A 51,714-nucleotide genomic window follows, 5' to 3' on the forward strand; every position below is an offset into this window, starting at 1 on the left:
CCGGAGAAAAACAATCGGTGCAAATGCCGGAAACGGCCGATGCAATTAAAGTAATGACCATTCATAAGTCGAAAGGATTACAATTCCCGATTGTGATTATGCCTTTTTTAAATTGGACCAGCTCGAAAAACGGAAAAGATAAATTGTGGATTGATCTGGATGATCGTTTCAACCCCTTAAAATCTGCATTGATTTCCGGTGGCGAAGAGGTCTTTAAAAACATTGGTCAGGCAGCGGTTTTAGCCGAGGAAAAAAACAGAACATTGCTCGATACCATGAATCTGTTGTATGTCGGTTTTACACGACCCGAAGAGCGTTTGTATTTGTTAACGGCTACTACACGGAATAGTTTTATCGGAAAACTCATTTCCGATAACATGCAACTCGAAATAAGTGGTTCAGGAAATGTTTCCTACGGTACAAAAACTTCACCGGTGCGAAAAAGTAAAAAACACGGCGAAGAATGGCCTTTGCAATCGAAACCATGGCAACGCTGGCAGGATAAATTGCGCATCAGTTACGAATCGCAAAAGCAATGGGGAGAGAGCGAGGGATTAATCAGTGCCCGCTTCGGGAATTTGGTGCATGAAGTGTTATCGCAATTAACTTCTGTGCGCGAATTGGAGCAGGTGCTACAAAAAGTAAGCATCGATTTCCAATGCAATACGGAAACAGCACTTCGGCTTAAACAGGAAGTGGAACGTGTACTATCACATGAATTCATGCAGCGAATGTTTGATGAACAGGTACAGTCCAAAACAGAAGCTGAGATTGTCGATGCATCCGGAATCAGTCACCGACCCGATCGTTTGGTGTTTTTTCCTGACGAAACCATTGTGATCGATTTTAAAACAGGAACAGAGCGCGATTCACATCAACATCAGATTCGCTTGTATGGCGAATTACTGACTCAGATGAATTGTCCCTCCGTAAAAAAATATTTATTTTACACGAAAGATTCTAAACTGCAGGAGGTGCATTAATTATGTTTTCCGAAATATACAGATACCGGATGCCTGTTGCCTGGCAAAGTTTTTCCATCATGCTCTGTGCTTCGGTAGTTACCATCGCAACCATTGTATTTCCAAACCTGCAACATGTATTCGGGAGCTATAACGAAAACACCGATTTCATGCAGCGCCTTACCATCGCTTTTCAACATGGCTTCGAAGCAAAATCGGCCGTCGTTCATTTGCTGGTCGATATCGTTTTGCTGGCGTTGGTGGGAACCTATGTAGAAAAAATCATGGGCAGTTATTTGTTTTTCCTGCTGAATCTAGTAGCCATTGCGCAGTATATTTTTATTCACGCTTTGTTGGGTATGACGGGTCACGGCGGTTCCGGTCTCATCTGGGCTTATGCTCCCATGTTGTTTTATTCGCTCAATGAGGGACGCTTACTGAAAACCAGAAGTCAGTTCGATGAAATGTATTTTACTTTCCGCACGGTTTTGGTCATCATGTACACGATCATACCGCTGCTCATGTCCATCATCCCCATTTATTTCGATTCCGAATCGCCGATGTTGCAAGCGGTTTTCTTCGGAAATATATTTCATCTATCGGCAACCTTAACGGGAATCGGATTTGTGGTGCTCTACCGCGAAAAAGTGAGGACCCGCATGAAACAATTCGCTAAAAAGAAAAAATTTGAAGAGGATAACTACGATAAAATGTCATTTTATTTCGCTTTGTTTTATCCCTTGTTAATCATAATCGGATTTTTCTTTACACGATGATCAGCTGGAATTTTTCATCCTGGAAAAGCATTTCACTCAATGATTTTCATGACATGATCGCTTTGCGCATCGCCGTATTTGTGGTGGAGCAGAATTGTCCTTACCCCGAGTTGGATGGAAAGGATAAAAAAGCAGATTTTGTTTTTGGACGTAACGCATCGGGAGAAATGGTTGCATGCGCGCGTATTCTTCCTGCGGGAATTTCGTATCCGGAGGTTTCCATCGGAAGGGTAGCGAATGCAGCAAGTGTTCGCGGAACCGGTGCTGGCAAGGAGTTGATGCGTGAAACCATGCAGCACATTGAATCGCTGTATGGCAAGGTTCCAATCCGTATTTCGGCGCAGGAATATTTACTGCAGTTTTATATGTCCTTCGGATTTAAACCCGTCAGTGAGAGCTATCTCGAGGATGATATTCCGCATGTGGAAATGCTTTACCTTCCCGCCTGAGCGCTGGTCAGCCTCATTTTCCGTTCATACCATTCGCGCGAATTAATTTTTCGCGACTAAAATCTTTTCTTATTTTGGTAGTATCAATCTATGTGTATGAATAAGTATTTCGGATTTTCATTTGTAACGGCAAGCGCAGTTTTAGCAGTGGCTTGTCATCCTAAATCCTCCACCCAAAACAATGAAGTGGCAGGTAAGGATATCAACACCTATAGCACACCCGTTCAGCCTGTAAGTAATTTTAGTTTTACGCCGGTACCGGGAACAGTCGATTTTCAGGATATGGATCCTACCATCGATCCTAAAACGGATTTCTATTCATTCGCCAATGGCACCTGGGTGAAAAACAATCCCGTTCCCAGTACAGAAAACCGCTGGAGTAACTTTAATATTCTTCAGGATAATAACAATAAAAAACTAAAAGATATCCTCGAACGCAGTGCAGTCATGAATGCGGCAAAGGGTGATCATCACCAATTGATTGGTGATTATTATTTCACCTTTATGGATAGCACCAAACGCGATAAAGAAGGCATCTCTCCGATTAAGGATGAACTGAAACGTATCGATGGTATCAAAACGAAAAATGATATTGCAGCTGTATTAGCCTATTACCACAATTACGGAATTACGCCACTATTTGGCATCGGTATCGATCAGGATTTGAAAGATATTAATGTCCATAAGGCATTTATTTCACAGGGTGGACTCCTCCTCCCCAATAAAGATTATTATTTCAAAAGCGATTCTTCATCCGTAAAACTGCGTCAGAATTATGTGGCGCATTTATCTAAAATGTTTGGCTTTTTAGGATATGAAAAATCAAAAGCCGAAAAATCTGCCGCATCTGTTCTGGCATTCGAAACTAAACTGGCAGAGGCATCGATGGGACCCGTAGAACTGCGTAACATCGAAGCACAATACAACCTTAAACCCATTGTCGATTTTAAAAAATCAGTTCCGAATTTCGACTGGAACGTTTATTTAAAAGCACGCGGATTAAGCAGCATCAACGACATCGTTGTTGGTCAACCCGAATTTTTCAAACGCATGAACACGATGCTCACCGATGAGCCGATGGATGTTTGGAAGGACTATATTAAAATCCATTTCTTCGAAGCAGCAGCAACCAAACTGAGTTCAGAAATCGAACAAGAAGTATTTGCATTCTTCAGCACGCAATTACGTGGTACCAAAAAAATGAAACCACGCTGGGAAAGAGCCGTTGGAGCAATTGGTTGGACCGCCGTTGGAGAGGCATTAGGTCGTGCATTCGTAGAAGAGAACTTTAAACCAGAATCCAAGAAAAAAGTGAACGAGATGGTCGATAATATCATGGCCGTTTTCCGTACACGTTTGGATAAACTCGAATGGATGGGTGCCGATACCAAAGTTCGTGCATTGGAAAAACTGGCTTCGTTTACGCGCAAATTAGGTTATCCGGATAAGTGGACCGATTATTCCTCACTCAACATCACCCGCGAATCGTATTTTAAAAACTGGATGGAGCAGGGGAGATTCAACACCAAACAAAACATCGATAAATACGGTAAACCCATCGATCGCAGTGAATGGCAAATGGCACCGCACATTGTAAATGCCTATTACAATCCGCTGTGGAACGAAATCGTTTTCCCTGCAGGAATCATGCAACCACCATTCTTCGATCCGCAGGCAGAAGATGCCGTAAACTACGCGCGAATGGGAGCGGTAATCGGACATGAATTCTTACACGGGTTCGATGATCAGGGTGCACAATTTGATGCTTCAGGTAAATTTGTGAATTGGTGGACCTCCGACGATTCACTGAAGTTTGCTTCCCGTACGAAAAAATTAGTTGACCATTTTAATTCCTTCGAAGCATTACCGGGCGTATTTGTAAACGGAGAATTAACCCTGGGAGAAAACATCGCCGACCTCGGTGGATTAACCATGGCCTATTATGCCTACCAACGTTCCATTGAAGGAAAAGAAAGAAAATCCATTAACGGATTCTCTCCTGAACAACGCTTTTTCATCGCTTTTGCGCAAGTGTGGAAAGAAAATCATACCGACAATAGCATGAAGCTCCAGGTGTTCACCAATCCGCATTCTCCGGGTAAATACCGCGTGCTCGGACCATTAAGCAATATGCCTGAATTCTTTAGTGCATTCGATGTGAAAGAAGGTGATCCGATGCGCAGGAATGCAGATAAAATTTCACTCATCTGGTAACAGTAATCGATTTAGTAAAGGTCCCGCACATTGCGGGACTTTTTTTTGGAATAAAGTTTGCCGGCGAAACACTAAATTTGAATTATGAAAAAGGGAATGATGGTGTTATTGGTAGTGCTGATAAGTGCATGCCACAAAGGGAAAAATAATCCGGAAGCTTGCAACGGAAATACACGCCGCGAATTAAAAGTGGCTATCGATGATAAAATTTCACTGGTAAATTTCACACCCGTTTTTAGTACCATCGATTCCATCGGAAATATTACCGTGCCCGAAGTGGATAAAGAAACGCCTCGTCAGAATGTAGAAATGCAAGTGTACACGGTGCGTGCTAAAGTGGATAAACTGAAAAAAGAACGCGATGGCGATTATCATATCCGCTTAATCGATAACAACGAGAATTACCTCATTTGCGAATCGGCTAATCCCGGTTGCTCCTATGCCGAACAATCCAATTACCTGAATCAATTTAAAACCGTTCGCGATTTTATAAAGGTAAATGAAGATCATTTAGAAGGACAATACGTCACCATCACCGGAATCGCCTTTATCGATATCGATCACCATTATGCGCGCAAGCAGGCGAAGAATAATATGGAGTTGCATCCCATTTTAGAAATATCCTATTAAAGGATTATTTCCATTGTGTGCTTTCAATAAAACGAATAACGTCTTCACGCACGTATTCTAAAACCGGACGAATAGAATCGTAATTTGGTTTTGCTTCGAAATACAATGCGCCGCGAATAAAATGTTTTACGGAATCCGTAACATAAAATTGTAAAGGAGAAGCAGCATTGCCCTGTATATCGTAAATCAATCCGTAAACCTTAGTGGTGTCGTTAATGAATTGTTTACGGTTAATGGCTGTTGCTTTTATCGCATGATCGTAGGCTAATTGGTGACATTCATCAATGTAATTGCCAACATCGTTTTTTAAATCTTTATACGTTAAATGCAGCGTTCCTTTAAAGGGCGTAAAACGAACATTTTTATAGCAGTGATTCAAACTATCGGCAGGAACATCTTCCACTTGCGCGTAGGTGGGAATATCGAAGGAGTAAGGACAATCGCTGGTAAACGTGATGTAGCTTTTCTCCGGGAAATCGGTCCGCATAAAACCACGCGGTTTGGGAACGGCAATTTCATTGTCGACACACGAAGAAAATGCGGTTAAAATCAGAAAGCCGTATAAAAGGTTTTTTATCATGCTACTTCTACAATACTCATTTTAATTTGGGTAATCCTGCGCTTGTCGGCTGCTTCGATGGTAAAAATATAACGACCAAAACGGATTTTGTCACCCTGCTGCATCATTTTTCCTGATTGCTCCAGTAAAAATCCCGCCAGTGTATCACTTTCTCCTTTGGCGTCTTCAAATTCATTGCCTTCAATATCCAGCACTTTATAAACATCAATCAGCGAGGTCTTACCTTCAAACACAAAATTCGAATCATCAATTTTTGTATAGGTTATTCCTTCATCATCAAATTCATCGGTAATATCGCCAACAATTTCCTCAATCACATCTTCCAGCGTTACAATTCCCTGCGTACCGCCGTATTCGTCCACCACAATAGCTAAATGAATTTTTGCATCCTTAAATTCCTTCAGCAGATCATCAATTTTTTTATTCTCCGGAACAAAAAACGCATCACGAATCAGTGATTGCCAGTTAAAATCATCGCGTTCGTTCAAATGGGGAATTAAATCTTTGATATATAAAACCCCTTTTACCTGATCGAAATTCGATTCGTATACCGGAATACGTGAAAAACCCGATTCAATAATGCGCGAAATGAGTGTGGTAAATTTCAATGAAATATCAACGGCCACAACATCCATCCTTGGCTTCATGATTTGTTTTACATCGGTATTTCCGAATTTCACAATGCCTTCAAGAATCTTTTTCTCACCGTTGTGCGATTCCTCATCACTCAGTGTAATTTCCAATGCATGTCCAAGTTCATCCACCGTCATGCTCGACGATTTTTTCTTGATGCGTTTGTCAATGACCGAAGAACTTTTAATCAGCATCTGAGAAATGGGCCAGAGCATTTTTCGCAATACAAGAATGGGGTTCGACATAAACCCGGCAACAAGGCGCGAATTTTTGTTGGCGTAAATTTTGGGAATTACTTCACCAATCAGCAATAACACAAAAGTGACACCCACCACCTGCACCAAAAAAGGTAACCAGCTCGGGTCGCCCTCAAAATTCATGGTGCCGTCTACAACCGACGACGACAAAATAACAATGGCAACATTAACCATGTTATTGGCAATTAAAATGGTTGCCAGTAAGCGTTTTGGTTTTTCAAGAATGCTCAGGATACGCTGATCCGTTGCACTTTTCGAATTGCGAATATCTTCCAGGTCTTTGGCGGGAAGAGAAAAGAATCCTACTTCGGAGGCAGAAATTAATCCCGACATGATCAGCAAAATGCAAATCACAATGATGGATACAATTGTACCTGCACCAGGACTGGTAAAACTAAAAAGGAGTAATTGCGAAAATTCTAAAGAGGGAGGTTCCAAGTTTTATTCTTTGGTTCAACATTAAAAAGGGAGATCATCAGCAACATCACTGTTGTCGAAAGGACTCGGCTCGTTTTGTCCGCCGTAATTTCCTCCCTGATTAGCTCCTCCCGAATTGGTGTTTTCGCCGGCATTGCCCCGACTTAACATCACCATGTTATCGGCAACAATTTCAGTAATATATTTCGTTGCACCGTCTTTATCCTGGTACGAACGCGTTTTCAATTTTCCTTCAACATAAACCTGCATTCCTTTACGCAGATATTTTTCTGCAACATCAGCAAGTCCTCTCCATAAAACCACATTGTGCCAATCGGTAATGGTTTTTTCTTCATTGGTATTTCTGTCGCGGTACGATTCACTCGTGGCCAATGTAATAGAGGCCTTTCCAATACCGTTTTCCATTCTTCTGATTTCAGGATCCTTTCCCAGATTGCCGATCAGGATCACTTTATTTACACTTCTTGCCATGATTTAAGCTATTGCACAAATATAACGAAATAGTTTCAGCGAAAAGAACCGAAATCTTCTTCAATATAACGTTCAACCAGACGCGAAATAGCAAGGTCGGGAGCATCACCCAGTGATACAGGCAACCAGGAAGCAGGTATTTTTCCCTTTTTCCACCTCCGGTGATGAAATACTGCAATAATGTTTCGGTGACTCAACACATGTTTTTTGGTCACTTTTCCAAGCTCATCTGCTTCTCCGTTAAAAGCAAAATCGGTGTTTTTTATGCTGCCTTTAATATCCTTATCCTCAGAAAAAACGGAAGGGAATTCCCACATGTTTTTCCAAATGGAGGAATCATCACGCTGCGTGAAAAACCACTGATTATTTTTTTCCAGAACCAGGTAATGAATGAATAAATTCCTGACCAGCGTTTTTTTATTTTTTACAGGCAATTCAGTCACTTTTCCCTTGCGAAACGCATAACATGAATCGTGTAACGGACAAGCCGTACAATTTGGATTTTTCGGTACACATTGCAAGGCGCCAAATTCCATGATGGCCTGGTTAAAAGTTGCAGGATCTTTATCCGGAATCTGATCATTTACAATTTCCTGTATCGCATTCTTTCCGGCACTGCTGTCAATACCTTCTTCCATGCCAAAATACCGCGCAACAACACGATTTACGTTTCCATCCACCACCGCTTTTTTTTCTCCGAATGCAAAGGATGAAATAGCGGCTGCGGTATAGGGACCAATCCCTTTTAATTGCAATAATTCATTGTAGGAATTCGGAAATTCACCTCGAAATTCATTTACAATCAGCTTCGCCGTTTGATGCAGATTTCGTGCACGGGAATAATAACCCAATCCCTGCCACGATTTTAATACTTGTTCTTCACTGGCATTAGCTAAATGAAGTACACTGGGATAGTTCTCCAGGAAATGATAATAATATTTCATCCCTTGGTCCACCCGGGTTTGTTGTAAAATAACCTCAGAAAGCCAGATTGGATAAGGATTTTTGGTCCTTCTCCAGGGCAAATCCCGGGCATTTTTACGGTACCAGGCAGTAATTATGGAGGCAAAATCTGGCATTCAGGCGCAAAATCGGTATTTCCGTCTAAAAATTAAGGGTTTCGGACGGGACTTCTTGCAAGTTGTTGGTTTCAAAGGGTATATTTGTAGAACTGACAATCAGAGAGGTCAGGTTCAAGTAACCATCTAAAAGAACTGTTATGACAAAAGCAGACATCGTTGCAGACATCGCCGAAAAGACCGGTGTAGAAAAAGTTGCGGTACAGGTAACTGTAGAAGCATTCATGAATTCCATTCGTGAGGCATTGGAAAAAGGTAACAACGTTTATCTCCGTGGGTTCGGAAGTTTCATCGTAAAAAAACGCGCTGAAAAAACCGGACGTAACATTTCCAAAAATCAGGCGATCATCATCCCTGCACATTACATCCCTGCATTTAAACCTGCAAAAACCTTTACCGATCGCGTAAAGGCAAAAGTAAAGGCATAAAATGAATCCGAAGAAGCAACGCATCATTCAATGGATCGCGATTGCTTCCTCGGCTTTTTTGGTCTTCTTTATTCTCGTTGCGCCACGCAGTCGAGCAGATAAACGATTCTCCCAAATGAGCACCGAGGAAGCTGAGGTTACCCTGGCGCTCAATTATATGGGGAATGGGGGCGGACCCATGAAAGGGATTAAAATCCTGACCCGCATCGCCGAATTACATCCCAAAAATGTCATTGCCATTTCCCAATTGGCCGAATTCTCCATGCAGACCGGTCAATATGAAAAAGCAATAGCCCGCTATCAAAATTTGGTCGACATTACTTCTGGAAATGAGAAGATTAATGCGCAAATCGGACTCTCCAATGCTTATTTTATGATGGGTGATACCCTAAAAAGTGTAGCTGAGTTGCAAAAGGTCTTTCAAATGTCGCAGGATTCATTACTTTTGCAGTCCGTTAAAGAAAAAATCAACGAATTACAATAACTTAAAATTACATTATCATGCCCTGCGGTAAAAAGAGAAAGCGTCACAAGATGTCTACCCACAAGCGTAAGAAACGTCTTCGTAAGAATCGTCATAAGAAGAAGAAGTAATTCTTTTTCTGATTGAAACTTTTATCCGGGGCACAGTAACACTGTGCCTTTCGGTGCTTTATAGGTTTCATCGGTCTAAAGCTAACGGTTTTGAACATCGACCTCATCATTGATGCGGGTCCCAACGAAGTGATGATTGCCCTGCTGCAAGACAAACGTCTTGTAGAACTCCATCGCGAGAAAAGCAATAATTCATGGTCGGTTGGCGACATCCACCTGGGAAAAGTTAAACGCGTTGTTCCCGGGCTGAATGCTGCGTTCGTAAATGTAGGGTACGAGAAGGATGCTTTCCTTCATTATCTGGACCTTGGACCTCAATTTGCATCGCTTACAAAATTTACAAAACGTACACTCGCACGCAAGCAAAACACCTCCCATCTCGATCAGTTCGAAATGGAGAAGGATATCGATAAAGAAGGGAAAGTCAATCAGGTCATTTCGGCAAACCAAAATATTCTGGTGCAAATTGCCAAAGAACCGATTTCTTCTAAAGGACCGCGCTTAAGTAGTGAAATTACATTGGCCGGACGATACCTGGTTCTGGTTCCTTTCAGCAATAAAGTTTCTGTTTCAACAAAAATTAAAGATGATGAAGAGCGCAAACGCTTAAAGAACATCATCGAATCTATACGTCCTAAAAATTTCGGTGTAATTATCCGCACCGTTGCAGAGAGTAAAAAACTTTCAGAACTCGATCAGGATCTCACCACTTTAATGGGGAAATGGGATCAGTGTTATAAAGCACTCAAAGATTCCGAGCCGCCAAAAAAAGTATTGGGAGAACTCGATCGCACCGCTGCTTTATTGCGCGATTTACTCAATGAGAAATTCAATACCATTCACGTTAATGATGCCACACTCTGTGATGAAATAAAAACCTATGTGCGCAAAATTTCTCCGGGTAGCGAAAACATCGTTAAGTTATATTCCGGCGGAACCAACATTTTCGATCAGTTTGGTATTCATAAACAAATTAAAGCAGCATTCGGTAAACAGGTCATGCTTCCTTCTGGCGGCTATCTCATCATTGAGCATACCGAAGCGATGCATGTTATCGATGTAAACTCCGGTAACCGCCGCAGTTCAGATCAGGAGGCAAATGCTTTACAGGTTAATCTCGAAGCGGCCGACGAAATTGCGCGTATTCTTCGCCTGAGAGATATGGGAGGAATTGTTTGTGTCGATTTCATCGATATGGGCGATCGGGAGAATCAGAAGAAGTTATTCGAACACCTGCGCAGTATCATGAAAGCGGATCGCGCAAAACACAATGTATTGCCGCCTTCAAAATTTGGTGTGGTAGAAATTACACGTCAGCGTGTTCGTCCCGAAACGGCCATTTCCACCACCGAAAAATGTCCTTGCTGCCTTGGTTCCGGAGAGGTAGAAGCAACCATTCTTATTACCGACGATATCCAGAATCAATTGCGCTATATTCTTGAAGAGAAAAAAGCTTCAAAAATTACCTTATCCGTGCATCCTTTCCTTCATTCGCATTTTACCAAGGGATTATTTTCTATTCGTTTTAAATGGTGGATGAAGTATAAAAAATGGATACGGATTAAAGGTGTGACTTCACATCACATGCTCGAATTCCATTTTACGGATCAGTACGGAGAAGAAATTGTTGATTAATCAGCAACCACTGGTCATTAATTCCGCTGCCTTTCTCAAGCGAAATCCTGCTTCAGTTTTTTCACTCACCATTAAGGTGTAGGTAATGATGTTGTAATGCAAATGCGAATCGTAAACGAAATCCATCCATCCATCACCGTTTAAATCGCCAATGTAAAACAAACGCGCAGAGAGTTCGGGATTGTTTTTTTCGTTGAACAAAACGATACTTCCTTCATCGTATTTGTACTCCACTTTCCACAAGGTAAATCCAATGTTGGCATCATGACTCTCCTTCACCGTGGTGATGATTTCACCTTGAATTTGATCATTAACACGAATTTTCCGGTGATTGGTAAAATTACTTTGCTCTCCGGTTAGGGGTTGACCACTCCCACTTGAAACAAAAGAATTTATCGAGGAGTTTTCCAGAATAAAAATCAGCGAATCTTTACTGTTTACCATTAATTTTTTGCCGGTAGCAGGAGCGCCTTCCATATCCACAATCGGATCGGGAACGGTTTCGATTTTTACTTCAACAGGAACAAAACGGAAATGATTTTCGCCATCAAACACCAATCCCAAAAATGGAGAATGTTCGCATCGCTCCGGAATTTCATCACCGTGATAATCGGTATTGGGGACAACAATGATCGGATAGGAAATGGTGTCGCCTTCCGGTAATTCGTCAATAGAATCCAGCGCTGAGGAATCTGCTTCTACTATGGAAGAGTCGGATGGATTGCTGTGTTGTTCCTCCGGATTTTTATTGGTGGAACAAGCCAAAACGTGTAGGCCAATTAGTACAGCAAAGAATCCCCGTTTCTTCATGCAAGTAATTCCAGAATTTTATTTTCCACTTCAGCACTATCCCATTTGCTTTCAATATCCGGCATGCGCATCACTCTCTCCATGATCGATTCTTGTCTTAAACCTTCTCGTAATGCCTCAGAATAGCGTATTTGTGGCGAGTAGGTAACCATGGTGTAAAGCGGAATCCATTTGTCGGGATGTTTCTGGCTGAATTTCGCTTCAATTTTTTTCTGAAGTAAAAATTTAGGATCCGCAGTGCGGTCGCGCATTTCTACAAAGTTCATTACTGCTAAATCAGCAATGGCATCGCCATCGGGTTTGCGCGATAATTGATATTCGCCGAATACTTTTTTAAAGATTGCATCATCGTCCTTCAGATTGGCATCTAATCCGTATTTCGACATCAACTCATCCAGCACCACACAATCTTCAAAACCGCAATTCATGCCCTGGCCGTAGAATGGAACAATGGCATGTGCAGAGTCGCCAACCATTGCCATCTTGTCTTCATAGGTCCAAGGAAAACATTTTACAATCATCAACGATGAAGTCGGATTTTCAAAATAATCTTTTTCCAATGTTGGCATTAATTCCACGGCATCCGGGAAAGTTTCTTTAAAGAAGGCCAGCATTTTTCCTGGTGTATTCAAAGCCTCAAAACTTTTTTCTCCTTCAAAAGGGAAAAATAAAGTACAGGTGAAACTCTTGTCCATATTCGGAAGTGCAATCAGCATAAACTGTCCACGCGGCCAGATGTGCAAACTGTTCGGATCCATCGCAAAGTCACCATCCTTGGTGGGTGGAATCGTCAATTCCTTATACCCGTGTTCCAAATAAGTTTGCGAATAATTAAAGCGGTCGGTATGTGTTTGCATTTGCATTCTTCCCGAAGAAAACGCGCCATCGGTAGAGAAAACGCGATCGCTGTTTACCGTGCTTATTTTTCCGCTCTCCGTATTTTCAAACGTAACTTTTGCTGTTTTTAAATCGATATCTACACATTTTTCATTGTAAATAATTTTCACACCGTGTTTTTCGGCGAGATCCATCAGTACGCAATTCAATCCGCCACGAGAAACGGAATAGATGGCTTGTGCATCGGTACCATAGGGTTGAAACGTAAGTTTACTGTCGATGGCATGCATCATTCTTCCTTTCATGGGAATGGCCACTTTCATAATATCTTCTGCAATACCAACACCGTTTAATCCTCTCCATCCGCGATCACTTAATGCAAGGTTAATGGAGCGGCCCGCAGAAATGCGGTTCTTGCGAAGGTCGGGTCGACGTTCATAGGCGGTAACCTGGTAACCCCGCTTGGCAAGGTAAATCGACAATAATGAACCTACAAGACCGGCTCCTACAATGGTAATTTGTTTACTCATGATAAAAATGCATTTGTTGCAAAATAAGAAATAGAACCCAAAAACGAAAAATCAATCTGCGAGGCAAGAATCAAATTTTCGTCACCGAAAATCGGTGATAAGCAAAAACGGAATTATGAGCAAAATCAGAAATCCATTTATTTTTTAAGCAGTTCACTCAGAATAGCACCAAACTGGTACATGTCCTCAAAACTATTGTACATCGGAACCGGAGCCAGGCGAATTACATTTGGTTCTCTCCAATCGGGAATTACACCTTTGGCAACGAGTTGATTGAATAATTCTTTTCCAAAACCATGGGCAATAATAGAGAGTTGTGCACCACGTTCTTTCCAATCGCGCGGTGTAATAATTTCCAGCGGATAATTATCTTTTCCACTGAGGGAACGGTTAATTTCTCCAATGATAAATTCAAGATATCCGCTTAATTTTTTCGATTTTTCAATGAGCTTTTCCATTCCAGCCTGATCAAATAATTCAAGCGAAGCTTTATAAGCTGCCATGGATAAAACAGGTGCGTTACTTAATTGCCATCCCTCTGCACCCGGAATGGGATGAAAGCCTTTTTCCATTTTAAAACGGACCGATTTATCATGTCCCCACCATCCTGCAAAACGAGGTAAGTTGGAATGCGCATGTTTTTCGTGAATGAAAACGCCCGACACACTTCCGGGTCCGGCATTCATGTATTTATAACTGCACCAGGCTGCAAAGTCCACCTCCCACTCGTGCAATTTCAATTCAATATTTCCTGCCGCATGTGCAAGATCCCATCCTGCATAAGCACCTGCTTCGTGAGCGGCTTTGGTAATGGTTTTCATATCGAAAACCTGACCCGAATAATAATTCACTCCGCCAATCATCACCAATGCCAATTCGTTTTTATTGGCTTCAATCGCAGTTAAAACATCTTCCGTGCGAATCACATGTTCTCCTTCACGCGGCGAAATTTCAATGATGGCGTCTTGCGGACGAAATCCATGCCACTCCACCTGTGTCTCCAGTGCATATTGATCAGAAGGAAACGCTTTTGCTTCACAGAGAATTTTGTAACGCTGAGGTGTGGGACGATAAAACGAAACCATTAATAAATGCAGGTTCACCGTAAGCTGATTCATGCAAACGACTTCTATCGGTTTTGCACCAACAATTCGTGCGCAGGACGCAGTAAGCAATTCGTGGTAAGAGAACCATGGATTTTTTGCCAGAAAGTGACCCTCAACGCCGTATTTCGCCCAATCATCCAGTTCCTGTTGCAAATGTGCGGCAGTGCTTTTGGGTTGAAGTCCTAATGAATTCCCCGTAAAATAAATCACATCTTTTCCTTCGTGTTGTGGGAATAGAAATTTACTTCTGAAATCCTTCAGTGAATCCTGTTGATCCGCCTCGCGGGCGTAGCTGAGGGTGTTTTGGTACGACATGTATTCTTGTTTTGCCCGACAAACATATAAAAATCTCTGTTTTTTGCACCGAAAATGATAAGAGTCAGTTTCAAAAGGATGAGTATTTTGACAATGCTTCTTCTTTCAGTTACATTTGCAACAAATTAGAGGTCATTATGAAACGTGAGCGTTCTGCGAAATTATTTGAAAAAGCAAAAACTTATTTCCCCGGTGGAGTGAATTCTCCGGTGCGTGCATTCCGTAGTGTGGGTGGAACACCTTTGTTTATCGAGCGGGGAAAAGGTTCGCATATCTGGGATGCGGATGGCAATGAGTTTATTGATTACTGCTGCAGTTGGGGACCTTTGATTTTGGGTCATGCTCACCAGGATGTGGTGAATGCCGTAAAAGAATCAGTAGAAAAAGGAAGTTCATTCGGAGCGCCTACGGCATTGGAAAATGAATTGGCAGAATTGATTTTATCGAACAATAAATTCATTGAAAAAATTCGTTTTGTTTCTTCCGGCACCGAAGCGGTGATGAGTGCCATTCGCCTGGCACGAGGTTATACGGGAAGATCTAAAATTTTAAAATTTGAAGGATGTTATCACGGTCACTCCGATTCACTCCTTGTTAAAGCAGGGTCAGGGTTGGTTACGTTTGGTAATACATCCTCCGCAGGTGTTCCGAAATCGTTTGTGGACGAAACCATTGTGGTGAGTTTAAATAATCGCGAGGCCGTTGAAAAAGCATTTTCAGAATTTCATCAGCAAATAGCTTGTGTAATAATTGAACCGATTCCTGCTAATAATGGATTATTACTACAGGATAAATCCTATCTCGAATTTTTACGTGAGGTGTGTACCCGCAACGGAGCGTTGTTGATTTTTGATGAAGTCATCTCCGGTTTCCGTGTAGGATTTACGGGAGCTGCCGGCTATTATAATATTCAGCCGGATATCATTACCTATGGAAAAATTATCGGAGGTGGATTACCTGTGGGTGCTTATGGAGCATCTGCAGAAATCATGGCGAATATTTCACCCGAAGGAAATGTATATCAGGCAGGAACTTTATCCGGAAATCCGGTTGCGATGTCGGCTGGTATCGCTCAGTTAAACGAATGCCTCAAACCCGGTTTTTATATTGAACTGGAACGTAATACCAAATTTCTCATTGAGGAAATAATTCGTCTCTCGGGCGATCTATCCTCTCGTTTTCGTTTTTTTACCATCGGAAGTATTTTCTGGATTGCATTTACCGATAAAAATTCCATTAAAACAGCAGAAGAAATTGATCCCGATAGCATGATTCATTTCCGTAAACTGCATGCTGAATTACTTGAGCATGGAATTTATCTTGGTCCTTCAGGTTATGAAGTCGGTTTTATCAGTGATGCACATACAGTAGAAGATATCATACACACCGCTAAAGTTTTTGCTGAGGCGTTAAAAACGACATTTTCTGAATGAAAAAAGCGGGAATAATTTGGTCGGTTTTATTACTGTTTTTTTTCTCCTGCAGAAAAGATGCGGCCATTTTCCCTTTAGAAAATACCAGATATCTTGTTGTCGTTATAATTGATGGTCCACGTTACTCAGAAACATTCGGCGATAGCACTTTACAGAATATTCCACAATTAAATCGTATTCGCCAGGAAGGTGTATTGTATACCAATTTTCGCAATACCGGGGTAACGGCAACAACTTCCGGACATACCTCTTTACTTACCGGAGTGGATCAGGTGATTGATAATTCAGGAAATGAATTACCCGATCAGGTTTCATTTCTTCAGGTGTATGGTAAGACGTATAACGATGCAAAAAATGTGTGGTTAATTACTTCTAAAGATAAACTGGAAGTATTGGCCAATTGCAAAGATCCCAATTGGAATAATACCTATTTACCCAATACCAATTGCGGAGTAAGCGGAAGATTTTCGGGTTATAGAGAAGATTCGACCACCTTCCGTATTGCTTCCGAAATTTTAAGAGATAAGCATCCGCATGTCTGTTTCATCCAGTTTAAACAACCCGATGCTGCGGGACATGCCGGTATTTGGCAGGATTATATCCTTGGTTTAAAAAAATCAGATGAATACACCGGATTATTATACGACCAGGTGATGAATGATCCTTTTTACAAAGGGAAAACGGCATTTATTATCACAAGTGATCATGGCCGGCATTTAGAACCACCCTATGGAGCAGGATTTCAAAATCACGGAGATAATTGCGAGGGATGCAGAAGAATTTCATTGATCGCCTGCGGTGCGGATTTTAGAAGAAATGTGATAGATACCCTTGCTTATTCCCAACGCGATTTTGCTGTAACAGTAGCGCATATTTTCGGATTAAAAATGCCGGCAGCGAATGGGAATGTAATGCACTCGATGTTCAAATAATACTGAACACAGCAATTAAAATGGCATTCAGAAGAATGATTCCATCCGTAAAAAATCCAAACAAAATTTCTTTTTCTTCTTTTTGCAAGCGTAAAAAAATAATAACGGCGAACAGAAAAGTAATCGATTCCGAAATTAGTAAGGCGAAGTTTTCATAAAGTACTGCTAAGAAAATATTAACTCCAAGTAGCGATAAGCTAAGTAAATAACTGTTTCGTTTTCCAAGCAATTGTGGAATTGTTTTCATTTTCGGATCATCAAAAAGCAAATCGCGGATGTCAAATATAATGGCAAGTGAAAAAATCAGAATGAAAAACCGAATGAAAAGTGGGTATTCATTCATCGTAGTATTGGTATTAAAAACAGGAATCGTAACACAAATGATACTCCACGAAAGTGCGACTAAAAAGGCTTTGGTGTAGGGTAATACACGCAGACCTTTGAAGGGTGTTTTTGGAATTCCGGTATAAAAAATTCCAATGCTTCCTGCTAAAAATAGCCATGCAATTTGCTTCTGATTTAGAAAATAGAAAACCAATATCCAGGTAGAACAAAATGCCGCGATGGAAATGAATATTAATAGCGATTTATGTGCTTCAATCCATTGATGCCGGATTGATTTTTCATCGTTTCCTATTTCTGCATTTTTAATTAAACGCTGAAAATTATAAAGGAACATTGTTCCGGAAAGAACAAGGAAAAAGTAGAATAGGGGAGGACCGCTGTGTACCAGCTGTGCAGAAATATAGGCTTGTGCTCCTGCTGCAATTCCGATCCATGCATTTGTGAATACTAAAAAATGCAGGAATCTTTTTTGCATCATTGAATTGCTTTACCAAGAAAGTACAATCCTAATCCGGTGGCCGATCCTAATAAGGAGAATTTTAAACCTCCGAATTTTCGTTTGTTTTTAACCACACGGATATATCCTTCGCGATAGGCATCTTCCATTAAATAAGTTCTGTTACTCACTTTAGAAAGATCAAATGTGATGCCCGGAATTCCGGCGATGATGGTGTATAAAAATGGACTTAATAAATGAACAATCCCCGGGTCGGAACGGAAAAATCCTTCGAAGAATCCATCGGTCGGGCCGGTCTGTTTTTTATAGGTATCGAACAATGAAACACCCAGCGCAAATGCAAATCCTCCGGCATGGGTTAAATGTGGATGAAAACCAGTCCAGGCATCTTGTTCGCCATGCACCATGTACATCGCTTCGGTGGGGGTCCAAATGTTTCCGGTGATGGAATCCTGACGGTAAAGGATGGTCTCTTTTCCGGTAGAATCGGTTAAACTATACAAGCGGTAGGTTTCGAACTTTTCGGTGCGCAGTTTGTTTCTTTTGTTGAACTGAAATTGAACATAGGAAGTGTCGTACCCCAAGCTGTGGCCTTCCATGGTTCTGCCGTTTAAAAAAGTCAGTTTGTCCTGAGCCTGAACAAGAAAGGGAAATAAAAGGCTGGCAAGAAAAAGGGTAAACCTGTTCATAGATCTAAAATTCAAGTCTAAAGATAGACTAAAAAATCTTTTTAATGCGCAATTCACCGTTGTTGAAAAATACAGTCACCCCTGCTTACATTTGTAGCTATATTTGTCACCCGAATTTTATTCAATTTTTCCCATGAAAAAAGACCGCTTCAGCGACCGACATATCGGTCCATCCGAAAAGGAAACTGCTCAAATGCTATCTCGTATTGGTGCTGCTTCCGTGGATGCATTAATTGAACAAACCGTTCCTGCCAACATCCGCCTCAAGCAAGCCTTGCGAATCGATAAGGGGATGTCGGAATTCGATTACCTGCGCCATTTGCGTTCGGTTGCGGCTAAAAATAAAGTGTTCCGTTCGTATATCGGTCTCGGTTATTACAATACCATTTTACCTTCGGTTATTCAGCGTAATATTTTAGAAAATCCGGGTTGGTATACCGCCTACACGCCATACCAGGCAGAAATTGCGCAGGGTCGACTCGAAGCAATTTTGAATTTCCAAACCATGGTGATGGATTTAACCGGAATGGAAATAGCCAATGCTTCATTGCTGGATGAAGGAACAGCCGCTGCAGAAGCAATGGCTATGCTGTTCAACAACCGCGATCGCGATGCGGTTAAGCGCAATGCAAATGTGTTTTTCGTTTCGGATGAAGTTTTTCCGCAAACGATCGACATTTTAAAAACACGTGCAATTCCAATGGGGATTGAATTGCAAATTGGAAATTTCAAAGAATTAAAATTTAACGATAAAATTTACGGGACTTTATTGCAATATCCTGCTGCCAATGGTAGCGTGCATGATTATGCGGATTTTGTAAGCAATGCAAAATCTAATCATTGCGGAGTAGCTGTTGCCGCCGATTTATTATCGCTTGCACTGCTCACCCCTCCGGGTGAATGGGGCGCAGATGTTGTTGTTGGAAATACACAGCGTTTTGGTGTACCAATGGGATTCGGTGGACCTCATGCTGCGTTCTTTGCGTGTAAGGAGGATTTCAAACGATTAATTCCAGGTCGTATCATTGGTGTTTCAGTGGATAGTCAGGGTAATCCTGCTTTGCGTATGGCCTTGCAAACACGCGAGCAACATATCCGTCGCGAAAAAGCGACTTCCAATATTTGTACTGCGCAGGCATTGTTAGCCATCATGGCGGGAATGTATGCAGTGTATCATGGTCCCGACGGAATTCGCGGTATTGCCGAAGAGATTCATGCTTTGACCAGCACATTGGCAACTGAATTAACGAAAGCCGGATTTACGGTAGAAAACAACGTTTGGTTCGATACGATTTCGGTTACCGGTTGCGATATAGAAAAAGTAAAATCTGCTGCACTTGCATCCGGAATTAATTTCCGCTACGAAGGAAAATCGGTAATCATTGCCTTAGATCAAACCACCTCATTGACCGATATCAATGATATTTTGGTTGTTTTTGCACAATCCAAAGGAGCAAAGCACAATGAGATTTCTGCCCTTAGTGAAACATCTCCTATTAGCGGAATTCACCAGCGGAAATCGGCTTATTTGCAACACCCTGTTTTCAATTCCTACCATAGCGAATCGGAAATGATGCGATACATTAAGCGTCTCGAAAATAAAGATCTTTCATTGGTGCATTCCATGATTTCTCTGGGTTCTTGCACCATGAAATTAAATGCCGCTTCAGAACTTCTGCCACTCACCTGGCCGGAATTTGCCAATCTGCATCCATTTATCCCGGCTAATCAGGCGGCGGGATATCACGAAGTGTTTACCCAACTTGAAAAAGATTTGTGTGAGGTTACCGGTTTCGCTGCGATGAGTTTCCAGCCTAACTCCGGAGCACAAGGTGAATATGCTGGATTAATGGTAATTCGTGCTTATCACATTTCACGTGGCGACACCCATCGTAATATCGCTCTCATTCCATCTTCGGCACATGGTACTAATCCTGCCTCTGCTGCTATGGCGGGAATGGATATTGTCATTGTAAAATGCGATGAAAACGGTAATATCGATATCGCCGATTTAAAAGCGAAAGCAGAACAACATAAAGATAAATTGTCCTGCCTCATGGTTACCTACCCATCTACACACGGTGTATTTGAAGAGGGAATTATTGAGATTACAAATATTATCCATGCCAATGGCGGACAAGTCTACATGGATGGTGCAAATATGAATGCGCAGGTTGGATTAACTTCTCCGGGTAATATCGGCGCGGATGTTTGTCACCTGAACCTTCATAAAACATTTGCCATTCCACACGGCGGTGGCGGACCTGGTATGGGTCCAATCGGTGTAGCCGCACATTTGGCTCCGTTTTTACCTGGACATTCAATGGTAAAAACCGGTGGCGAAAAAGCTATTCCAGCAGTATCTGCTGCACCATGGGGAAGTGCATTGATTTTGTTGATCAGTTATGGTTACATCAAAATGCTCGGTGGTGAAGGTCTAACCCTCAGCACCAAGTACGCAATACTTAATGCGAACTACATTAAAGAACGTTTAAAAGATCATTATCCGATTCTCTATGTAGGGAAGAATGGAAGAGTGGCGCATGAAATGATTTTGGATTGCAGAGAATTCAAAAAAACTGCGCATGTTGAAGTAGCGGATATTGCAAAACGTCTGATGGATTTTGGATTCCATGCTCCAACCGTAGCATTCCCGGTTGTTGATACCCTGATGGTAGAACCAACCGAATCGGAATCGATTGCAGAATTGGATCGTTTTTGTGATGCGATGATTACAATTCGCAATGAAATACGTGAAATTGCAGATGGCGTTTATGCACAGGATAGCAACGTGATTAAAAATGCGCCTCACACATCTAAAGTTTGTGTCGGAGATAAATGGAACTATGCTTATTCCCGCGAAAAAGCTGCTTTCCCATTGAGCTGGGTACGCGAAAATAAATTCTGGCCAAGTGTTAGTCGTGTCGATAATGCCTACGGGGATCGTAACCTGGTGTGCAGTTGTCTGCCAATCGAAGCTTACGAAACATCTGAAGCCTGATTTGATATCCATATTGAATGAAGAAGGTCCGGTTTCGCCGGACCTTTTTTTTTATAGAATACTTTAAAAAATTCCGGCCATTCCGTTAAAAACAGGGATTGTTTTTGGAGGATTGAAAACAATGCAAATTTTTCTAAACAAAATTAAAAGGTTTAGAATCTTGATTTAAGGGGTAATGTTCTGTTTTTCAAGTATTTAATGTTTAGCCGTTCCCGTTAAAAAAATAACCTTTCCTTCATTTCATGTGAGGCGAGTCTCTTTTGAGTAAAATCTTTGTTAATTTGCAGGATAATTCAACTAAACAAATAATCTAACCATAAACCTATCAATCCAATGAAAAAAGTTTACTTACTCGCAGGGATGGTATTGATTGGTGGCGTAAGCTTCGCGCAGGTGCGTAACAACGTAAATGCTCCTCTGAAGAAGTTCGCTATCGACAAGAACTTCTCAGAAATCGTTACTCCTGCTCAAAACTCAGGAAACCGTGCAGTGATTGTTTCAGATGACTTCAGCAACGCTGGAAACTGGAATATCGCTACTACAGGTCAAGGTACCTGGGAAATTGTTACCACTATGCCTACTCAACAAGGTCAGTATATGGGTAACATGGCTTCAACTACTGCTGCTAATGGATTCGCTACTTTTAACGGAGTACAGTATCTTATCAATGGTGTTGTAGATCCACAAAGTACTACATTAACTTACGGTACTGTGATCGACCTTTCTGCTCATGCAGCAGTAACTGTTGATTTCGAACAACGTTACCGTCCGTTCAACTCCGACCAAACGTTTGTTGAAGTATCAACTGATGGTGGTACTACCTGGACATCATTCGAATTGAATACGCAGTACGCTGTAAATGCAACTGCAGTTCAGAACACCATTTCACAAAACATCTCTGCTGTTGCCGGTAACAATGCAACAGTTACAATCCGTTTCCGTTGGGAAGAAACTTCTGGTGATGACCAATACGGATCAGGATACGGATGGTGTGTAGATGATTTCTCTGTAAACACTGCTCCAAACGATAACCTCGTTTTAACAGCTTCTGCTTACATGGATCCTACTTCTTACAACACCTGGGGTTATGGAATCGGTTACGGAATCATGCCAATCAGCCAAATCGCTTCAGTTCAATTTGCTGGTACAATGGAAAACCAAGGTTCTGCCAACCAAGCTAACGCTCGTTTAACTGCAACTGTAGTTAACAGCGCTGGTTCTACTGTATTCACCGGTAACGGTGCAGGTGCAACTCTTCCTGCATTAAGCTCAATGAACGATACTACACTTACTGCTTTCACACCTGCAGCTGCTGTAGATACATTCGACATCACCTTCCGTGCGAACTACGATAACTTCGCTACTGATGCAACTCCTGCCAACAACGACATGATGAACACCTTCTACGTTTCAGCTAACCAATATGGTCGTGATGATAACGTTTACACTGGTGGTGGTCTTTGGAATGGTGAAACAGGTGGTGTTTCTGATGCATTCGTTCTTGCTAACCTTTTCGAAGCGAAAAACGATATGGACATCAACCGTATCCGTGCTGCATTCACTTCTTCTACTGATGCAGGTGTAATTGCTTGTGCTCAGATTTATGAAGTAGATCCTTCAACTGGTGACTTTAACCTGGTTGCTGAAAACTGCGGTGGTGCAGATGAAATCACAATTGCTTCGAATCAAATTTCAACTGGTGGTACAATCACTTGGGTTGACTTTGTTCTTTGTCACACTTTAACTGCTGGTAACTACTACCTCGCAGGTATCAATCACTACGGTGGTGCACAAGCATTAGTTGTAATGTCTTCACCTAACGTAACTGCAGAACAACAAACTGTATTCCTTTTAGACGGTACTAACGCTACTTGGTACTACCTCACTTCAGTTCCTAAAATCCGTATGGTAGAAGGTGCTTGTGATATCAATGTTGCTGAAGTTGCTTCAGAAAACTTTGTTCTTTCACAAAACATTCCTAACCCTGCAAACGGAACTACTACTATCCGTTACTCCATCAACGAAAACGCAAACGTTACTTTCGAAATCGTTGACGTAACCGGTAAAGTAATTAAAAACGAAAACTTCGGTACTCGTTCTGCTGGTGACTACCAAATCAATCTTGACACTGATGCATTTGCTGCTGGAGTATATTTCTACTCTGTAACTGTAAATGGTGAGCGTCAAACTAAGCGTATGATCATCAACAAATAATTAAGGATTTCTCCTTGAAAAGCGGGCCTTGTGCCCGCTTTTTTTTTACCCTGTTTTTCTGACCTTTTCTACATTTCCCCCTTGTGAACAATGGATTTCCCTTGTTTGTTACTAAATTTAGAGTCGAATTTCCTTGCCAAAATTGGATTTTCTTTATTTTTAAAACCGCAAATCATTTATTAATCAATCAAAACTGCTATGAAAAAACTCTCTACTCTAGTATGCGTTTTGCTTGCCGGTGGTTTTGCGAATGCTCAGAATACGGGCGTTCCTGCAAAATCTCCAGCTATGGTCAACGTAAAGAAGACTGCTGTTATGGAAAAACGTGATGTTGTAAACGGAGCATCGCATTCGGGTAACCGCGCCATCATTTGGAGCGATGATTTCGATAACAACCCAACTACAGTTTGGACACGTACCAACACTTCAGTTCCTGCTCAGGACTGGGTTTTTGGAACTGCTCTTCCAAATTCACTCGTAACTCAAGGATTTGATGCTGTGTTAAACTCTGCTTCAGGCGGAACTTTCGCTTATGTGGATTCTGATGGTGCTGGTGGAACTGCTACACAAAACTGTAACCTGACAACTACTGCTGCAATTGATATGTCGGCTGCTGCATCTTGCCAGTTAACTTTTACTAACTATCACCGTCGTTACCTCGAAACTCATACGATTCAGATTTCTACGGATGGTGGTTCTACTTGGACCGACTTCGTAGTTAACAGCCAATACCCAACCAGCACTACTTCACCAAATGGTGAAATAGTATCGGTTAACATCGGTTGTGTTGCTGCTGGTCAGTCTAACGTATTAATCAATTTCAACTATCAAGGTGCTTGGGACTGGTTCTGGGCTATTGATGATGTTGTAGTTGAAGATGCGCCTGCTGATGAAGTAAACATCGTTTCTGGTGGATTCCAGTGCGACGATATGAATATCTTCGGATTCCATAACCGTTACACTATTTTCCCAAGTAATGAGGTTCGTCCAATGAGACATTATGGTGTTATTGGTAATGGTGGTGCAAATGCTCAAACCGGAGCAAAAGTTGTGGCTCAGGTTACAAATTCAACCTTTACTGTTCTTTACACAGGAATGGGTGCTGGTCAGAACTTAGGTACCTGCGCTAGTGCTACTTTAAACGATACTACAACTACTGTTTATACTTCTGCCGGAACACCTGGAACATACAACAACATCATCGCTGCTGCTTATAACAATATTGCGAATGATGCTGATTTGACCAATAACGCTGATACTATTCAGCATTGGGTGAACAATACACTGATCGGACAAGATGATAATACTTACCGTGGAAATGGTCTTTGGAATGGTGAAACTGGTGGAGTTTCCGATCCATATGTAATGGGTAACCTGATTGAGTTGTTAAGCAACCAAACGGTTTATGCAATTGATGTTGCATTAACCGGTAACACCGATCCAGGAGTGCTTCTTTGTGCTCAGATTTACGAAGTAGACCAAACTACAGGTGACTTCAACATTGTTGACGAAACTTGCGGAGGTGCTGCTGAAATTACTGTAAACAGTGGTCATATTTCTTCTGGCGGAACCATCACTTGGGTTCACAACATTTTCCCTGCTCCAGTTTCTTTAGCTGCTGGTGGGTCTTACATCGCTGCAGTTAATCACTACGGTGGTAACGAAGCATTGGTAGTAATGCAAGGTGGTACAGGAGCAGATCAGCAAACTGTATTCTTATTGGATGGTACGAATGCTACATGGTACTACATGACATCAATCCCAATGATCCGTTTCAACTTTGATGCTTCAATCGGTGTAAACGAAATCACTAACGGTAACCTTGAGCTTTTCCAAAACGTTCCAAACCCTGCAAATGGTACAACTTCTATCCGTTTCAACCTTTTAGACAATGCGGATGTAGCATTTGAAATGGTTGATGTTACTGGTAAAGTTGTTGCTACTGCTGACCTTGGTAACAAAGGAATCGGAAACCACACTATGACTTTAGACGTTACAAAATTTGCTACTGGTATCTACTACTATAGCATTATTGCTAACGGAAACCGCATGACCAAGAAAATGGTTATCAGCGAATAATTGATTATTATCAATGAGAAAAGCCCCGCGAAAGCGGGGCTTTTTTTTTAACTATACCGTTCACTTGTTCATTACCCCCTTTCAATCGTTAAACTCATCCGATGCCTAAACCACGTAAATATTGGGCTTACTCTTGCGTTAAATTTGTAAAAGAAAGAGAAAGCAATATGAGAAGGATGATAGAATATATTTTTAAGTGGAGCATGAGTGAAAACAACAACACCGTTGCCGAAAGCTCCAGAAATGAAAAAGTAGAAAAACTCTTTCAGAAAAGTACCGGTGGATTATCGCCAAGTCCCTGGTTTATGATTTAGGCTCTTTTTTGTCCTCAATACATGTGTCGCTACACGCGATAAAGAGTAATGCTTATTTGGTTTTGTTTGGGAAAAAAGTCCTCGTCGAAAGGCGGGGGCTTTTTTATTGCGCCAGTTTGTCCTTCAACGTTTTCATGAATTTGGATGCGTACACAAAATCGTTGATTTCTTTATTGTCGGTACGTATAATATCTTCCTTCGTTCCCTGCCACCATTTCTGGCCTTTGTAGAGGAAAATAATATTTTCTCCAATCTCAATTACGGAGTTCATGTCATGGGTAATCACCACCGTGGTGATGCCATATTCTTTCGTAATTTCTTCGATGAGGTTATCGATTACAATCGATGTTTGCGGATCGAGACCAGAGTTGGGTTCGTCGCAAAAGAGGTATTTGGGATTCATGGCAATGGCACGTGCAATACCCACACGTTTTTTCATACCACCCGAAATTTCCGAAGGAAACAAATGATTTTTATTTTCAATGTTAACGCGCTTGAGGCAAAAGTTGACCCTGTCGAGCATTTCTGATTTGCTCATTTTGGTAAACATTTTAAGCGGGAACATTACATTTTCTTCTACGGTTAATGAATCAAAAAGCGCGCTGTACTGGAAAAGAAATCCGATATCCTGACGAATTTCCAATCGTTGCTTTTCGCTCATATTGGCGAAGTCCTTCCCATTGTATAAAATGGATCCTTTATCGGGATTTAATAGTCCAACCACACACTTGGTAAAAACCGATTTACCACTTCCGCTCTGACCAATAATCATATTGACCACTCCCGGGTGAAAATCGACGGAGATGTCGTTCAACACCTGAACCCCACTGAATGCTTTCGATATGTTTTTAATTTCAATCATAACAACAGCCACTGAGTGAGCAGGTAATTGGCCAGAAGAATAAATATGGATGAGATCACTACAGCGCGGGTACTGGAACGTCCCACTTCAACGGATCCTCCCGAAGTATGATAACCATAGTAGGATGCAATGCTGGTGATTAAAAATGCAAATACCACTGTTTTGGTAAGGGCGTACTGAATGGAATAGGGGTCAAACCAATATTGTATTCCGTAAACATATTCGTGGGTGGTGACTTCCCCGGTCATTACTCCAAACATCCATCCTCCAAAAATGCCAAGGAACATGGAAATAATAATGACAAATGGGAACATGAACATTGCTCCTAATACTTTTGGCAGCACCAGGTACCCGGCCGAATTCACGCCCATAATGTCGAGGGCATCAATTTGCTCCGTTACCCGCATGGATCCGATTTCGGATGAAATATTCGAACCCACGATTCCGGCCAGAATCAGTGAAATAATGGTAGGGGAGAACTCTAATACAATGGATTGCCGCGCGGTAAATCCCACGGTATACAAGGGGATAAAAGGCGAGTCGATGTTGTACGAAGTTTGAAGGGTAATTACTGCTCCAATAAACAGCGACATGATGGATACGATACCCAGGGAATTAATTCCCAGTGCAATGCATTCGTCGATAAACCGATGATAATAGATACGCAGTTTTTCGGGACGACGAAAGGCCGACCGCATAAACAAGAAATACCTGCCTATTTCATAAAAAAATCCCTGCAGAAACATGATGTGGCACGAAATTACGATTTTCCCCGACAATTATCTCCTCCTTGCGTTAATGCTTATGTTTTCGTATATTTACACTATGAAAATGATTGGAAAACGCCCTCTGATTACCTTGCTATTAGCAGCTATGGTGCTTTCTTCTTGTGGCTTGTTCAGAAAGAAAAATAAATGCCATACTTGTCCAACCTGGAGTATGGAAATGAAAGCCGAACAGCAGGACGAAGTACGTTCCTGATAAATTCTTGATTCTTGATTAGCGAAAGAGAACTTGAGCACAGGTTATCTCCCTATTTGCCTTCCGGAACTGCAGATACCATTGCGCGTTGGATTGTAAAATCGGGTGTGCATTTTAGAATTACCATGCCTCGTAATTCGGTGTATGGCGATTATCAGCATCCGTATGGTGGCAAGGGACATCGCATTACCGTGAATGGAAATCTCAATGCATTTTCATTTTTGGTAACCACTGTTCATGAATTTGCGCATTTAGAGTGCTGGCTTAAACATGGAAACTGGGTTAAACCACATGGTGATGAATGGAAATGGGAATATAAAAACCTGATGCGTCCATTCTTAGAACGTCACGTTTTTCCTGATGATATTGAAAAAGCATTACGGAAATACATGGCTGATCCCGGGGCCTCGAGTTGTTCCGACGGAGATTTGATGCGTACATTAAAGCGCTATGACCGTATTCGTCAGATTTTACTGGAAGAAATCTCCGAAGGTGTTGCTTTCCGCTTATCGGATCGTGACTTTATTCGGGGTAAAAAACTGAGAACCCGCTATGAATGCAAGGAAATAGGTACGGGTCATGTTTATTTAATCAACGGAACGGCCGAAATTGTCCTCTTAGAGCCTTAATTCTTCTTCCTTTTTTTACCTTCGCGAAAATTCTTTTAACCTATGCAAAGCTCTTTGGAAAAAGCACGAACTCTTAAGGTTTCCCACATGGCCGAAAATCTGATTGGTTCAGAAATTATTAAACTGGCCGGTGAGATCCGCGAGAAAATGGCAAAAGGTGAAAAGATTTACAATTTCACCATTGGTGATTTTAACCCGAAAATATTTCCGATTCCTGTAGAATTGAAGCAGTACATCGTAGAAGCTTACGATGAAAACGAAACGAATTATCCCGAAGCAAATGGAATGGGAGCATTGCGTAAAGCAGTTGCATCATTCACAAATAGCCGGATGGGATTAAATTATTCCGAAAATGAATTTCTGATTTCGGGAGGTGCCCGTCCGATTATCTATGCCGTATACCGCACTATCATCGATCCGAAAGATAAAGTGGTATTCCCTGTTCCTTCCTGGAATAACAATCACTATGCACATCTTACTTCATCGCAATGTGTAATGATTGAAACTACACCGGAAAATAATTTTATGCCTACTGCAGATGAAATTCGTCCTCATTTACACGATGCAGCAATGGTGGCTTTATGTTCTCCGTTGAATCCAACAGGGACCGTTTTTTCTAAGGAAGGTTTGGAAGAAATCTGCGATTTAATTCTGGAAGAAAATAAACGAAGAAGTCCGGAACAAAAACCGTTATACCTGATGTATGATCAGATATACTGGATGCTCACCTATGGCGAAACCAAACATTTCGATCCGGTAACGCTTCGTCCGGAGATGCGCAATTACACGATTTTTATTGATGGAATTTCCAAATCATTTGCTGCTACCGGTGTTCGTGTTGGATGGGCTTTTGGTCCGGAACGTGTTATTGAAAAAATGAAATCGATTTTATCGCATGTAGGAGCTTGGTCGCCCAAAGCGGAACAAATGGCTACGGCGAAATACCTGAATAATGCGGCAGCGGTAGATCACTACATGGCCGATTTTAAAAATGAAATTCAATTCCGCCTCGAAGGTTTTTACAATGTATTTAAGCGTTTGAAAAGTGAAGGATTCAATGTTGATGCCATTGCTCCCCAGGCGGCTATTTATTTAACGGTTCAAATTAATTTATTGGGCAAAAAAACGGCAAGCGGAGAAGTGTTGGATACCACAGCAAAGGTGACCTCCTACATTCTGAATGATGCGAAAATTGCTCTTGTTCCATTTTATGCATTTGGCGCGTCGGTTGAATCGAACTGGTATCGTTTATCGGTGGGAACTTCACAGAAAAGTGATGTGGAAGCGGTTTATGATGCATTGAAAACCTCACTCTCCAAATTACAATGAGTTCTATCAACAAAAATAATTATGTAGTCATTATGGCCGGCGGAATCGGAAGCCGTCTATGGCCGATGAGCAGAACTGCCAACCCGAAGCAATTTCACGATGTATTGGGTGTTGGTCGCACGCTTATTCAAATGACCTTCGATCGTTTTAAAGACATTTGTTTACCGGAGAATATGCTGGTTGTTACCAATGCTCAGTACAAAGAGCAGGTGATGAAACAACTTCCGGAGATTCCTGAGAAAAACATTTTGTTGGAGCCCGATCGCAGAAATACTGCACCATGTATTGCTTATGCTTGTTTTCGGATTGAAACGGAAAATCCGGATGCGCGCATTGTAGTTGCTTCTTCGGATCATTTGATTTTAAAAGATGATGTTTTCCGCGAGACAATTTTACTTGCACTCGATCAGGCCTCTGCTAAAGATTGTTTAATTACGCTTGGAATAAAACCGAGCAGACCGGATACCGGTTATGGCTATATTCAGTTTGAAGATGATGCTGACACCATTGATCCGCAAGTAAAAAAGGTAAAAACATTTACTGAAAAACCCGATTTAGAAATTGCAAAACAATTTATTGAAAGCGGAGATTTTTACTGGAATTCCGGAATTTTTATCTGGAGTTTGAAATCGATTTTAAAAGCATTTGAAAAACATATGCCGCATACCAACGGATTATTCGTTGAGGGCAGAGGTAAATATGGAACAGATGCCGAAGCGGGGTTTATTCAGGATACCTATCAGCAATGCAAAAATATTTCCATCGACTATGGTGTGATGGAAAAAGCAAAAAATGTATTTGTGGTTTTGTCGGATTTCGGATGGTCGGATCTGGGCACCTGGGGTTCATTGTATACCCATGTGAAACAGGATGAGAATAAGAATGCGGTAGTTGGAAGATCCGTTAAACTTTACGACAGTTCCAATTGCATGGTGAATGTGCCTAAAAATAAATTGGTGGTTATTCAGGGACTGGAAGATATGATTGTAGTTGAATCGGATAATATTCTGCTCATCTGCAAACGATCTGAGGAGCAAAAAATAAAACAATTTGTAAATGATATTAAAGTTGAAAAGGGCGATAAGTTCGTTTAATTTCTTTTCAATTTTTTCTCTTAACGGGGTTTATAGAATATTTCTATAGCCCCGTTTTTTCCTTTATCGGAAACCACATCTACGCTTTTCTTTTTAGATCCGTAATCGATATCCACCGCTGAGGTATTGGGAGGTTGTGAGCCCATGTTTTCGGCGACTACCACCACATAGTTTTCGCCGGGTTCGAGATGAAGCGTGACTTTCTTTTTCTCCCGTGCAAGCGTGAAATTGTCGAGAATCAATTCACCGTTGAGATAGACCGATACAATATCACCATCAATCATTCCCCGATCGTAAATTTCGAGTACAACTGAATCATCACGTGTGGTGATGGAGGTTTGAATATCTAGATCACGTTCGTTCACTTTATGGTGAGAGGCAATGGCATTGGAATTACGTTCCCGTTTAACTTTTTCCTTTTTGGGTTTGCGGGGTAAACCGAAATTGTAACGGGCATTCAGCATAATGGTGCTGCCCTGAAAAATTACCTCACTTTTTCCAACCGAATTTCCATGTTTGAAAAATTCATATTCCTGCACGTATGAAGGCGACATCGGTAAATAAACCATGATGGCAAATTCGGTGGATCTGGTTTTGTCTTCATTAAACTGACGAAATCCAAATTCGAAATTCATCACATAGGTGTTTTTATTGGAACGGATGGTTTTAGTAGTAAATCCAGTATCGGAAGTGTTTAACCAATTTTCTGTTTTACCGGTCTCAATTCGTGTAAATCCATTGCGGTGAAAAGAGCTTTGTCCGAATGTACTTCGCAGATACAAGAATTTGTCGCCGCCTAAAACGGAATTGCTGTTCAGGTATCTTCCGTATTGGAGTCCGCCCGAATACAAAAAATACTTATCCATTTCCACCCAATAACCGATGAGTTGTCCGTTGTACACATATTGAAACGGTGGAAGAAACTGATAGATGCATCTTCGGATTTGAAACTCACCGTAGAGTCCGATAAAATTATTTCCATCTCCGAAAAACCAGCTGTGTCCGGCATTCACTCCCATACTTGTATTGGCCAACAAACTCGGATAAGTTCTTCCCTGGTTATCGGATAATGAACCGAATCCTTTACTGGGTACCCGGACGAAATGCTCCGTTCCTGTTTCGCGGTGAATCGTGGTTGGCGACCATCCGATAATTCCAAAATTCCCACCGAAATTCCAGAATCGGGTAGTGGGGGCATTCTCTTCTTCCTGGGCATGGAGATTCGACATGAACACGCATGTAAATAGAATAAGGAGGAAGCAGAAGCGGAAGTTCATGTTAAATCCCATTGCAGAAATTGTGCCTTTTATATTCGGACTCAAGTTCGTAAATTTATTGCAATTCATAAGAATGAATATTAAGCAGTCGGATAAAGAAAAATACCTGGAAGAATTTCGCTCGGTGATCGAGAAGAAGGTGAAACTGCGCGATGAGGAATGGGAAGAAATTCGAAAGCTGACGGTTTTTCGTTCCTTTAAAAAGGGAGCAACTGTGGTTAGCGAACATGATGTTGAACAATGGATCAGTTATGTAGGAACGGGTTTTTTGCGGGGATATTTTTTAAAGGAGGGAATTGAACATACCATTGCCTTTACCTATTCGAAGAATTATTGTGCATCATTGGGCTCCTTTGTTTCGAGAAGAGCTTCTAAATATTATATCGAGGCATTGTCTGATGTCGTGTTGTTGTCGATATCCTACGACAATATGCAGTTGCTGTACGATCAATTTAAATCGGTAGAACGCTGGGGCAGATTGGCAGCGGAGGAGGTATTGACCGGATTTGAATGGCGACAAGCGGAGTTGATGTCCTTCACCGCAGAAGAACGCTATCAGCTTTTTGTAGCGCGGAGTCCGGAACTGATTGCAAAAATTCCACAAAAATATTTAGCCTCGTATTTGGGAATGACACCCGAGACATTTTCCAGACTAAGGAAATTAACACTTAAAAATTCTTGATATAGATCAATTTTTGCACTTAAAACACGGAATAGATTTGTCGAAAAAACAATCATGACCAATCAAGAACTTATCCTCGATCTGAAACAAGATGTTGAACAGCTCATTGCTGAAACGCAAACGCGGTTTTCGGTCCTGAACAAAGAAATGGTGCAGCGTAAACCGGAAGAGCATTCATGGTCCATTGAACAATGTTTTGCGCATCTCTGCTCGTACAATGCCCATTATAATGCTGCATTTAGAAAAGCGCTGCAACATGCAAAATCGGGGAGTCCCCAGTCACTTCATCGCCGTACTTTTCTTGGTAAACTCTGTATTAAAGCAGTGCATCCGGATAATATCGGAAAAAAGATGAAAGCCATTGCGCGGCATAATTATATTGACAAACCCATTGACGGGAATGTGATTGAACGTTTTCTTGCTTATCAGTACGAATTATTGGAATTGCTGGATTTGGCGAAAGACAAGGACCTGCAAAAAACGAAGGTGAATATTGAAATTGCCAAATGGTTAAAACTGAATCTTGGCGATTTCTTTTATTTTTTGATTTACCATGAAAAACGACACGTGTTGCAGGCGAGTCGCGTTTTAGAAAAAATCAATCGTTAAAAAACCGAATCATATCCCGGCGATCTTTTTTTGTTGGACGTCCCGTTCCTGATTCACGGAAAATCCCGCTGTTCATTTTAATGGTTTTCCATTTTTCAATTTCGGCCGGATCTGTTTTTTCTGCGCGATAGGTTTCTACTTCCTTAGCCGCAACACGCGATTTGGGGAAATCCAGTACCTCGTATTTTCGGATGATGGATTGAATTTTTACTTCCAGCAGATCTCCCTTTTTTACTTCATAGGAAGCTTTTAAGGGCTGACCACCAATCTTTATTTTACCTCCCTTACAGGCATCTGCAGCCAATGTGCGGGTTTTGTAAACCCGAATGCACCAGAGGTATTTATCGATTCGCATGGCCATTGATGTTCAAATATCGCGCTTTCTTAACAAATGAATGCGGATTTCATTTTTCCTCTGCTCATTTTTATTTCTTTCTGCCGGATATATTTGCATCCATGGAAAGGCACATCATGGAATTAAATCGTTTGGAAGACCTGAACATGGTTTCCGAATCGATGATTGCCTTATTAAAAAACTATCCGCATTGGGCCTTTTACGGCGAAATGGGAGCGGGCAAAACCACCTTGATCAAATCGATTTGTCGTCATTTAGGCTATGAGGGTCCCACCGCCAGTCCCACCTTCGCTATTGTGAATGAGTATCCCTTAAATTCAGGTAAACGCATTTTTCATTTCGATTTTTATCGTCTCCGCAATGAAAGAGAGGCCTTGGATATTGGTCTGGAAGATTATCTAGATAGTGGTGATTATTGCCTGATGGAATGGCCCGAAAAGATTTTAAACCTTTTGCCTGCCGATTGCGTAAACATTAAGATTGTGGCAAAGTCTCAAACAGAACGTATTATTTCAATAGAAATACCATGAAAATTTCACAGGAAGCACTTAAGTCTTTAGCAATGGAAGCGGTAATGATGCCGCAGGAAGAAATGCTTGAAATCGGGCGAAAGAAAAAGAGCTTGTACATTGGAATTCCCAGAGAGACATCGTTTCAGGAAAATCGTGTGGCGCTGGTGCCGGATGCGGTCCAGTTGTTGGTGAGCAATGGGCATAAAGTAGTGGTGGAGACCAATGCGGGAAAAGCAGCCAATTTCTCGGATAACGAATACAGCGAGGCAGGAGCCATGATCGCTTACGATACTTCTGAAGTGTTTAAGGCCGATATCATCATGAAAGTGGCACCGCCGAGTCACGATGAAATTAACCTGATGCATCCTCGTCAAACCCTCATCTCTGCATTGCAGTTGAGTGTTCAGCCAAAGGATACGCTGAAGAAATTAATGGCCAAAAAAATCACTGCCATAGCATGGGAACACATTCGTGATGAAGAAGGTATTTTTCCGGTGGTTCGTTCCATGGGAGAAATTGCGGGCACCACCAGTATTTTAATTGCTGCGGAATACCTCAGTAAATCCAATAACGGAAAAGGAATGATTATGGGAGGCGTTGCAGGAATTACTCCCACAGAAGTATTAATCCTTGGCGCCGGTACGGTAGGTGAATACGCAACCCGAAGCGCATTGGGCTTGGGTGCATCCGTAAAAGTGTTTGATAATTCATTGTATCGCTTGCGTCGTTTACAAAACGATTTGGGAATGCGCATTAATACCTCCATTATTCAGCCACGCGTTTTGGAAAAAGCGATGAAATCGGCCGATGTGGTTATTGGCGCCATTCGTGCTAAAGCAGGGAGAACGCCTTGTGTTGTGACAGAAACCATGGTTGAAGGAATGAAAGAAGGATCGGTACTGATTGATGTTTCCATTGACCAGGGAGGTTGTTTTGAAACTTCGGAAGTTACCACCCACACCAATCCCGTTTTTGTGAAACATGGCGTAATTCACTATTGCGTTCCGAATATTGCATCCCGCGTTCCCCGTACGGCCTCTTATGCACTGAGTAATATTTTTGCGCCGGTATTAATTAATCTTGGCGACAAAGGTGGTGCTGAGCGACTGATTAAATCGGATTTCGGATTTAGAGGTGGTGTTTATATTCTGAATGGAACACTCACAAATCCTCTTTTAGGTGAGGCGTTTGGACTCCCGTATAAAGATATTGACTTGCTTTCTGCCGGACTCTGATTATTTTTGAAACATGAAATTCTGGCAACGTTTTCGTTATTATCTCATTGGTGTTTCCATTGGATTAATTGCATCTGTATTCTTTTTTCAAAACCGTGGATGTGGATGGTTACCACAAAATCGGGTATTAGATAAAATTTCCAATAGCGTAATTACACGCACCGATTCGATGAAATGCGTAATGGAATGTCACGGAATTACCGATGAAGATGTTTTCCATTTGTTGCAGTACGGCGATGTATTGTTTTCGGAAAGTAATGTGCAAACCACACCACGTATGTACGTCATCAGCGCAGAGCGATTGAACGATGAAAAGGAATATAAGCTTGCATTTATATTGCACGACACAACCACGTTGATCAGTGGAGTAATCAGTTCCGAGAAGTGTAATTGTGGAGATAAAGACGATAAGGATGCGCATATATTATATATGCCCGATGAAATGGTGAAAAAAATGTTTTTGAAAAAAGATATTTCCATCACCGAAACCGGAAACTGTAAAATGAATCATTATGGTTTACATCCGGATACTGTTGTAAATTATTTAAAAAGCGGAACAATTGATAACGTTCTCAGCACTCCCTTATCGGAGCCTCATCCACGTTATTTTGTAAGGAAGAAAAATGTCCTGCTACAGGTAGAAATGGCAGAAAAGAAAAACCGAATCATCGATGTAATTGTGGAAGGCGATACGACCACGATGAATTGCGAGTAATTCAATGATTTAATATTTCATTTAATTGCATACCTAGCCATTGTGAAGCAACTTCTTCATTTCTGAAAACTTTAGATGGAATGGGTGGTTTAAAAATTTTCAGGTAGAAATTTGCAGCAATTTGAATGGCGGAATTGTCGACCAATATCGCTTCTGCTACTCTGTGTTCGTTAAGGCGACTACTTTTTGATGCAAATTGACGAGCTTCTTTGCTGAAGTAAACTCGTTTTCCGCGCAAGTCAACCAGAGATACAACTTTTCTGTCTCCAATCATCGACAGGCAGCCTTCATGTAATTCTTTGTACTCTTCGAGTGTGACCGGTTTATCTGAATCACGAAAGGTGACAATAAAGACATCTTCCGAAATAAATCGGGCTGAGGCAATTTTGCAATTGAAAATTAATTCCTGCGCAAAGGGAATCATTACAAGAAACGGCTTGAACGGATTTTAGAACCTGAAGAAGGATATACAAAGCGAAGCGCAATTTCCATTCCGCCTCTTCCAGTACTTGCCTGTGTTAAATCCGAAACATTAAGATCATAACTGAATCCGACTGCATATCCTCCAAATTGCAATAGGGTGGTTAAAATTACCGCATCTTTATTCCGGTAAAAACATCCTAATGAAATAGAAGAACCGGTTACAAATCCGGTGAAATGTGCATCCTCCACAAGGCGATACCGGACATTTGTTCCCATTACTAATTCTCTTGATCCTCCCTGTAAACTATAACTCAATCCCGGAACAATGCTAATGCGTGAATGCGGGATTCCGAACAAAGCATTTCCATATAAAACATATTTACGATACAAACGTTCTGAACCATCTCCTAAAAATGAATAATCAGGTTTGTGAACGTGGAAAACAGCGAGTCCACCTGTTGCCATAATCTGATTGTTACCGGTCAGATTTTTTTCGCCTTGTTTATAGGTGTACGCGATTCCTGTTCCTAAATCAAGAAATGATTTGGTGAAATTACCAGATGCAGATTCTCCTGTTGGTAAAAGCGGATTATAAGCCGTTCCATCATACTGTGCACCCCATTGCAGATTGGTAGTATTTACGGATCGTTGCGCATAGCCACCCATTACACCCAGACCAAGCGTTTGTCCGTCTGCAATTTTCAAGTGATAGGCTACATTCAGATTTCCTTGCATCACACCCATTTTTGCATCGCCTGCACGATCTGAATAAAAGAAAATACCTCCGGCCCAGAATCCGTTTTTATTTTCACCAAAACGCATGTCGTAAGATGCACCGATGGTTTTATAAGGTGAAGCAACGCTTTTCCATTGTTCCTTATAATTTACGTTAGCACGAATCTCAGATTCATTCCCTGCATTACCGGGATTAAGCTGCATGGGAGCCATGTAGAATTGAGAAAAGTGAATGTCCTGTCCGAATACCACGGAAGGAATAATGATTGTCAGAATCGCAACTGTTTTTTTCATGATCATCATTATTTAAAGAGCGTTACATTTCCTTGTTTTTCTATTTTTTCACCATTGGTGAGTGTAGCAGTGAGGTAGTAAAAGAATACAGCACCGTTCATTGGCTTATCGCGAATGGTTCCATCCCAGGATTCTGCCGGATTGGTGGTTTCAAATACTTTTTCTCCCCAGCGGTCGAATACAGCGAAGTATAATTCCTGTATACAATTACCATAAACTTTTAACGTATTGTTCGAAGCATCACCATTGGGTGAGAAGGCTGTTGGAACAAACAATTCGCCGCATGGCATATCTACAATTACTATTACGGTATCACTTCCAAAACATCCATTTGCATCTGTTCCGTTAACGATATAGGTGGTAGTTGTATTTGGCGAAGCATAAGGATTAGCGCAATTGCTGCAACTTAAACTTGAGGTTGGTGTCCATGTGTAAACAATTCCTCCTGTTGCAGAAAGCTGCACGCTGTCGCCCTGCAAAATAATTTGATCTGCACCGGCAGAAATATTCGCTGTACCAATGGTAGAAATAGTTCCACTTGCACTTGCCGTACATCCATTGGCATCTGTTACGGTTACTGTATAATTTCCTGCTGCAAGATTAGTTGCAGTTGTTCCGTTTTGCGATGGAACACTATTCCAGGAATATCCAAAAGGATTTGTTCCTCCACTCACCGTTGCAGTTGCTGAACCATCATTCGCACCACAGTTGGCACTTGTTGTTGTTACCGTTACTGCAAGTGCAGCAGGTTCAATGATCGTTACGTTGATGCTGGCGCTACAACCGGATGCATCGGTTACGGTGGCAGTGTAAGTTCCTCCTGCTAATCCACTCGCGGTGTTTCCACTTTGTGCTGGTGTTGTATTCCATGTAACGGAAGTTGGTGGCGTTCCTCCGCTGGTAGTTACGGTTGCTGTTCCGTCGGCATCACCGTTACAGGTGACATCCGTTTGCGTGCTTAATGTAATGGTTGGTGCTCCAACGTTACTGATGTTTGCACTGGCAGTTGCAGTACATCCATTCGCATCCGTTGCAGTTACGGTATAAGATCCTGCAGCAAGTGCTGTGGCAGTGGCTGTATTTTGTGCGGGACTCGTATTCCACGAATACGAAATTGCACCTGTACCTCCAGTTCCATTGGCAGTAGCTGTTCCATCACTTGCTCCGCAGTTAGCAGGTGTTGTAGTGGTGGTGACACTTACTGCAGTGGCCGGTTGCGTAATAGTGATGGTAGTTGATCCTACACAGTTGTTGTTATCAGTAACGGTTACCGTATAAGTTCCTGCCGCAAGCGAAGAGAAATTTTGTGATCCTGCTACATTGTTAAATGTGGCAACTGTGTTTCCTCCGAGAGTTAAAACATAATCATAAGGCGATGATCCTCCACTAGCTGTTGCTGTAAAACTACCGGTGGACTGACCAAAACATAATACATTCACTTGTGCACTAGTAGTAACGGTTGGTCCACCCGAAGAGGTAATTGTTGTACTTGCGGTTGCGGTACATCCATTTGCATCGGTTGCTGTAACAATATAATTTCCTGCACCGAGTGATGTTGCTGTTGCTGTGTTCTGCACCGGTGATGAATTCCATGAATAACCAAATGCACCTGTTCCTCCACTCGCTAATGCAGTTGCAGATCCATTGTTATTTCCGCAGGTTGCAGGAGTGGTAGAACTCACCGTCACCGAAGGTGCAGAAGCGGGTTGTGTAATGGTTACCGTAGTTGTTCCCGTACAGTTATTGTTATCGGTTACGGTTACCGTATAAGTTCCGGCTGCCAATGAAGAAAAGGCTTGTGATCCTGCTACATTGTTAAAGGTTGAAATGGTATTTCCACCCAATGTTAAAACATAATCGTAAGGAGAAGCTCCTCCTGATGAACTGGCAGAAAAACTTCCGGTGGATTGTCCGAAACAATTCACGTTTACTTGCGATGAAGTGCTAATGGTTATTGTTGGACATGCAGTACATGCCGGAATGGTTGCAAGATTAAAATACGTAATGGTTGTTCCATTGGCGTCCACCACCTGAATACTATCTATACCTGCACCGGGGGTGACATTGGTTCCGGTGTTAAAATTAATCCAGGTTAAAGCAGGCGGACCAGCAACTTGACCAAAGTTTCCACCGCAAAGTCCTAATCCCGCAACGCAAGTTGAAACCATTGTTCCATTTTGCCAGGTATAAGGACCTGTTCCTCCCGACACGGTATAACTTCCGTTTGTTTCATGACATAAACTTAATGGTGCGCAAGAGGAAACAACAATCGATTGTGTTGATGATCCACATGGTAATGTATACGTCACTGTATAAGTACCCGGACTTGCACTTGCCGGAGTAAATACACCAGTACTGGAATTAAATGCAACTGTTGCAGGAGATACGCTCCAGGTTCCACCTGCTGTTCCCGGTGTTAAAGTAATAGGTGAATCGGATGTACAAAGATTTCCGGGAGGACAAATTGTTGGATCGCAACATGTGGTAGCAATTTGCGCACATGCAGAAGCAGCGAATGATTGAACGGATCCTGTTCTTGAACTGCTTCCTGAATTTCCGGTAGAACCTGCAGCAATTAAATCGCCGGTGGATGTAATAGCAACATCATATACATTAAATGTAGTAGCGAAGAATTGCAATTGATTTAAATTCTGATCGAATTTGTAAACGCCGGTTTTTGATCCTACATAAATATTTCCGCAGTTGTCGATAACAATCCCGCTGTTTTGCGTTTGGTTTTGTCCGAGTGTTGCCGTAAATCCTCCTCCGGGAATGGTGGCAGATGCAATGATTGCGGCGGTGTTAAAATCACGTTTATCTAAACGTGTTCCTCTGTTTACAAATACAAAATTATTGTAATAGGCAATCGCTTCAATTCCTGTATTATCATATCTCCAGTTTTCACATTTATAGGAGAAATTATATCCGCCGTTTTCAACGTGAAATGGACCGCTTTGTCCTGGACAGTTACTTAAATCCTGCGCAACGTATCCGATGGAGTCGTGCGTAAGGAAATAATATTTTTCATTTGTAGTTGCAGTAATGGAACGAACCTCTTGTGTGTTTGGTGGAATCCCTGCAATGGTGGAACCTGTTACCTGAACACTGGCAGTTACATTTCCGGTATTCATATTGATATCATAGATATAGGGAAGGGGAGGTAAAACTCCACCTGTTCCGCCAATTACTAATTTGGTTTGATCGCAATTGAATGCAATATTCCAAAATTCGGTACTGGAAAATAATCCACCTGGATTCGGGTTATTCCACACGACTGTTCCTGATGTATTTACTTTTACAATGGCTGCGCTTGATCCATTAGTTACATATGAATTCCCTGCATCATCCACGGCGAATGTCCCCAACCATGAAGTCGTATCGTATGGTGTATTATACACCCATTGTTGCACACCGGCTGAATTGTACTTAATTAATTGCAATGGCATTACTCCTCCAATGATGTATGCATTTCCTGCAGCATCCGATTCACATTCCCAGATACAATCCCAGTTGGTATTGAAGGCAGGGGATTGAGTCCATGGATCGATTACAATTGTTTTTGTTGCATCGTAATTTTCGAGTGAAAAGGAAATGGTATTGTTATCGACTTTATAAACCGATTTTATTTTCTGGCTTTCGTTGTTTTGGTAGAAAGTAACCGGAGCATGGTCGATGATATCTCCGAATGAAGTAGAAGTCCGGATTGTTCCGTCTTCCATTAATTGAATGTTTTTAGAATAATGCAGTTTTACATCTTCAACCTTGGCACCCGGGTGAAGAATGACTGAATATTTTACACCGCTTTCAGGGTGAAATTCATACACCACATCAATATTCTTATAGAGATTTTTGTAGGTGATTTTTTTATAAGAAGGGATATTGTTTGCGTCCGTCAATTTCCCCTTTGCATCGTAGAAACTATAGGTATGCGTAAAATTATTTTTTTCTGAAGAAACAATTTCAGCATTTGGATTAGCATTGATCCAGTTACAGTAAACTATCTCGGTATTAAAATCTAAACGGTTTCCTTCTTTTTCAAAAACCTGCCAGTCCTTTAACGAATTAAATCCTTGTTCTTTTCTGGCATTTCTCGCAGCTTTTTCTTCATCCGATTTTTTTCGTTTGGCTTGCGATTCCAAAACAATGGCCATACCACTGGGTGTGAAAAAATAATTTTCATAGTGACCATCATGTCCGAATACCACATGATTATTAAATCCATTTTGGGCCGGAAGGATAAACTGACCTTTATTTTCAATAAATGCTTTCGACTCGAATGGATTATGCTTCCATTTTTCAGATTGTGATTTCGCGAATAGTGGCGCAATCAGAAGAGAAAATACAGAAAACAATTTCAAAGAGAATTTCATAGTACTTGGGTTTAGAAATCTTCGTTACAAAATTACCCAGCAGGAATTTTCTGTTATGGGGGCTGCCCCCTCAAAGGCTATTTTGTTTTATTCTATACAGAAAATGGTGAGATGGAAAAAAAATCCCGTCGATAATGATGAAAACCTACTTGCCAAAATTTTCAGAAAGGAATCGACGGGATCCTGAATTATTTTCAGGGACGGATGACCGGTTCTATGATGATTCGGATCATGGTCTTTTTTTGCTTGCTGAACAAATGTAGTAGGTCAACTAAATCGAATTTGGTGGGCTACCCCCTCAATGTTTATCTCGCTGTTTTTCAGAATAAAGTGTATTGGGAAAAGGACTAAACCAATTAGATTTGTTTAAAAAATAACCTGATTTAAATGTTGAGGTTAAAAAAAGAATGCTGCAAGGCGGAAAACTACGTCGGAAAAAAGAACGAAAATGAGGGTGACGTTGTTGGAAAGGTGCCTTGCAGCAAAAAATTATAGGAATTTAACTTCTACGCGACGATTAATGGCGTGTTGTTCTTCCGGACAATCGTCCTTTTTACGACAATTGTTTAATAGTTTCTTTTCACCATAACCAACCGGAACTAATCTGTTCGGAGAAATTCCTTTTGATACCAGGTAGTCGAAACACGATTGCGCTCTTTTTTTGGAAAGCGTAAGGTTATATGCGTCATTTCCCACTGCGTCGGTATGAGCGCTTAATTCGATACGCGCTTCCGGATTTTCTTGCAGGAATTTTACAATGTTATCGAGAATGGGAAAGGAAGAAGGTTGGATACTTGCTTTGTCGAAATCGAAATAGATATTATCAATACGGACCACATTATCTTTTTTAACAATGGGTTTCATGTAAACCGGACTCAATTTCTTTTTTTCTTCGTTGCGTTGTAGTTCTCCAACCGACTGAATATCGGATACGGTGCGATTCTCCGTTTCATATCCGTCTAGCGTATAACGCACACGGTATTTTTTTTCAGGATCGATTAAAAATTCCCATTTACCATCTTTACCTGTAATTACGGAATTAACCACCGATTCACTTCCATCTGCTGCTACCAGAAGTAATTCTACTTTTACTCCGGTTACAGGTTTATCGGTAATCTTATCCATAACTACACCCCGAAGTGTATCCGGAACAAATCGCTTTTTAAAATAATAAATATGATCGTAGCCGGTTTCACCATCGCGATTGGAACTGAAATATCCGTCCTTCGCACCGGGGTGAATGGAAAATGCAAAATCATCTTTCGAAGAATTAAATGGTTTACCCATGTTATTTGCATTTGAGGGCATACCATTTTTTAATTCTGCTACATATATATCACTTCCTCCAAATCCGGGTAAACCACGGGAGGAGAAATACAATTTTCCATCACAAACAATCGGATAAAATTCATCACGATCCGTGTTCACGCTTGTCCCCAGATTTTTGGGTTGCGACCAATTTCCATCATTTGTTTTTGTAGATGAATACAAATCGAAACCTCCAAATCCTCCGGGCATATCCGATGCAAAATACAAGGTATTTCCATCTGAAGATAAACTGGGGAATGCACATGAATATTCATTCGAATTCAGCGATAATTCTTTTACATTAACCCAACTACCGTTTACGTTTTCTGCTTCATACATGTGCAACACATTTAATCCGCTGGTACTGATTCCGGATTTCCCTGCTTTTTTGGTGTTGTATTTTACAGTTTCAGTTGCATTGGAGGTAAAGAATAATTTTTTTCCGTCACTGCTTAAAAATGGAGTCCCTTCATAAAAAGAGCGATTCGTTTCGCCGGGTAAAACAAGCGGTGCGCCAAAATTGATGGAATCTGCAGCTTGAGCATAGGCTAAATCATAATAGGTAGTCTTTACCTGAAAATCCTGATTTTGCGGAAGTGCATAAATTAATCCGTTGTTGTAAAGACAATGCCCCATGCTTCGTCCACCCGTTTCAATATTTGTTTTGTAAGTGATGTAATCCTTTTTTAATGAACTGTTATCTTTTGGCCATTTGCACAGCGCAGCATATTTATTGCTGAGTTCGGGTCGACCCGATTTTTCGCAATAGGCTTTAAATATTTCTGCAGCTTTATCGTATTGCTCCAGATTCATTAATATTTCCGCATACTCAAACATGTTTTCTGCTGAGTTCTCATTTTTAAACTCCATCAGTTTTCCATACCATTCGGCCGCGTTTTTATAGTCGAACAATCGCTTATACGTTTTAGCAATTTGCTGGGTCATGTAAAACTTTTTTACCACCACATTTTCCTGCAGCGCCATTTTGTACGATGCAATGGCTTCGAGGTACATTCTGCGCTTATAAAAATCGTCGCCTTCTTCCAGGTGTTTTCGTTGGGCAGAAGCAAAAAGTGTTATGCTGCTCAAAGCAATGAGCAATACAATCCGAAGTGATTTCATAATGTAAATTCTTTCGTTTAGAATCGTGGTGATTCTAAAATAGCATGTGATTTTTGTTGAATCATGTTAAATACAACCATGATTTCGTGACTTCCATTGGAATAATTTCCAATTTTAGAAAAATTGAAATCGTAGGCATAACCAATTTTCCAGGATGGTGATAGCTGGAAATTTAATAATGCAACGGCTTCCTTGCTGGTGCGGTACGATAATCCTACTCCAAATTTTTTATTGAATACAGCTGTGCTGTTAAAATCAATTTGTAATGGAGCTCCGGAAATGTTTTTGATCATCGTTGAAAAATTCAGATCAAACGATTGGTTCACTTTCCAGCTATAACCTGCATTGATGTACATATGCATGGCATTAAAATTAAATTTCGTTTCACCTTTGTATTCCGATGCGTAAATGATTTTGTTCTGCAAAATATTCGGAATGGAAATTCCCGCGTAAAAATTACTGCTGAAATAATAAGCGCCAAACTTAAAATTGGGCATGGCAAACATGGGTGTGTTTGCTGTGAAAATCGGATCGTTAGGTTGGGTGGTTTCTACCTGACTGAAATCGCTCTGCAATAATGAAAGTGTAGCTGCTGCACCTAAAGATAAATATTGGTTACGCGAAACTTTCATGCGATAAGCGTAGGTTCCCGTAATTTCAATATCGCGGTTCACACCAATCTGATCATGTAAAATGGTAATTCCCGCAGCGTTGTTTCCATCACCAAAAGGTGTGTTGAAATTGAGACCTTGTAATACCGGTGCTCCTGAAAATCCGGTCCACTGCGTGCGGTAAAACGCCGCTCCACTCATACGATTGGTATTGGCAATAGCAGCAGGATTTACAAATCCGTGGTGTAACATATACTGACTCACCAAATACTGATTTTGAGCACTGGCATTGGTTTGTATTCCTAAAATAAGGACAACAACAGCAATTGTATATTTAAAAGTTTTCATATGCTTCAGATAAAAATTCTACAATTATTTTCTTCTTAATTCCAATGATCCGCGTAATGGTTCCAACGTGTCGTTTAATTTCAACACATAGAAATAGGTTCCATCCACTACGTCTTCACCAAATAAAATGCGATTGGTATTGGATTGTCCGTTCCAGTTATTGGTATATGGCTTCGCCTGAAATACCAACTCTCCCCAGCGGTTGTAGATGTATAATTCGTTCTCCGGATATTTTTCCAATCCTGTAATCACAAAGTTGTCATTGATGCCATCACCATTTGGTGAGAATCCTCCGGGTACATTGATTATTATTTCTTCAGTTACGCGGAATACAACGATTGCTGTATCGCAGAAATCGGAACAGAATGCATCACAAATCACATAGGTGATGGTATCATAACCAATGAAATTATCATTCGGATCGTAGGTGATGGTGGTCCCATTTACGGTGTAGGTTCCGTTGGATGAATTATTAATAATTCCAATAGTTCCGGGATTACCTATATCATTCAATGAAGTATTGATGCTTACGCTGGATGTGTTCTCTACATAAGTAGAATCGTTATTGGCATCTATACTTCCTGCATTGTAAATAGAAACCAAAACACTGTCGCTTGCGCTACATCCTTGTGCGTTGGTAACGGTAACGGAATAATACGTGTTACTTGTAGGATTTACACTAATACTTGCAGTTGTTTCCCCGGTTTCCCAATTATAGGTTCCGCCTCCGCTTGCTGTAAGTATAGTAGAGGTATTCGGACAAATTTGTACGTCGTTACCAGCACTTGCATTTGGATTTGCATTTACGGTAATGGAAATTTGTTCTTGTCCACCAAGATTCGTACAACCATTTTGATTAACAGCTTCCACAAAATAATTTGTTGTTCCAACAGTTGGTGTAACCGTTAATGGAGATGTTCCCAATAAATTTCCGGAAGCATCATAAATGTTGTACGTAATATTTGCACCGGATCCACTTGCGGTAATAGTGCTTGTTTCTCCGTTACAAATTGTGCTGCTGCTTGCGTTTACGGTAGGATCTAAAGGTGATGCATTTACTAAAATGGAATTGGTAACAGCATCCTGACAAGGCGCTACTCCTACAGTATAGGTGATGTTCACCGTACCTGATAATCCTGTTGGATCGAATGTATTTCCACTCACACCAGTTCCACTCCATGTTCCACCAGCAGTTCCGGTAATAAGCGGATTAAGATTTAACACACCATCCGATTCACACATGGTGCCTGGACTATTCCATGTTGCAGTAATAGTTGCCTGCACGCTGATGCTTTGTGTCAAAGTTTGTACGCAAGGTGAGGTTCCAACCGTATAGGTTATGTTAATGATTTGTCCTGCTAAACCGGTTGGATCAAAAATATTTCCGCTAACGCCAGTACCACTCCATGTTCCTCCGCTTGTTCCGGTAATAAGTGTGTTTAAATTAATCGGACCTGCTTGTATACATGTTGCGCCGGGACTCGTCCAGGATGGATCTGCAACCGGAATTACAGTAACAGTGATAGATTGTCGTCCTGCTAAATCTCCGCAACCATTGCTGTTTGCCGCTTCGATATAATAGGTGGTGGTTGCACCGGGTGATACATTCAATGGTGTTGCGCCTAACAATGTGCCACCGGTTGGAGCATCATATACATCGAACGAAGTTGCGCCGGTACCACTTGCATTTAGCGTTGTGGATTGTCCCGCACAAATAGTTGTATTACTTGCTGAAACTCCTGTTAGATCTGGTGTAACATTAACGGTAATTGTAACAGTAATTGGACTTCCATTACATGAATTTGCAGTTGGTGTTACTGTATAAGTTGCAGTGCCTGGATTTGTTCCGCTTGTACTTAATGTTTGCGCAATGGATGATCCTGAATTAGTGGTTCCACCTGTTACACCACTTTGTGATACGGTCCAGTTAAATGCTGTTCCTCCAACATTCGATCCCAATGCAATGGATGTTGCATTTCCTGAACAAATGGTTTGTGTGGATGGTGTTGCAGTTGCAACCGGTGTTGGATTTACAGTTACGGTAGCAGTGATGGGTGAACCATTACAACCATTAGCAGTTGGTGTAACTGTATAAGTTGCAGTTCCTGATGTTGTTCCCGAATTGCTGATGGTTTGTGCAATACTGCTTCCACTACCATTGGAGGCACCGCTTATTCCTGCAGTTTGAGAAACGGTCCATGCGTAAGTGGTATTTGCCGTGTTCGAACTTAATGCAATTGAACTTGCATTGCCGGAACAAATAGTTTGTGTGGATGGTGTAGCTGTTGCAACTGGTGCAGGATTTACGGTGATGGTTGCAGTAATTGCAGTTCCGCTGCAACCATTTGCAGTTGGTGTAACTGTATAGGTTGCTGTTCCTGCTGTTGTACCGGAATTGGATAAGGTTTGCGAAATACTCGAACCACTACTGTTGCTTCCTCCACTTATTCCCGCTGTTTGAGAAACGGTCCAGGCAAATGTTGTTCCGCTTACATTCGAAGTTAATGCAATTGATGGTGCATTTCCTGAGCAAACAGATGTTGATGATGGAGTAGCTGTTGCTGTAGGAATTGGATTTACAGTTACGGTAACGGTTGCTGTACTTCCTGTACAACCATTCGAAGTGGGCGTAACGGTATACGTCACCGTTCCCGGTGTAACACCGCTTGCAGTTAATGTTTGATTGATGGTTGATCCGGATCCATTACTTGCTCCTGTTGCACCCGATTGAGTAACGGTCCATGCAAATGTGGTGCTTGATGTTGTACCCGGCACTGTAGATGAAAGCGAAATATTCGGTCCATTACCGGAGCAGACGCTGGTTGGGGATGGACTCGCAACTACATTGGGTAATGGATTTACGGTAACGGTAACCGAAGTTCGCGACGAAACACATCCCGGATTGGTATTGTCTTCCGCTTCTACATAATAGGTAGTGGTAGTGGTTGGACTAACAACGGTAGATGCTGAATTTGAAAATGCAGTTCCTCCCGACGATACAGTGTACCAGTGATAGGTCACATTCGTTCCGCCACTTGCGGTTAAAGTTACAGATGCTCCCTGACAGATGGTAGCTGGACTAGGATTAGTTGAAACGGTAGGAGCTACCGGTGGGGTACAAATTACATTTAAGCAATGTGAATTTACGGTTGGCGTTAAATTGTTAACCACCGGCGTGAAAGTTCCTTCGGATGCTAGGTTGAAATTCGAACTGGTTGGAGTAGAAAATGACATCGTGTAATTTCCTAGTGAAGGAGTTCGGGTGGTAGGTGGACAACCTGCATCAGGATCGTTCATGTTTCCGGATGCATCGGTTCGAATGAGATTATAATTAAATCCGGTAATTTGCTGATCCGTCATTACCATATAATAACCCTGGTCACTACATAATCCACCTTCCGGTAATATGGAAGAAAGTCCGATTGGTGAATATCCTCTTCCGAAAATCAATGCTCCGGTTGAACTGTTCAATTTAAAAATGGTCGAATAAAAAGTGGGAAACAAACCGGAAATTTCTGTTCCGATTACGGAATAGTTTCCATCGGAATTTTCCATCAGATCCTGTACAATAAATGTTGCAGGCGGAAATGCTGATCCATTGATTTTGCGAGAAAAACTTCCAACGGTTGGTGTAGATCCTGTTCCTTGTAGTTTTACAATGATAGCATCGAGGTTATCATAACCTCCAACTAAAATATCGCCGGTAGATAGTCGTAATGCGGCATTTAATCCCTGGCTGTTTCCACTACCTCCAAACCTTCTTATATAAGTGAGGTTTCCGCTTAAATCGGTTTTAATGATTAATCCATTGCGTGGGTAGTCACCATCTGAATCTAATGTTCCTGTTCCTTCAGATGATTCACCAACAAAGAAATATCCGTCGGCCGATTCTGCAACATCGTTGATGTAATGTTCATCCGGATTAGCAGTGGAGATGGTCCACACTCTGCTCCATTGTAAAACACCTGCCGAATTCACTTTAAATCCGAATGCAGAAGTAGTATCAACTGTATTGGCACTTACTCCGTCCCAGAAATAATCCACACTTCCTCCCACAAGAAATCCGCCGTCGGAAGTTTCTATAATAGAGTTCGCTGTTTCTACGGAGGCGTCATCGGAGGGACGATTAGGTAATGAATAGCGTTTGGCCCAAATCAGATTTCCGTTATCGTCGATACGCACAAGTACTGCACCATTACTATCCGAACCACCTGCTGCGATGTACCCTCCGGTGCTTACTTTTTTGAGATCGTTAAACTGTGTTGCAATTCCCCCAACAAATGCCTTACTCCAAATTACGTTACCTGTACTGCTCACCTTGGTGATGTTACCATAAAGTGGCAAGAACGATGTATTGGTTCCGGCAAAAACAAAATCGCCCGTTGGTGTTTCCACCATTCCACCTGCAATATCTAATGCCGCAATATCGTAGCTGGTACGAAAGGTGGTTTGAGCTTTGTTTACTAAAGTGCTGGTAAGAAGTCCTAAAAGAACGATAGTCCTTCTCCCGAAAATTTTCATTTTCTGAATGTTGATTTTCATGATTCGTAGTTTTCCGCTGCAAATGTATCGTAGCCGAATCCCCGGAAAGAAGAGGGGTGGCCCCTCAAAAAATGGGGCTAAATCGATAAAAAGTAAAGTTTAACAGGATTAATTCATCGACGAATTAAAATTCACGGATGGTCGACAAAAGCTCTCTGTTTTCGCTTACCCACAGCAATAAGCTATTGTTCCGGGCATCGAGTTCGAGCTTTTTACAAATTCGCGAACGGTAATTTTCTACGGTTTTAACCGAAACAAAAAGCAATTCAGAAATTTCTTTACTGGAGCGGTTTTGACTAACCAGCTTGAGGGTTTTTAATTCAGCCTGTGTTAGCGTTGAAAGAAGATCCTGGATTTTTTCTTTTTTCTTATCCGCCTCGCGATATTTATTAAAAGCAGATTGGAGGGATTGGCCGATAAATTTTTTACCCAGCATCACTTCCTTAATGCAATCTACAATTTCGATTACTGAATTATCCTTTACAACATAACCGGAAGCTCCGGTGAGGAATGCTTTGTTAAACATTTCTTCCTCTTTGTACATGGTGAGGATAATTACTTTAGTCGGAATGTTTTCTGAATAAATTTTCTGGCAGATTTCCAGTCCGTTCATTTCCGGCATATCAATATCCAGAATGGCAACATCGGGTTGAATGCTTCGGATTGATTCCAAGGTAATATTGCCCGAATCACACTCAGTAATTTCGGCATTCGGAAATGAATTAAGGACAATATCCTTTAATCCTTTTCTGAAAATCGGGTGATCATCGGCAATGAGTAGCTTCATGAATTAGAAATCCTTTCCAGGTTAAATTTAATAATTAATCGGAAACCCTTGCCTTGATTATCGCTCAACTGCAATTCTCCTTTTAACATTTTAACCCTTTCGCGGATACTTAAGAACCCAATCCCCCGAATCTCCTCTTGATTTCCAATACCTTTTCCATTGTCTCTATAAGTAAATAAACAATGTTCTCCACTCTTCTCAATGGAAATTTTTAATGCACTTGCACCGGAGTGACGCGTGGTATTGGTTACACATTCCTGAATAATACGATACAAATGCGTTTTATTTTCGGGAGATATTTCTTCTATTTCATTGCACACATCAAAACTGCATTCTATTCCGGTTCCGGATTGCGTCATTTCCATTAAGCGGGCAATACTTCGTATTAATCCGATTTTTTCTAAATAGGAGGGATATAAGTTCCGTGAAATTTCGCGGGTTTGCTCAATTACTTTTCCAACTTCTTCTTCGAGCGATTGCAAATTTTCTTCCCCATTTCTTCCTAAAATATTTAAGCGCGATTTTACGGCAGAGAGACTTTGTCCGATATCATCATGCAAATCGCGGGCAATGCGACTCCTTTCCTTTTCGAGGTTGGCAATTAATTGCTGACTAAAACGCTCTTGTTCCTTGCGGATGTTCCGCTGATTACGGATGTAGAAAACAATAAACAACAAAATTAATAT

General features: G+C 41.4%; 44 protein-coding genes. 23 read left to right on the plus strand and 21 right to left on the minus strand.

The annotated features are described in order from the left end of the window. The 5 genes from K1X56_08150 to K1X56_08170 form a co-directional block, all read left to right on the plus strand. Positions 1 to 983: PD-(D/E)XK nuclease family protein (locus K1X56_08150; GenBank protein MBX7094676.1), on the plus strand; the 983-nt coding region annotated here is incomplete at its 5' end. Between the two features lie 2 nt (positions 984 to 985). After that, entirely contained in the window at positions 986 to 1,738 is a 753-nt protein-coding gene (locus K1X56_08155; protein MBX7094677.1) for a hypothetical protein, read from the plus strand. Beyond that, positions 1,735 to 2,187, plus strand: a complete 453-nt coding sequence (locus K1X56_08160) for a GNAT family N-acetyltransferase (GenBank protein ID MBX7094678.1) — start codon at positions 1,735 to 1,737, stop codon at positions 2,185 to 2,187. Before K1X56_08155 ends, K1X56_08160 begins: the two co-directional genes overlap by 4 nt. 96 nt (positions 2,188 to 2,283) lie before the next feature. Then, a complete protein-coding gene (locus tag K1X56_08165; protein ID MBX7094679.1) occupies positions 2,284 to 4,401 on the plus strand; it encodes a M13 family metallopeptidase in 2,118 nt (705 codons plus the stop codon). Between the two features lie 84 nt (positions 4,402 to 4,485). Further along, the gene (locus K1X56_08170) at positions 4,486 to 5,031 is read left to right on the plus strand and encodes a hypothetical protein (protein MBX7094680.1); all 546 of its coding nucleotides are present in this window, start codon (positions 4,486 to 4,488) and stop codon (positions 5,029 to 5,031) included. 4 nt (positions 5,032 to 5,035) lie between these two features. On the opposite strand, the gene gldD is transcribed toward K1X56_08170, so the two are convergent. The 4 genes from gldD to mutY form a co-directional block, all read right to left on the minus strand. Next, on the minus strand, positions 5,036 to 5,611 hold the full coding sequence (gene gldD, locus K1X56_08175) for a gliding motility lipoprotein GldD (GenBank protein ID MBX7094681.1): 576 nt from the start codon (positions 5,609 to 5,611) through the stop codon (positions 5,036 to 5,038). Further along, the gene (gene gldE / locus K1X56_08180; protein MBX7094682.1) at positions 5,608 to 6,834 is read right to left on the minus strand and encodes a gliding motility-associated protein GldE; all 1,227 of its coding nucleotides are present in this window, start codon (positions 6,832 to 6,834) and stop codon (positions 5,608 to 5,610) included. The genes gldD and gldE overlap by 4 nt, the downstream gene beginning before the upstream one ends. Before the next feature lie 126 nt (positions 6,835 to 6,960). Further along, a complete protein-coding gene (locus K1X56_08185; protein ID MBX7094683.1) occupies positions 6,961 to 7,410 on the minus strand; it encodes a single-stranded DNA-binding protein in 450 nt (149 codons plus the stop codon). 35 nt (positions 7,411 to 7,445) lie between these two features. After that, a complete protein-coding gene (gene mutY / locus K1X56_08190; protein ID MBX7094684.1) occupies positions 7,446 to 8,489 on the minus strand; it encodes an A/G-specific adenine glycosylase in 1,044 nt (347 codons plus the stop codon). A 140-nt stretch (positions 8,490 to 8,629) separates the two neighbouring features. Between mutY and K1X56_08195 the strand changes: the two genes are divergently transcribed. The 3 genes from K1X56_08195 (at position 8,630) to K1X56_08205 (ending at position 11,146) form a co-directional block, all read left to right on the plus strand. Beyond that, entirely contained in the window at positions 8,630 to 8,917 is a 288-nt protein-coding gene (locus K1X56_08195; GenBank protein MBX7094685.1) for an integration host factor subunit beta, read from the plus strand. Between the two features lies 1 nt (position 8,918). Continuing rightward, positions 8,919 to 9,401, plus strand: coding sequence for a hypothetical protein (locus K1X56_08200; GenBank protein MBX7094686.1), 483 nt, complete (start codon positions 8,919 to 8,921; stop codon positions 9,399 to 9,401). A gap of 200 nt (positions 9,402 to 9,601) precedes the next feature. Next, positions 9,602 to 11,146: an Rne/Rng family ribonuclease gene (locus K1X56_08205; GenBank protein MBX7094687.1), complete on the plus strand. Its 1,545-nt coding sequence runs from the start codon at positions 9,602 to 9,604 to the stop codon at positions 11,144 to 11,146. Here K1X56_08205 and K1X56_08210 read toward each other — a convergent pair whose 3' ends face one another. The 3 genes from K1X56_08210 to kynU form a co-directional block, all read right to left on the minus strand. Then, the gene (locus K1X56_08210) at positions 11,147 to 11,956 is read right to left on the minus strand and encodes a hypothetical protein (protein ID MBX7094688.1); all 810 of its coding nucleotides are present in this window, start codon (positions 11,954 to 11,956) and stop codon (positions 11,147 to 11,149) included. After that, positions 11,953 to 13,323: an FAD-dependent monooxygenase gene (locus K1X56_08215; GenBank protein MBX7094689.1), complete on the minus strand. Its 1,371-nt coding sequence runs from the start codon at positions 13,321 to 13,323 to the stop codon at positions 11,953 to 11,955. The genes K1X56_08210 and K1X56_08215 overlap by 4 nt, the downstream gene beginning before the upstream one ends. 137 nt (positions 13,324 to 13,460) lie before the next feature. Next, positions 13,461 to 14,744 (minus strand): kynureninase, encoded by a 1,284-nt coding sequence (gene kynU / locus K1X56_08220; protein ID MBX7094690.1) that lies wholly within the window; start codon positions 14,742 to 14,744, stop codon positions 13,461 to 13,463. A 137-nt stretch (positions 14,745 to 14,881) separates the two neighbouring features. On the opposite strand from kynU, the gene hemL reads away from it, so the two are divergent. Further along, the gene (gene hemL / locus K1X56_08225) at positions 14,882 to 16,177 is read left to right on the plus strand and encodes a glutamate-1-semialdehyde 2,1-aminomutase (GenBank protein ID MBX7094691.1); all 1,296 of its coding nucleotides are present in this window, start codon (positions 14,882 to 14,884) and stop codon (positions 16,175 to 16,177) included. Beyond that, a complete protein-coding gene (locus tag K1X56_08230; GenBank protein MBX7094692.1) occupies positions 16,174 to 17,109 on the plus strand; it encodes an alkaline phosphatase family protein in 936 nt (311 codons plus the stop codon). Before hemL ends, K1X56_08230 begins: the two co-directional genes overlap by 4 nt. On the opposite strand, the gene K1X56_08235 is transcribed toward K1X56_08230, so the two are convergent. Beyond that, the gene (locus K1X56_08235) at positions 17,102 to 17,932 is read right to left on the minus strand and encodes a hypothetical protein (protein ID MBX7094693.1); all 831 of its coding nucleotides are present in this window, start codon (positions 17,930 to 17,932) and stop codon (positions 17,102 to 17,104) included. The genes K1X56_08230 and K1X56_08235 overlap by 8 nt on opposite strands. Beyond that, a complete protein-coding gene (locus tag K1X56_08240; protein ID MBX7094694.1) occupies positions 17,929 to 18,600 on the minus strand; it encodes a hypothetical protein in 672 nt (223 codons plus the stop codon). Before K1X56_08240 ends, K1X56_08235 begins: the two co-directional genes overlap by 4 nt. Before the next feature lie 133 nt (positions 18,601 to 18,733). Between K1X56_08240 and gcvP the strand changes: the two genes are divergently transcribed. From gcvP to K1X56_08260, 4 genes are all read left to right on the plus strand, one after another. Continuing rightward, positions 18,734 to 21,601, plus strand: coding sequence for an aminomethyl-transferring glycine dehydrogenase (gene gcvP / locus K1X56_08245; protein ID MBX7094695.1), 2,868 nt, complete (start codon positions 18,734 to 18,736; stop codon positions 21,599 to 21,601). A gap of 333 nt (positions 21,602 to 21,934) precedes the next feature. Continuing rightward, positions 21,935 to 23,815, plus strand: a complete 1,881-nt coding sequence (locus K1X56_08250; GenBank protein ID MBX7094696.1) for a T9SS type A sorting domain-containing protein — start codon at positions 21,935 to 21,937, stop codon at positions 23,813 to 23,815. 198 nt (positions 23,816 to 24,013) lie between these two features. After that, positions 24,014 to 25,894: a T9SS type A sorting domain-containing protein gene (locus K1X56_08255; GenBank protein MBX7094697.1), complete on the plus strand. Its 1,881-nt coding sequence runs from the start codon at positions 24,014 to 24,016 to the stop codon at positions 25,892 to 25,894. Between the two features lie 176 nt (positions 25,895 to 26,070). Further along, positions 26,071 to 26,208, plus strand: coding sequence for a hypothetical protein (locus K1X56_08260; protein ID MBX7094698.1), 138 nt, complete (start codon positions 26,071 to 26,073; stop codon positions 26,206 to 26,208). Between the two features lie 103 nt (positions 26,209 to 26,311). On the opposite strand, the gene K1X56_08265 is transcribed toward K1X56_08260, so the two are convergent. Together K1X56_08265 and K1X56_08270 are read right to left on the minus strand one after the other, a co-directional pair. After that, positions 26,312 to 27,070 (minus strand): ATP-binding cassette domain-containing protein, encoded by a 759-nt coding sequence (locus tag K1X56_08265; protein ID MBX7094699.1) that lies wholly within the window; start codon positions 27,068 to 27,070, stop codon positions 26,312 to 26,314. Continuing rightward, the gene (locus K1X56_08270; GenBank protein MBX7094700.1) at positions 27,067 to 27,816 is read right to left on the minus strand and encodes an ABC transporter permease; all 750 of its coding nucleotides are present in this window, start codon (positions 27,814 to 27,816) and stop codon (positions 27,067 to 27,069) included. The genes K1X56_08265 and K1X56_08270 overlap by 4 nt, the downstream gene beginning before the upstream one ends. Here K1X56_08270 and K1X56_08275 point away from each other — a divergent pair. From K1X56_08275 to K1X56_08290, 4 genes are read left to right on the plus strand one after another with little or no spacing between them, the layout of a single operon-like run. Continuing rightward, on the plus strand, positions 27,815 to 28,051 hold the full coding sequence (locus K1X56_08275) for a hypothetical protein (protein MBX7094701.1): 237 nt from the start codon (positions 27,815 to 27,817) through the stop codon (positions 28,049 to 28,051). The two genes, K1X56_08270 and K1X56_08275, sit on opposite strands and share 2 nt — an antisense overlap. A 14-nt stretch (positions 28,052 to 28,065) precedes the next feature. Continuing rightward, the gene (locus K1X56_08280; protein MBX7094702.1) at positions 28,066 to 28,680 is read left to right on the plus strand and encodes a sprT domain-containing protein; all 615 of its coding nucleotides are present in this window, start codon (positions 28,066 to 28,068) and stop codon (positions 28,678 to 28,680) included. Between the two features lie 42 nt (positions 28,681 to 28,722). Continuing rightward, positions 28,723 to 30,009, plus strand: a complete 1,287-nt coding sequence (locus tag K1X56_08285) for an aminotransferase class I/II-fold pyridoxal phosphate-dependent enzyme (protein ID MBX7094703.1) — start codon at positions 28,723 to 28,725, stop codon at positions 30,007 to 30,009. A 32-nt stretch (positions 30,010 to 30,041) separates the two neighbouring features. After that, complete coding sequence (locus tag K1X56_08290) at positions 30,042 to 31,103, plus strand: mannose-1-phosphate guanylyltransferase (protein ID MBX7094704.1); 1,062 nt, start codon at positions 30,042 to 30,044, stop codon at positions 31,101 to 31,103. 20 nt (positions 31,104 to 31,123) lie between these two features. Here K1X56_08290 and K1X56_08295 read toward each other — a convergent pair whose 3' ends face one another. Next, entirely contained in the window at positions 31,124 to 32,425 is a 1,302-nt protein-coding gene (locus K1X56_08295) for a hypothetical protein (GenBank protein ID MBX7094705.1), read from the minus strand. Positions 32,426 to 32,453: 28 nt separating this feature from the next. Between K1X56_08295 and K1X56_08300 the strand changes: the two genes are divergently transcribed. Together K1X56_08300 and K1X56_08305 are read left to right on the plus strand one after the other, a co-directional pair. Next, positions 32,454 to 33,062, plus strand: a complete 609-nt coding sequence (locus K1X56_08300; GenBank protein MBX7094706.1) for a cyclic nucleotide-binding domain-containing protein — start codon at positions 32,454 to 32,456, stop codon at positions 33,060 to 33,062. Between the two features lie 54 nt (positions 33,063 to 33,116). Next, the gene (locus K1X56_08305) at positions 33,117 to 33,671 is read left to right on the plus strand and encodes a DinB family protein (protein MBX7094707.1); all 555 of its coding nucleotides are present in this window, start codon (positions 33,117 to 33,119) and stop codon (positions 33,669 to 33,671) included. Here the strand turns inward: K1X56_08305 and K1X56_08310 are convergent. Next, positions 33,661 to 34,026, minus strand: coding sequence for an RNA-binding S4 domain-containing protein (locus tag K1X56_08310; GenBank protein MBX7094708.1), 366 nt, complete (start codon positions 34,024 to 34,026; stop codon positions 33,661 to 33,663). The two genes, K1X56_08305 and K1X56_08310, sit on opposite strands and share 11 nt — an antisense overlap. Before the next feature lie 116 nt (positions 34,027 to 34,142). On the opposite strand from K1X56_08310, the gene tsaE reads away from it, so the two are divergent. The 3 genes from tsaE to K1X56_08325 are packed head-to-tail and all read left to right on the plus strand — an operon-like array spanning position 34,143 to position 36,488. Further along, the gene (tsaE, locus tag K1X56_08315; GenBank protein ID MBX7094709.1) at positions 34,143 to 34,556 is read left to right on the plus strand and encodes a tRNA (adenosine(37)-N6)-threonylcarbamoyltransferase complex ATPase subunit type 1 TsaE; all 414 of its coding nucleotides are present in this window, start codon (positions 34,143 to 34,145) and stop codon (positions 34,554 to 34,556) included. Beyond that, the gene (locus K1X56_08320; GenBank protein MBX7094710.1) at positions 34,553 to 35,773 is read left to right on the plus strand and encodes an alanine dehydrogenase; all 1,221 of its coding nucleotides are present in this window, start codon (positions 34,553 to 34,555) and stop codon (positions 35,771 to 35,773) included. Before tsaE ends, K1X56_08320 begins: the two co-directional genes overlap by 4 nt. A gap of 13 nt (positions 35,774 to 35,786) precedes the next feature. Then, entirely contained in the window at positions 35,787 to 36,488 is a 702-nt protein-coding gene (locus K1X56_08325) for a hypothetical protein (protein ID MBX7094711.1), read from the plus strand. A 1-nt stretch (position 36,489) separates the two neighbouring features. Here K1X56_08325 and K1X56_08330 read toward each other — a convergent pair whose 3' ends face one another. From K1X56_08330 to K1X56_08365, 8 genes are all read right to left on the minus strand, one after another. Continuing rightward, the gene (locus K1X56_08330; protein ID MBX7094712.1) at positions 36,490 to 36,912 is read right to left on the minus strand and encodes a hypothetical protein; all 423 of its coding nucleotides are present in this window, start codon (positions 36,910 to 36,912) and stop codon (positions 36,490 to 36,492) included. After that, positions 36,912 to 37,940, minus strand: a complete 1,029-nt coding sequence (locus K1X56_08335; GenBank protein ID MBX7094713.1) for a PorP/SprF family type IX secretion system membrane protein — start codon at positions 37,938 to 37,940, stop codon at positions 36,912 to 36,914. Before K1X56_08335 ends, K1X56_08330 begins: the two co-directional genes overlap by 1 nt. Positions 37,941 to 37,948: 8 nt before the next feature. Continuing rightward, positions 37,949 to 42,310, minus strand: coding sequence for a gliding motility-associated C-terminal domain-containing protein (locus tag K1X56_08340; protein MBX7094714.1), 4,362 nt, complete (start codon positions 42,308 to 42,310; stop codon positions 37,949 to 37,951). A gap of 489 nt (positions 42,311 to 42,799) precedes the next feature. Next, positions 42,800 to 44,740 (minus strand): OmpA family protein, encoded by a 1,941-nt coding sequence (locus tag K1X56_08345; GenBank protein ID MBX7094715.1) that lies wholly within the window; start codon positions 44,738 to 44,740, stop codon positions 42,800 to 42,802. Between the two features lie 17 nt (positions 44,741 to 44,757). Beyond that, positions 44,758 to 45,699, minus strand: coding sequence for a type IX secretion system membrane protein PorP/SprF (locus tag K1X56_08350; GenBank protein MBX7094716.1), 942 nt, complete (start codon positions 45,697 to 45,699; stop codon positions 44,758 to 44,760). A 24-nt stretch (positions 45,700 to 45,723) separates the two neighbouring features. Then, positions 45,724 to 50,241, minus strand: a complete 4,518-nt coding sequence (locus tag K1X56_08355; GenBank protein ID MBX7094717.1) for a gliding motility-associated C-terminal domain-containing protein — start codon at positions 50,239 to 50,241, stop codon at positions 45,724 to 45,726. A gap of 124 nt (positions 50,242 to 50,365) precedes the next feature. Continuing rightward, positions 50,366 to 51,028 carry a response regulator transcription factor gene (locus K1X56_08360; GenBank protein ID MBX7094718.1) on the minus strand — a complete coding sequence of 221 codons (663 nt, stop codon included), beginning with the start codon at positions 51,026 to 51,028 and terminating at the stop codon, positions 50,366 to 50,368. Next, positions 51,025 to 51,714: sensor histidine kinase (locus tag K1X56_08365; protein MBX7094719.1), on the minus strand; the 690-nt coding region annotated here is incomplete at its 5' end. The genes K1X56_08365 and K1X56_08360, both read right to left, overlap by 4 nt.

It is taken from the genome of Flavobacteriales bacterium, assembly GCA_019694795.1.
Taxonomy (GTDB): Bacteria; Bacteroidota; Bacteroidia; order Flavobacteriales_D; family UBA2798; genus UBA2798.

What these genes read in the sequence shown, in the direction of transcription:
- K1X56_08155 (MBX7094677.1), top strand. Translation starts at nt 986, where the DNA reads ATGTTTTCCGAAATATACAGATACCGGATGCCTGTTGCCTGGCAAAGT.
- K1X56_08160 (MBX7094678.1), top strand. Translation starts at nt 1,735, where the DNA reads ATGATCAGCTGGAATTTTTCATCCTGGAAAAGCATTTCACTCAATGAT.
- K1X56_08165 (MBX7094679.1), top strand. Translation starts at nt 2,284, where the DNA reads ATGAATAAGTATTTCGGATTTTCATTTGTAACGGCAAGCGCAGTTTTA.
- K1X56_08170 (MBX7094680.1), top strand. Translation starts at nt 4,486, where the DNA reads ATGAAAAAGGGAATGATGGTGTTATTGGTAGTGCTGATAAGTGCATGC.
- gldD (MBX7094681.1), bottom strand. Translation starts at nt 5,611, where the DNA reads ATGATAAAAAACCTTTTATACGGCTTTCTGATTTTAACCGCATTTTCT.
- gldE (MBX7094682.1), bottom strand. Translation starts at nt 6,834, where the DNA reads ATGTCGGGATTAATTTCTGCCTCCGAAGTAGGATTCTTTTCTCTTCCC.
- K1X56_08185 (MBX7094683.1), bottom strand. Translation starts at nt 7,410, where the DNA reads ATGGCAAGAAGTGTAAATAAAGTGATCCTGATCGGCAATCTGGGAAAG.
- mutY (MBX7094684.1), bottom strand. Translation starts at nt 8,489, where the DNA reads ATGCCAGATTTTGCCTCCATAATTACTGCCTGGTACCGTAAAAATGCC.
- K1X56_08195 (MBX7094685.1), top strand. Translation starts at nt 8,630, where the DNA reads ATGACAAAAGCAGACATCGTTGCAGACATCGCCGAAAAGACCGGTGTA.
- K1X56_08200 (MBX7094686.1), top strand. Translation starts at nt 8,919, where the DNA reads ATGAATCCGAAGAAGCAACGCATCATTCAATGGATCGCGATTGCTTCC.
- K1X56_08210 (MBX7094688.1), bottom strand. Translation starts at nt 11,956, where the DNA reads ATGAAGAAACGGGGATTCTTTGCTGTACTAATTGGCCTACACGTTTTG.
- K1X56_08215 (MBX7094689.1), bottom strand. Translation starts at nt 13,323, where the DNA reads ATGAGTAAACAAATTACCATTGTAGGAGCCGGTCTTGTAGGTTCATTA.
- kynU (MBX7094690.1), bottom strand. Translation starts at nt 14,744, where the DNA reads ATGTCGTACCAAAACACCCTCAGCTACGCCCGCGAGGCGGATCAACAG.
- hemL (MBX7094691.1), top strand. Translation starts at nt 14,882, where the DNA reads ATGAAACGTGAGCGTTCTGCGAAATTATTTGAAAAAGCAAAAACTTAT.
- K1X56_08230 (MBX7094692.1), top strand. Translation starts at nt 16,174, where the DNA reads ATGAAAAAAGCGGGAATAATTTGGTCGGTTTTATTACTGTTTTTTTTC.
- K1X56_08235 (MBX7094693.1), bottom strand. Translation starts at nt 17,932, where the DNA reads ATGATGCAAAAAAGATTCCTGCATTTTTTAGTATTCACAAATGCATGG.
- K1X56_08240 (MBX7094694.1), bottom strand. Translation starts at nt 18,600, where the DNA reads ATGAACAGGTTTACCCTTTTTCTTGCCAGCCTTTTATTTCCCTTTCTT.
- gcvP (MBX7094695.1), top strand. Translation starts at nt 18,734, where the DNA reads ATGAAAAAAGACCGCTTCAGCGACCGACATATCGGTCCATCCGAAAAG.
- K1X56_08250 (MBX7094696.1), top strand. Translation starts at nt 21,935, where the DNA reads ATGAAAAAAGTTTACTTACTCGCAGGGATGGTATTGATTGGTGGCGTA.
- K1X56_08255 (MBX7094697.1), top strand. Translation starts at nt 24,014, where the DNA reads ATGAAAAAACTCTCTACTCTAGTATGCGTTTTGCTTGCCGGTGGTTTT.
- K1X56_08260 (MBX7094698.1), top strand. Translation starts at nt 26,071, where the DNA reads ATGATAGAATATATTTTTAAGTGGAGCATGAGTGAAAACAACAACACC.
- K1X56_08265 (MBX7094699.1), bottom strand. Translation starts at nt 27,070, where the DNA reads ATGATTGAAATTAAAAACATATCGAAAGCATTCAGTGGGGTTCAGGTG.
- K1X56_08275 (MBX7094701.1), top strand. Translation starts at nt 27,815, where the DNA reads ATGATGTGGCACGAAATTACGATTTTCCCCGACAATTATCTCCTCCTT.
- K1X56_08270 (MBX7094700.1), bottom strand. Translation starts at nt 27,816, where the DNA reads ATGTTTCTGCAGGGATTTTTTTATGAAATAGGCAGGTATTTCTTGTTT.
- K1X56_08285 (MBX7094703.1), top strand. Translation starts at nt 28,723, where the DNA reads ATGCAAAGCTCTTTGGAAAAAGCACGAACTCTTAAGGTTTCCCACATG.
- K1X56_08290 (MBX7094704.1), top strand. Translation starts at nt 30,042, where the DNA reads ATGGCCGGCGGAATCGGAAGCCGTCTATGGCCGATGAGCAGAACTGCC.
- K1X56_08300 (MBX7094706.1), top strand. Translation starts at nt 32,454, where the DNA reads ATGAATATTAAGCAGTCGGATAAAGAAAAATACCTGGAAGAATTTCGC.
- K1X56_08305 (MBX7094707.1), top strand. Translation starts at nt 33,117, where the DNA reads ATGACCAATCAAGAACTTATCCTCGATCTGAAACAAGATGTTGAACAG.
- K1X56_08310 (MBX7094708.1), bottom strand. Translation starts at nt 34,026, where the DNA reads ATGCGAATCGATAAATACCTCTGGTGCATTCGGGTTTACAAAACCCGC.
- tsaE (MBX7094709.1), top strand. Translation starts at nt 34,143, where the DNA reads ATGGAATTAAATCGTTTGGAAGACCTGAACATGGTTTCCGAATCGATG.
- K1X56_08320 (MBX7094710.1), top strand. Translation starts at nt 34,553, where the DNA reads ATGAAAATTTCACAGGAAGCACTTAAGTCTTTAGCAATGGAAGCGGTA.
- K1X56_08325 (MBX7094711.1), top strand. Translation starts at nt 35,787, where the DNA reads ATGAAATTCTGGCAACGTTTTCGTTATTATCTCATTGGTGTTTCCATT.
- K1X56_08330 (MBX7094712.1), bottom strand. Translation starts at nt 36,912, where the DNA reads ATGATTCCCTTTGCGCAGGAATTAATTTTCAATTGCAAAATTGCCTCA.
- K1X56_08335 (MBX7094713.1), bottom strand. Translation starts at nt 37,940, where the DNA reads ATGAAAAAAACAGTTGCGATTCTGACAATCATTATTCCTTCCGTGGTA.
- K1X56_08340 (MBX7094714.1), bottom strand. Translation starts at nt 42,310, where the DNA reads ATGAAATTCTCTTTGAAATTGTTTTCTGTATTTTCTCTTCTGATTGCG.
- K1X56_08345 (MBX7094715.1), bottom strand. Translation starts at nt 44,740, where the DNA reads ATGAAATCACTTCGGATTGTATTGCTCATTGCTTTGAGCAGCATAACA.
- K1X56_08350 (MBX7094716.1), bottom strand. Translation starts at nt 45,699, where the DNA reads ATGAAAACTTTTAAATATACAATTGCTGTTGTTGTCCTTATTTTAGGA.
- K1X56_08355 (MBX7094717.1), bottom strand. Translation starts at nt 50,241, where the DNA reads ATGAAAATCAACATTCAGAAAATGAAAATTTTCGGGAGAAGGACTATC.
- K1X56_08360 (MBX7094718.1), bottom strand. Translation starts at nt 51,028, where the DNA reads ATGAAGCTACTCATTGCCGATGATCACCCGATTTTCAGAAAAGGATTA.